Annotated in this window: 59 protein-coding genes and 1 pseudogene; 29 read left to right on the forward strand and 31 right to left on the reverse strand. The window is 71.9% G+C overall.

The window, feature by feature from the left end; all coding sequences use genetic code 11:
- Nucleotides 1–260 precede the first annotated feature (260 nt).
- From ACCP09_RS32980 to aceA, 3 genes are all read right to left on the reverse strand, one after another.
- The gene (locus tag ACCP09_RS32980; protein ID WP_433752657.1) at nt 261–1,052 is read right to left on the reverse strand and encodes a S1 family peptidase; all 792 of its coding nucleotides are present in this window, start codon (nt 1,050–1,052) and stop codon (nt 261–263) included.
- A 227-nt stretch (nt 1,053–1,279) separates the two neighbouring features.
- On the reverse strand, nt 1,280–2,887 hold the full coding sequence (gene aceB / locus ACCP09_RS32985; RefSeq protein ID WP_433752659.1) for a malate synthase A: 1,608 nt from the start codon (nt 2,885–2,887) through the stop codon (nt 1,280–1,282).
- 66 nt (nt 2,888–2,953) lie between these two features.
- On the reverse strand, nt 2,954–4,240 hold the full coding sequence (gene aceA / locus ACCP09_RS32990) for an isocitrate lyase (RefSeq protein ID WP_433752661.1): 1,287 nt from the start codon (nt 4,238–4,240) through the stop codon (nt 2,954–2,956).
- 227 nt (nt 4,241–4,467) lie between these two features.
- Here aceA and ACCP09_RS32995 point away from each other — a divergent pair, with 227 nt between their 5' ends.
- On the forward strand, nt 4,468–5,892 hold the full coding sequence (locus tag ACCP09_RS32995) for a short-chain fatty acyl-CoA regulator family protein (RefSeq protein ID WP_027931965.1): 1,425 nt from the start codon (nt 4,468–4,470) through the stop codon (nt 5,890–5,892).
- A 9-nt stretch (nt 5,893–5,901) separates the two neighbouring features.
- A complete protein-coding gene (locus tag ACCP09_RS33000) occupies nt 5,902–6,438 on the forward strand; it encodes an NADPH-dependent FMN reductase (RefSeq protein ID WP_433752663.1) in 537 nt (178 codons plus the stop codon).
- Nucleotides 6,439–6,493: 55 nt separating this feature from the next.
- Here the strand turns inward: ACCP09_RS33000 and ACCP09_RS33005 are convergent, their stop codons facing one another.
- Nucleotides 6,494–7,249, reverse strand: a complete 756-nt coding sequence (locus ACCP09_RS33005; protein ID WP_237338447.1) for an acyltransferase — start codon at nt 7,247–7,249, stop codon at nt 6,494–6,496.
- An 11-nt stretch (nt 7,250–7,260) separates the two neighbouring features.
- On the opposite strand from ACCP09_RS33005, the gene ACCP09_RS33010 reads away from it, so the two are divergent.
- Nucleotides 7,261–8,223 carry a nucleoside hydrolase gene (locus tag ACCP09_RS33010; protein ID WP_433752666.1) on the forward strand — a complete coding sequence of 321 codons (963 nt, stop codon included), beginning with the start codon at nt 7,261–7,263 and terminating at the stop codon, nt 8,221–8,223.
- Nucleotides 8,224–8,242: 19 nt separating this feature from the next.
- Here ACCP09_RS33010 and ACCP09_RS33015 read toward each other — a convergent pair whose 3' ends face one another.
- The gene (locus ACCP09_RS33015; protein WP_378334416.1) at nt 8,243–8,647 is read right to left on the reverse strand and encodes a VOC family protein; all 405 of its coding nucleotides are present in this window, start codon (nt 8,645–8,647) and stop codon (nt 8,243–8,245) included.
- Nucleotides 8,648–8,737: 90 nt separating this feature from the next.
- On the opposite strand from ACCP09_RS33015, the gene ACCP09_RS33020 reads away from it, so the two are divergent.
- A complete protein-coding gene (locus tag ACCP09_RS33020) occupies nt 8,738–9,715 on the forward strand; it encodes a helix-turn-helix transcriptional regulator (RefSeq protein ID WP_433752668.1) in 978 nt (325 codons plus the stop codon).
- A gap of 14 nt (nt 9,716–9,729) precedes the next feature.
- Here the strand turns inward: ACCP09_RS33020 and ACCP09_RS33025 are convergent, their stop codons facing one another.
- Complete coding sequence (locus tag ACCP09_RS33025; RefSeq protein ID WP_433752670.1) at nt 9,730–11,223, reverse strand: plasmid pRiA4b ORF-3 family protein; 1,494 nt, start codon at nt 11,221–11,223, stop codon at nt 9,730–9,732.
- 103 nt (nt 11,224–11,326) lie between these two features.
- Between ACCP09_RS33025 and ACCP09_RS33030 the strand changes: the two genes are divergently transcribed.
- The 6 genes from ACCP09_RS33030 (at nt 11,327) to ACCP09_RS33055 (ending at nt 15,636) form a co-directional block, all read left to right on the forward strand.
- Nucleotides 11,327–12,079 (forward strand): MBL fold metallo-hydrolase, encoded by a 753-nt coding sequence (locus tag ACCP09_RS33030; RefSeq protein WP_433752672.1) that lies wholly within the window; start codon nt 11,327–11,329, stop codon nt 12,077–12,079.
- Between the two features lie 86 nt (nt 12,080–12,165).
- Nucleotides 12,166–12,606 carry a MarR family transcriptional regulator gene (locus ACCP09_RS33035; RefSeq protein WP_027931972.1) on the forward strand — a complete coding sequence of 147 codons (441 nt, stop codon included), beginning with the start codon at nt 12,166–12,168 and terminating at the stop codon, nt 12,604–12,606.
- Nucleotides 12,603–13,409, forward strand: coding sequence for an ABC transporter ATP-binding protein (locus ACCP09_RS33040; protein ID WP_433752674.1), 807 nt, complete (start codon nt 12,603–12,605; stop codon nt 13,407–13,409). Before ACCP09_RS33035 ends, ACCP09_RS33040 begins: the two co-directional genes overlap by 4 nt.
- Entirely contained in the window at nt 13,369–14,181 is an 813-nt protein-coding gene (locus ACCP09_RS33045) for an ABC transporter permease (protein ID WP_433752676.1), read from the forward strand. Before ACCP09_RS33040 ends, ACCP09_RS33045 begins: the two co-directional genes overlap by 41 nt.
- Before the next feature lie 105 nt (nt 14,182–14,286).
- Nucleotides 14,287–14,874, forward strand: coding sequence for a DUF4383 domain-containing protein (locus tag ACCP09_RS33050; protein ID WP_228684891.1), 588 nt, complete (start codon nt 14,287–14,289; stop codon nt 14,872–14,874).
- Nucleotides 14,875–14,895: 21 nt separating this feature from the next.
- Nucleotides 14,896–15,636 carry an SDR family NAD(P)-dependent oxidoreductase gene (locus ACCP09_RS33055; protein WP_433752678.1) on the forward strand — a complete coding sequence of 247 codons (741 nt, stop codon included), beginning with the start codon at nt 14,896–14,898 and terminating at the stop codon, nt 15,634–15,636.
- Between the two features lie 54 nt (nt 15,637–15,690).
- On the opposite strand, the gene ACCP09_RS33060 is transcribed toward ACCP09_RS33055, so the two are convergent.
- Entirely contained in the window at nt 15,691–16,485 is a 795-nt protein-coding gene (locus ACCP09_RS33060) for a hypothetical protein (RefSeq protein WP_027931975.1), read from the reverse strand.
- A gap of 180 nt (nt 16,486–16,665) precedes the next feature.
- Here ACCP09_RS33060 and ACCP09_RS33065 point away from each other — a divergent pair, with 180 nt between their 5' ends.
- The 3 genes from ACCP09_RS33065 to bcp all read left to right on the forward strand — a co-directional run bounded on the left by ACCP09_RS33065 (nt 16,666) and on the right by bcp (nt 18,080).
- Nucleotides 16,666–16,848 (forward strand): hypothetical protein, encoded by a 183-nt coding sequence (locus tag ACCP09_RS33065; RefSeq protein WP_017987385.1) that lies wholly within the window; start codon nt 16,666–16,668, stop codon nt 16,846–16,848.
- A 200-nt stretch (nt 16,849–17,048) separates the two neighbouring features.
- Nucleotides 17,049–17,576: a hypothetical protein gene (locus ACCP09_RS33070; protein ID WP_378364106.1), complete on the forward strand. Its 528-nt coding sequence runs from the start codon at nt 17,049–17,051 to the stop codon at nt 17,574–17,576.
- A gap of 24 nt (nt 17,577–17,600) precedes the next feature.
- Nucleotides 17,601–18,080, forward strand: coding sequence for a thioredoxin-dependent thiol peroxidase (gene bcp, locus ACCP09_RS33075; RefSeq protein WP_433752681.1), 480 nt, complete (start codon nt 17,601–17,603; stop codon nt 18,078–18,080).
- A 46-nt stretch (nt 18,081–18,126) separates the two neighbouring features.
- Here the strand turns inward: bcp and ACCP09_RS33080 are convergent, their stop codons facing one another.
- On the reverse strand, nt 18,127–18,816 hold the full coding sequence (locus ACCP09_RS33080) for a GntR family transcriptional regulator (protein WP_027931978.1): 690 nt from the start codon (nt 18,814–18,816) through the stop codon (nt 18,127–18,129).
- Between the two features lie 217 nt (nt 18,817–19,033).
- Here ACCP09_RS33080 and ACCP09_RS33085 point away from each other — a divergent pair, with 217 nt between their 5' ends.
- From ACCP09_RS33085 to ACCP09_RS33100, 4 genes are read left to right on the forward strand one after another with little or no spacing between them, the layout of a single operon-like run.
- Complete coding sequence (locus ACCP09_RS33085) at nt 19,034–20,371, forward strand: MFS transporter (protein ID WP_027931979.1); 1,338 nt, start codon at nt 19,034–19,036, stop codon at nt 20,369–20,371.
- Nucleotides 20,368–21,144 (forward strand): LamB/YcsF family protein, encoded by a 777-nt coding sequence (locus ACCP09_RS33090; protein WP_020422448.1) that lies wholly within the window; start codon nt 20,368–20,370, stop codon nt 21,142–21,144. The genes ACCP09_RS33085 and ACCP09_RS33090 overlap by 4 nt, the downstream gene beginning before the upstream one ends.
- The gene (gene pxpB, locus ACCP09_RS33095) at nt 21,141–21,761 is read left to right on the forward strand and encodes a 5-oxoprolinase subunit PxpB (protein ID WP_123683597.1); all 621 of its coding nucleotides are present in this window, start codon (nt 21,141–21,143) and stop codon (nt 21,759–21,761) included. The genes ACCP09_RS33090 and pxpB overlap by 4 nt, the downstream gene beginning before the upstream one ends.
- Nucleotides 21,758–22,636, forward strand: a complete 879-nt coding sequence (locus ACCP09_RS33100) for a biotin-dependent carboxyltransferase family protein (protein WP_027931981.1) — start codon at nt 21,758–21,760, stop codon at nt 22,634–22,636. The genes pxpB and ACCP09_RS33100 overlap by 4 nt, the downstream gene beginning before the upstream one ends.
- A 43-nt stretch (nt 22,637–22,679) precedes the next feature.
- On the opposite strand, the gene rdgB is transcribed toward ACCP09_RS33100, so the two are convergent.
- Nucleotides 22,680–23,288, reverse strand: coding sequence for an RdgB/HAM1 family non-canonical purine NTP pyrophosphatase (gene rdgB / locus ACCP09_RS33105; protein WP_433752685.1), 609 nt, complete (start codon nt 23,286–23,288; stop codon nt 22,680–22,682).
- Complete coding sequence (gene rph / locus ACCP09_RS33110) at nt 23,285–24,061, reverse strand: ribonuclease PH (protein ID WP_027931983.1); 777 nt, start codon at nt 24,059–24,061, stop codon at nt 23,285–23,287. Before rph ends, rdgB begins: the two co-directional genes overlap by 4 nt.
- A 35-nt stretch (nt 24,062–24,096) precedes the next feature.
- Between rph and ACCP09_RS33115 the strand changes: the two genes are divergently transcribed.
- Both ACCP09_RS33115 and ACCP09_RS33120 read left to right on the forward strand, forming a co-directional pair.
- Nucleotides 24,097–24,894, forward strand: coding sequence for a hypothetical protein (locus ACCP09_RS33115; RefSeq protein WP_433752687.1), 798 nt, complete (start codon nt 24,097–24,099; stop codon nt 24,892–24,894).
- Between the two features lie 428 nt (nt 24,895–25,322).
- A pseudogene (locus ACCP09_RS33120) lies at nt 25,323–25,772 on the forward strand (flippase-like domain-containing protein); the annotation flags it as partial.
- 27 nt (nt 25,773–25,799) lie between these two features.
- Here ACCP09_RS33120 and ACCP09_RS33125 read toward each other — a convergent pair.
- The 3 genes from ACCP09_RS33125 to ACCP09_RS33135 are packed head-to-tail and all read right to left on the reverse strand — an operon-like array spanning nt 25,800 to nt 28,007.
- Nucleotides 25,800–26,567: an MBL fold metallo-hydrolase gene (locus tag ACCP09_RS33125; RefSeq protein WP_433752689.1), complete on the reverse strand. Its 768-nt coding sequence runs from the start codon at nt 26,565–26,567 to the stop codon at nt 25,800–25,802.
- 19 nt (nt 26,568–26,586) lie between these two features.
- Complete coding sequence (gene murI, locus ACCP09_RS33130) at nt 26,587–27,387, reverse strand: glutamate racemase (RefSeq protein WP_027931987.1); 801 nt, start codon at nt 27,385–27,387, stop codon at nt 26,587–26,589.
- On the reverse strand, nt 27,384–28,007 hold the full coding sequence (locus tag ACCP09_RS33135) for a rhomboid family intramembrane serine protease (RefSeq protein WP_027931988.1): 624 nt from the start codon (nt 28,005–28,007) through the stop codon (nt 27,384–27,386). The genes murI and ACCP09_RS33135 overlap by 4 nt, the downstream gene beginning before the upstream one ends.
- Before the next feature lie 131 nt (nt 28,008–28,138).
- Here ACCP09_RS33135 and ACCP09_RS33140 point away from each other — a divergent pair, with 131 nt between their 5' ends.
- Nucleotides 28,139–28,501, forward strand: a complete 363-nt coding sequence (locus tag ACCP09_RS33140; RefSeq protein WP_433752692.1) for a group I truncated hemoglobin — start codon at nt 28,139–28,141, stop codon at nt 28,499–28,501.
- 52 nt (nt 28,502–28,553) lie between these two features.
- Here the strand turns inward: ACCP09_RS33140 and ACCP09_RS33145 are convergent, their stop codons facing one another.
- Genes ACCP09_RS33145 through clpS form a run of 8 tightly spaced genes read right to left on the reverse strand, consistent with a single transcriptional unit; the run spans nt 28,554 to nt 32,867 of the window.
- A complete protein-coding gene (locus ACCP09_RS33145) occupies nt 28,554–29,504 on the reverse strand; it encodes a PLP-dependent cysteine synthase family protein (RefSeq protein ID WP_433752694.1) in 951 nt (316 codons plus the stop codon).
- Nucleotides 29,505–29,507: 3 nt separating this feature from the next.
- Nucleotides 29,508–29,786 (reverse strand): MoaD/ThiS family protein, encoded by a 279-nt coding sequence (locus ACCP09_RS33150; protein ID WP_017987368.1) that lies wholly within the window; start codon nt 29,784–29,786, stop codon nt 29,508–29,510.
- A 54-nt stretch (nt 29,787–29,840) separates the two neighbouring features.
- Nucleotides 29,841–30,257: a Mov34/MPN/PAD-1 family protein gene (locus ACCP09_RS33155; RefSeq protein WP_017987367.1), complete on the reverse strand. Its 417-nt coding sequence runs from the start codon at nt 30,255–30,257 to the stop codon at nt 29,841–29,843.
- Nucleotide 30,258: 1 nt separating this feature from the next.
- Nucleotides 30,259–30,756 carry a hypothetical protein gene (locus tag ACCP09_RS33160; protein WP_027931989.1) on the reverse strand — a complete coding sequence of 166 codons (498 nt, stop codon included), beginning with the start codon at nt 30,754–30,756 and terminating at the stop codon, nt 30,259–30,261.
- A 1-nt stretch (nt 30,757) separates the two neighbouring features.
- A complete protein-coding gene (locus ACCP09_RS33165; protein ID WP_123683603.1) occupies nt 30,758–31,003 on the reverse strand; it encodes an ATP-dependent Clp protease adaptor ClpS in 246 nt (81 codons plus the stop codon).
- Nucleotides 31,004–31,027: 24 nt separating this feature from the next.
- Entirely contained in the window at nt 31,028–32,017 is a 990-nt protein-coding gene (locus ACCP09_RS33170) for a P1 family peptidase (RefSeq protein WP_433752697.1), read from the reverse strand.
- Entirely contained in the window at nt 32,014–32,571 is a 558-nt protein-coding gene (locus tag ACCP09_RS33175; protein WP_027931992.1) for a DUF2017 domain-containing protein, read from the reverse strand. The genes ACCP09_RS33170 and ACCP09_RS33175 overlap by 4 nt, the downstream gene beginning before the upstream one ends.
- Entirely contained in the window at nt 32,568–32,867 is a 300-nt protein-coding gene (gene clpS, locus ACCP09_RS33180) for an ATP-dependent Clp protease adapter ClpS (protein WP_017987362.1), read from the reverse strand. Before clpS ends, ACCP09_RS33175 begins: the two co-directional genes overlap by 4 nt.
- Nucleotides 32,868–32,964: 97 nt before the next feature.
- Between clpS and ACCP09_RS33185 the strand changes: the two genes are divergently transcribed.
- The 3 genes from ACCP09_RS33185 to ACCP09_RS33195 are packed head-to-tail and all read left to right on the forward strand — an operon-like array spanning nt 32,965 to nt 35,497.
- Nucleotides 32,965–34,269 carry a nicotinate phosphoribosyltransferase gene (locus tag ACCP09_RS33185; RefSeq protein WP_400984628.1) on the forward strand — a complete coding sequence of 435 codons (1,305 nt, stop codon included), beginning with the start codon at nt 32,965–32,967 and terminating at the stop codon, nt 34,267–34,269.
- Nucleotides 34,269–34,838, forward strand: a complete 570-nt coding sequence (locus ACCP09_RS33190; protein ID WP_433752700.1) for an isochorismatase family protein — start codon at nt 34,269–34,271, stop codon at nt 34,836–34,838. The genes ACCP09_RS33185 and ACCP09_RS33190 overlap by 1 nt, the downstream gene beginning before the upstream one ends.
- Nucleotides 34,838–35,497 carry a bifunctional 4-hydroxy-2-oxoglutarate aldolase/2-dehydro-3-deoxy-phosphogluconate aldolase gene (locus ACCP09_RS33195; protein WP_433752702.1) on the forward strand — a complete coding sequence of 220 codons (660 nt, stop codon included), beginning with the start codon at nt 34,838–34,840 and terminating at the stop codon, nt 35,495–35,497. Before ACCP09_RS33190 ends, ACCP09_RS33195 begins: the two co-directional genes overlap by 1 nt.
- Nucleotides 35,498–35,501: 4 nt before the next feature.
- Here the strand turns inward: ACCP09_RS33195 and ACCP09_RS33200 are convergent, their stop codons facing one another.
- Nucleotides 35,502–36,152 (reverse strand): choice-of-anchor P family protein, encoded by a 651-nt coding sequence (locus ACCP09_RS33200; protein WP_433752704.1) that lies wholly within the window; start codon nt 36,150–36,152, stop codon nt 35,502–35,504.
- A gap of 161 nt (nt 36,153–36,313) precedes the next feature.
- Between ACCP09_RS33200 and ACCP09_RS33205 the strand changes: the two genes are divergently transcribed.
- Nucleotides 36,314–38,359 (forward strand): ATP-dependent DNA helicase, encoded by a 2,046-nt coding sequence (locus ACCP09_RS33205; protein WP_123683607.1) that lies wholly within the window; start codon nt 36,314–36,316, stop codon nt 38,357–38,359.
- 701 nt (nt 38,360–39,060) lie between these two features.
- Here the strand turns inward: ACCP09_RS33205 and ACCP09_RS33210 are convergent.
- The 4 genes from ACCP09_RS33210 to ctaD are packed head-to-tail and all read right to left on the reverse strand — an operon-like array spanning nt 39,061 to nt 43,285.
- Complete coding sequence (locus ACCP09_RS33210) at nt 39,061–39,480, reverse strand: OsmC family protein (protein ID WP_378334400.1); 420 nt, start codon at nt 39,478–39,480, stop codon at nt 39,061–39,063.
- Nucleotides 39,481–39,499: 19 nt separating this feature from the next.
- The gene (locus ACCP09_RS33215) at nt 39,500–40,255 is read right to left on the reverse strand and encodes a peptidyl-tRNA hydrolase (protein ID WP_027931999.1); all 756 of its coding nucleotides are present in this window, start codon (nt 40,253–40,255) and stop codon (nt 39,500–39,502) included.
- Nucleotides 40,252–41,475: a phosphoserine phosphatase SerB gene (gene serB / locus ACCP09_RS33220; protein WP_037322629.1), complete on the reverse strand. Its 1,224-nt coding sequence runs from the start codon at nt 41,473–41,475 to the stop codon at nt 40,252–40,254. Before serB ends, ACCP09_RS33215 begins: the two co-directional genes overlap by 4 nt.
- A gap of 28 nt (nt 41,476–41,503) precedes the next feature.
- A complete protein-coding gene (ctaD, locus tag ACCP09_RS33225; RefSeq protein ID WP_027932001.1) occupies nt 41,504–43,285 on the reverse strand; it encodes an aa3-type cytochrome oxidase subunit I in 1,782 nt (593 codons plus the stop codon).
- A 110-nt stretch (nt 43,286–43,395) separates the two neighbouring features.
- Between ctaD and ACCP09_RS33230 the strand changes: the two genes are divergently transcribed.
- Nucleotides 43,396–44,229 (forward strand): aminoglycoside phosphotransferase family protein, encoded by an 834-nt coding sequence (locus tag ACCP09_RS33230; protein WP_167499010.1) that lies wholly within the window; start codon nt 43,396–43,398, stop codon nt 44,227–44,229.
- 10 nt (nt 44,230–44,239) lie between these two features.
- Complete coding sequence (locus ACCP09_RS33235) at nt 44,240–44,953, forward strand: maleylpyruvate isomerase family mycothiol-dependent enzyme (RefSeq protein ID WP_433752708.1); 714 nt, start codon at nt 44,240–44,242, stop codon at nt 44,951–44,953.
- A gap of 662 nt (nt 44,954–45,615) precedes the next feature.
- On the opposite strand, the gene ACCP09_RS33240 is transcribed toward ACCP09_RS33235, so the two are convergent.
- Nucleotides 45,616–46,368, reverse strand: coding sequence for an alpha/beta fold hydrolase (locus ACCP09_RS33240; RefSeq protein WP_378334397.1), 753 nt, complete (start codon nt 46,366–46,368; stop codon nt 45,616–45,618).
- Nucleotides 46,369–46,406: 38 nt separating this feature from the next.
- On the opposite strand from ACCP09_RS33240, the gene ACCP09_RS33245 reads away from it, so the two are divergent.
- Nucleotides 46,407–46,943: a GNAT family N-acetyltransferase gene (locus tag ACCP09_RS33245; RefSeq protein ID WP_433752710.1), complete on the forward strand. Its 537-nt coding sequence runs from the start codon at nt 46,407–46,409 to the stop codon at nt 46,941–46,943.
- On the opposite strand, the gene ACCP09_RS33250 is transcribed toward ACCP09_RS33245, so the two are convergent.
- Both ACCP09_RS33250 and ACCP09_RS33255 read right to left on the reverse strand, forming a co-directional pair.
- Nucleotides 46,940–47,239 (reverse strand): hypothetical protein, encoded by a 300-nt coding sequence (locus ACCP09_RS33250; protein WP_017987348.1) that lies wholly within the window; start codon nt 47,237–47,239, stop codon nt 46,940–46,942. The two genes, ACCP09_RS33245 and ACCP09_RS33250, sit on opposite strands and share 4 nt — an antisense overlap.
- A gap of 16 nt (nt 47,240–47,255) precedes the next feature.
- Complete coding sequence (locus tag ACCP09_RS33255) at nt 47,256–48,689, reverse strand: MFS transporter (protein ID WP_433752712.1); 1,434 nt, start codon at nt 48,687–48,689, stop codon at nt 47,256–47,258.
- A 126-nt stretch (nt 48,690–48,815) separates the two neighbouring features.
- Between ACCP09_RS33255 and ACCP09_RS33260 the strand changes: the two genes are divergently transcribed.
- Nucleotides 48,816–49,379 (forward strand): TetR/AcrR family transcriptional regulator, encoded by a 564-nt coding sequence (locus ACCP09_RS33260; RefSeq protein WP_027932007.1) that lies wholly within the window; start codon nt 48,816–48,818, stop codon nt 49,377–49,379.
- A 1,067-nt stretch (nt 49,380–50,446) separates the two neighbouring features.
- Here ACCP09_RS33260 and ACCP09_RS33265 read toward each other — a convergent pair.
- Nucleotides 50,447–51,571 (reverse strand): alkaline phosphatase family protein, encoded by a 1,125-nt coding sequence (locus tag ACCP09_RS33265; protein WP_433752714.1) that lies wholly within the window; start codon nt 51,569–51,571, stop codon nt 50,447–50,449.
- Nucleotides 51,572–51,628: 57 nt separating this feature from the next.
- On the opposite strand from ACCP09_RS33265, the gene ACCP09_RS33270 reads away from it, so the two are divergent.
- Nucleotides 51,629–51,835 (forward strand): FmdB family zinc ribbon protein, encoded by a 207-nt coding sequence (locus ACCP09_RS33270; protein ID WP_017987344.1) that lies wholly within the window; start codon nt 51,629–51,631, stop codon nt 51,833–51,835.
- Here ACCP09_RS33270 and ACCP09_RS33275 read toward each other — a convergent pair.
- Nucleotides 51,829–53,607, reverse strand: a complete 1,779-nt coding sequence (locus ACCP09_RS33275; RefSeq protein WP_433752716.1) for a 3-hydroxyacyl-CoA dehydrogenase family protein — start codon at nt 53,605–53,607, stop codon at nt 51,829–51,831. The two genes, ACCP09_RS33270 and ACCP09_RS33275, sit on opposite strands and share 7 nt — an antisense overlap.
- Between the last annotated feature and the right edge of the window lie 198 nt (nt 53,608–53,805).

Below are 53,805 nucleotides of genomic sequence, written 5' to 3' on the forward strand. Positions count from 1 at the left end.
GGGGCGGAGCCGCTGGCGGGGCGGCCTGCCTGGCCGCGCCCCCACGAGGGGCGTGACAGGCGTGCACGGCACGTGCCGGCGCACGCCGGCCTGCCTGAGCGCGGCGGAGCCGATGGCATGCCGGCATGCCTCGGCGGGGCGAAGCCGCTGGCGGGGCGGCAGGCCTGGGCGCGCCCCGCGAGGGGTGGGCGGGCGTGCGTGGCACGTGGCGGCGTGCGCCAACAGTCGCAGGAGTGCACCGGCACTAGCGGAGGTCCGCGTCAGGGCAGTACTTCCGCAGGGGTCAGCTGGGCTTGCAGCTCGTCGTGGTAGGAGCCGACCCGGGCGTAGACTCCGGGCTTTCCTGGCTCGGCACAGCCTTCGCCCCAGGAGACGACTCCCACGACCCGTCCGGCGGCCACCAGTGGGCCTCCCGAGTCGCCCTGGCAGGTGTCCACCCCGCCCTCCGGGTAGCCGGCACAGACCATCGCCTCGGGGCTGTACTGCTGGGGGTACGCCTTCGTGCAGTAGTCGTCACTCGTGACGGGCACCGTCGCCTTCAGCAGGACGTCCGACGAATCGCCCATCGGCTCGGTGTTGCCCCAGCCAAGGATCGTCGCCTCGGTGCCGGCCTGGTAGCCGGGATCGTCCTTCGTCGCCAGTGGCAACGGCTGCGCGGTCAACGGCTGTGTCAGGGTCAGCAGCGCCACGTCGTAGCCCTGCGTGGCGTCTTTGAACTGGGGATGCACCCACACGTGGGACACAGTGGACACCGTCCCGTCCCGGCCGCTCAGCTGCGTCCGTCCACTGACGACTCGCAGCGACGGCGTGCTCTCGCCCTGCGCGCAGTGCGCCGCTGTCAGCACTTTGTCCGCCGCGACCAGCGTCCCGCCGCAGAACTGGAGGCCGGTGGCATCGGTCAGCGCCACGGTGAACGGGTACTCCGCGATGTTCGCGGGCTTGCCACCGACGATGCCGGGCTCCGCGTGCGCGGCCGGCACGCACACACACGCGGCGACCAAACTCGCGAGAACCACGATCGAACGGGTGAAACGGCGGACTGCAGGGATCATTACCAGCTCCTTCGGCGCCCTGGTGAACGGTGTCGCAGTCCAGGATTGCGCGTCGGGAGGGTTCTACACATCTACCAAAAGACAGAAATTTCGCGGACAGGTCGGGCCCGGTAGGTGGAGCATACCTACCGGGCCCGAGTGTCCGCGCTGTCCGGCCACAGCCAGCGCGAGCCGGTTTTCCCCGTCAGGAGAGGGAAAACCGGGGTCCTCTCGACACAAACAGACCTCTAGACCAGATCCGTCAGGTAGCGCGCGTACGCGCCGGTGGTCAGGAAGTTCGGCAGCTTCTCGCCGAGCGCCGTCTCGACGAAGATCTCACGCGCATCGTCCAGTTTGGCCTCCGGGCCCAGGTCGGCCCGGATCGACGCGAGCTCCTCGTCCAGCATGGTCCGGACCAGCGAATCCGTCACCGCCGTGCCGTCGTCGAGCTTCGTGCCGTTGCGGATCCACTGCCACACCTGCGCCCGGGCGATCTCCGCGGTCGCCGCGTCCTCCATCAGGCCGAAGATCGCCGCGGCGCCGGTCCCCCGCAGCCACGAGTCCACATAGCGCAGAGCGACGTTGATGTTGGCACGCACACCCTTTTCGGTGACTTCGCCGCCGGCGCTGGCCACGTTCAGCAGATCCTCGGTGGTCACCGAAACGTCCTCGCGCGTCCGGCCGAGCTGGTTCGGCCACCCGCCCAGCGCGTCGTCGAAGACCTCGCGGCAGACCGGCACCAGACCGGGGTGCGCCACCCACGAGCCGTCGAAGCCGTCGCGCGCCTCGCGTTCCTTGTCCTGGCGGACCTTCTCGAACGCCAGCGCGTTCGCCTCCGGGTCCTTGCTGGGGATGAACGCCGCCATGCCGCCGATCGCGTGGGCGCCGCGCTTGTGGCAGGTCCGGACCAGCAGCTCGGTGTAGGCCCGCATGAACGGCGCGGTCATCGTGACCTCGGCGCGGTCGGGCAGGACGAAGTCCGCACCCGCGTCACCGAAGTTCTTGATGATCGAGAAGATGTAGTCCCACCGGCCCGCGTTCAGGCCTGCCGCGTGCTCACGCAGCTCGAACAGGATCTCGTCCATCTCGAACGCCGCGGTGATCGTCTCGATCAGGACGGTCGCCCGGATGGTCCCCTGCGGGATGCCCAGCTCCTGCTGCGCGAGGCGGAACACGTCGTTCCACAACCGCGCCTCGAGGTGGTTCTCCAGCTTCGGCAGGTAGAAGTACGGCCCGCTGCCCCGCGCCAGCAGCTGGCGCGCGTTGTGGAACAGGTACAGCCCGAAGTCCACCAGGCTCGCCGAAACCGGCCGCCCGTCGATGCGCAGGTGCTTCTCGACCAGGTGCCACCCACGCGGGCGAACGACGATCGTCGCGGGGTTGTCGCAGATCGTGTAGCGCTTGCCCGATTCGGTGGTGAAGTCGATGTCGCGCCGGATGGCGTCGAACAGGTTCAGCTGCCCGCCGACGATGTTCGACCAGGTCGGCGAGGTCGCGTCCTCGAAGTCGGCCAGCCACACCTTCGCGCCGGAGTTCAGCGCGTTCACGGTCATCTTGCGGTCGGTCGGTCCGGTGATCTCCACGCGCCGGTCCTCGAGGCCGGGCGCCGCGGGCGCCACCTGCCAGGAGTCGTCGTTGCGGATCCAGCGGGTCTCCGGCCGGAAGTCGAGCACCTCCTCACCGCTGGCGAGCTTCTCCCGCCGCAGCCGCCGCTCGTCGAGCAGCTCGCGCCGCCGACCGGCGAACTCGTTGTCCAGCCGCGCGATGAAGGCCAGCGCCGCCGGGGTGAGGATCTCGTCGTACCGCTCGCCGGCCGGGCCGGCGACCTCGATCTGCGAGGTGAACCTGTGGGACATGGCAAGCCTTCCTGGAGGGGCCGCGAGCGGCCAGGGCGAGCGCGCCCTGGCCGCTCGCGACTTCTTCTAGAACTGGGCTTCTTCGGTGGAGCCGGTGAGCGCGGTGGTCGAGCTCTCCGGGTTCAGCGCGGTGCTGACCAGGTCGAACCAGCCGGTGCCGACCTCGCGCTGGTGCTTCGTGGCGGTGTAGCCCCGCTCCTCCGAAGCGAACTCGCGCTCCTGCAGGTCGACGTAGGCGGTCATGCCCTCGCGGGCGTAGCCGTGCGCCAGGTCGAACATCGAGTAGTTCAGCGCGTGGAAGCCGGCCAGCGTGATGAACTGGAACTTGTAGCCCATGTGGCCCAGCTCGCGCTGGAACTTCGCGATGGTCGCGTCGTCCAGGTGCTTCTTCCAGTTGAACGACGGCGAGCAGTTGTAGGCCAGCATCTGGTCCGGGTACTTGGCCTTGATCGCCTCGGCGTACTGGCGGGCGACCTCCAGGTCCGGCGTGGAGGTCTCCATCCACAGCAGGTCGGCGTACTCGGCGTAGGCCAGGCCGCGGTCGATGCAGGGCTCGATGCCGTTGCGGACCTTGTAGAAGCCCTCGGAGGTGCGCTCGCCGGTGATGTACTTCCGGTCGCGCTCGTCCACGTCGCTGGTGATCAGCGTCGCGGCCTGCGCGTCGGTGCGGGCGACGACCAGGGTCGGCACGTTCAGCACGTCGGCCGCGAGGCGGGCCGCGTTCAGGGTGCGCTCGTGCTGCTTGGTCGGGATCAGCACCTTGCCGCCGAGGTGGCCGCACTTCTTCTCGGACGCGAGCTGGTCCTCCCAGTGCACACCTGCGGCGCCGGCGGCGATCATGCCCTTCATCAGCTCGAACGCGTTCAGCGGGCCACCGAAGCCGGCCTCGGCGTCGGCGACGATCGGCGCATACCAGTCGATGTCGTTGTTGCCCTCGGCCCAGTTGATCTGGTCGGCGCGGCCCAGCGCGTTGTTGATGCGGCGGACGACGGCCGGGACCGAGTTGGCCGGGTAGAGGCTCTGGTCCGGGTAGGTCTGGCCCGCGAGGTTCGCGTCGGCCGCGACCTGCCAGCCGGACAGGTAGATGGCCTTCAGGCCGGCGCGCACCTGCTGGACGGCCTGGTTGCCGGTCAGCGCGCCGAGGGCGTGGACGTAGTCCTCGGTGTGCAGCAGGTTCCAGAGCTTCTCGGCGCCGCGACGGGCCAGCGTGTGCTCCTCGACGACGCTGCCCCGCAGCTTCACCACGTCGGCCGCGCTGTAGGAGCGCTTGACACCCTTCCACCGGGGGTCCGACGCCCACTGCTGCTCGAGCGTCGCGGCTTCCTGCTGCAACTCGTTGGGCTGCTCTGCCATGGGAGTTCTCCACCTTTGCGAACTTTGCGATGACTCGCTTGCTTGGAACGACCATGACATGCGCTGCGCAAACACCGCCAGCGCTCCAATTTGCCAATTTCTGCAAATTTTGGCGTAGCATGTTGTGAAGGTTGCGAAACGAGGTTTCGCAGCCGCTGCAAAGTTCGCCGACTGAATCGGTCACGTGATCGGTGCGGTCGGGAAAAGATCCTCGGGAAGGGCCTGTCGTGGAGAAGACTTTCGCCGGCGCGAAGCTGCGCCACCTACGCGAGAGCCGGTCGATGAGCCAGGCGGACCTGGCCAGGTTGCTGGAGATCAGCCCCAGCTACCTGAACCAGATCGAGCACAACTCGCGTCCCTTGACCGTTCCAGTGCTGCTGCGCATCACCGAGGCGTTCGGGGTCGACACCGAGTTCTTCGCCAACAACGACACCAGCCGCCTGGTCGCCGACGTGCGCGAAGCGCTGCTCGACGAGGCGCTCGGTGTCGAGGCCACGACCAGCGAGCTCAACGAGCTGGCCACCAACCTGCCGACGATCGCGCAGGCATTGGTGCGGCTGCACCGCAGCTACCGGGCGGCGGTGGAGAGCACGGCCGCGCTGGTCACCGAGAACGGCATGGGCCCGCACGGCAGCGCCGCCGCGCCCCTGCCCCACGAGGAGGTCCGCGACTTCTTCTATGAGCGCGAGAACTACGTCGCCGAGCTGGACGAACGCGCCGAGCGGATGGCCGAGGACATCGGCCTGCGCCGCGGCGGCGTTCACAAGACTTTGCAGGACCGGCTCGCCGACCACTACGGCGTGCAGGTGACCAGCGAGGGCATCGACGAGGCCGCGGGCGAGCAGCACCGCTACTCCCCCGACTCGAGGATCCTGCGGCTCGCGCCGAGCCTGCGGGTGGGCCAGCGGGCGTTCCGGATGGCTTCGCAGATCGCGTTGCTGGAGTACGACGACCTGATCACCGAGCTGGCGGATTCGTGGGCGTTCTCCGGCCCGGCGGCCCGGTCACTGGCGCGGGTCGGCCTTGCCAACTACTTCGCAGGCGCGCTGATCCTGCCCTACGGCGCGTTCCTGTCCATGGCGGAGACCTTCCGCTACGACATCGAGCGGTTGTGCGACCACTTCGGCGTCGGGTTCGAGACGGTGTGCCACCGGCTGTCCACCCTGCAGCGGCCCAAGCGGCGCGGCGTGCCGTTCTCGTTCGTGCGGGTGGACCGCGCGGGCAACATGTCGAAGCGGCAGTCCGCGGCGGGCTTCCACTTCTCCCGCGTCGGCGGGTCGTGCCCGCTGTGGAACGTCTACGAGGCGTTCAGCTCGCCGGGCAAGATCCTCACCCAGATCGCGACGCTGCCGGACGGCAAGAGCTACTTCTGGATCGCGCGGACGGTCTCGCGCAACATCGGCGGCTACGGCAGCCCGGGCAAGATGTTCAGCGTCGGCCTCGGCTGCGAACTCCGGCACGCCGGGCGGCTCGTCTACTCGACCGGTCTGGACCTGGACGCCAAGGCGGCCGCCACGCCGATCGGCATGGGCTGCAAGGTGTGCGAACGACCGGCCTGCCCGCAGCGGGCGTTCCCGACGATCGGCAAGCAGCTCACGGTCGACGAGAACACCAGCACCTTCGTCCCGTACCCGGCGGTGCCCAAGGGATAGCGTGGGCGCATGACGACGCTCTTCCGGATCCTGGCCGTCAGCGGGAGCACGCGGGCGGGCTCGACCAACTCGGCGATGCTCGCCACCGCGCAGGCGATCGCGCCGGAGGGCGCGGTCGTCGAGGTCTACGACGGGCTCCGGTCGTTGCCGCACTTCGATCCGGACGACGACCGGGACCCGCTCCCGGACGCCGTCGCCGACCTACGGGGACAGCTCGAGGAAGCGGACGCGGTGCTGTTCTGCACGCCGGAGTACGCCGGCGCGCTGCCCGGGTCGTTCAAGAACCTGCTCGACTGGGCGGTCGGTTCGGACGCGATGGGCGGCAAGCCCGTGGCGTGGATCAACGTGTCGTCGTCGATCACCGGCGCCGCCGGGGCGCACGAGTCGCTGCGGACCGTGCTGGGCTACCTGGGCACGCGGATCGTCGAGGAGGCCTGCGTGCACATCCCGGTGCCGCGCGAGGCGATCGGCGCGGACGGTCTGATCGGCGACGAAGCCATCCGCAATCGGGTGCGTGCGGCGCTGACCGCGCTCGCGACCCGCTGAACCCGGTGGCCAGCCCCTCGCCCACCACCACCCTCAATGGAGCCGCTACGCGGCGCTAGCTTTGTTCGAGGGTCTTCTGCAGCGCCTTGTTCGCCTTGCGGGCCATGTCGGCGATGGCCTCGCGGCGTTCGGCGTCGGCTTCGTAGTCGGCGCGGCGGTCGCGCACCACGCGCGCCGGGGAGCCCACCGCGATGCCGTAGTCCGGGATGTCGCCGCGCACCACGGCGTGCGCGCCGAGGACGCAACCGCGGCCGACGCGGGTGCCGCGCAGCACCGAGACCTTCGTGCCGATCCAGGTGTCCGGCCCGATGCGCACCGGGGTCTTCACGATCCCCTGGTCCTTGATCGGCAGGTTGATATCGGTGGTGACGTGGTCGAAGTCACAGATGTAGACCCAGTCGGCAACCAGGGTCGCCGCGCCGAGCTCGATGTCGAGGTAGCAGTTGACGACGTTCTGGCGCCCGAAGACCGCCTTGTCGCCGATGCGCAGCGAACCCTCGTGGCAGCGGATCGCGTTGCCGTCGCCGATGTGGACCCAGCGCCCGATCTCCAGGCGGCCGTAACCGGGGCGGCAGTGGATCTCCACGTCCTTGCCGAGGAAGACCATGCCGCGCAGGATGATGTGCGGGTTCGCCAGCCGGAACTTGAGCAGGCGCCAGTACCGCACCAGGTACCAGGGGGTGTAGGCGCGGTTGCGCAGGACCCAGCGCAGCGAGTCGGCGGTCAGGAACTTCGCCTGACGAGGGTCGCGCCGGGCGCGGCGCCAGGCCTGCACCCGGGACAGCACCGGCGATCCCCACATCGATGTCATAAGTTGACAGTATGCCGACTCCGTTGATCATCGATACCGACCCGGGCGTGGACGACGCGTTCGCGATCGCGCTGGCCGCGCTGAGCGAGGACGTCGAACTGCTGGGGGTCACCACGGTTTTCGGCAACGTCCCGCTCGAAGCGACCACCCTCAACGCGCGCCGGGTGCTGGCGCTGTGCGGGCGCGCGGACGTGCCGGTCGCGGCCGGCGCCGCGCGGCCGCTGGTGCACGCCCAGCTGCAGCGGGCCAGCCACGTGCACGGCTCGGACGGGCTGTCCGGGCGGTCGGCCGCGCTGCCCGAGCCGGTCCGGGCGCTGGAGCCGGGCGGCGCGGTGAGCCTGCTGGTTTCGCTGCTGGAGGCGGCCGCGGAGCCGGTCACGATCGCGCCGATCGGCCCGCTCACGAACATCGCGCTGCTGCTCGCGGCGCACCCCGAGGTGCGGGAGAAGATCGCGCGCATCGTCGTCATGGGCGGCGGGCTGGCCGGCGGCAACACCACCGGCGCGGCGGAGTTCAACATCTGGAGCGACCCGGAGGCGGCGCGGCGGGTGCTGGTCGAGGAGCCGGTGCCGTGCGTGCTCGTGCCGATGGACCTGACCTACCGGTGCGCGGTGGACAGCACGTGGCTCGGCAAGCTGGCCGCGTCCGGGCCCATCGGCACCGCGCTGGAAGCGCTGACGCCGGACTACCTGGCGCACTACCGCAAGGCGCTCGGGTGGGACGGGATCGTGCTGCACGACGCGGTCGCGGTGGCGGAGGCGATCCGGCCGGGGATTCTGAAGACGGCGAGCTATCCCATCGAGGTGGAGTGCTCACTGGGCCCCGCCCGCGGCGCGACGCTGGTCGACCGGCGGCGGCAGGCGCTGCGCGCGGACGCGGAAGGCGACGTCGCGCCGGGGCGCGTCGAGGTGGCCGTGGACACCGACCTGGAAGGCCTGCGGGGCTTCATCCTGGAGCGGCTGACACAGGCCTGACAGCCCCGGGGGCCGGTCGTCAGCGGGCGAGCCTCGCCCTGGCCTCTTCGGTGAGCGGCGCGAAGAAGTTGACCAGGTTGCCGTCGGGGTCGCGGAACAGCAGCGAGCGGTTGCCCCACGGCATGGTCGTCGGCTTCTGCACGATCTCGGGGACGACCGCCAGCGACGTCAGCCGTTCGTACGCCCGGTCCACGTCCTCGACGAGGAACTCGAGGATCGCGGTCCGGTTCGACTCGGGCACGGCCGCCCCGGGGCTGAACAGCGACATCGTCTCGGCGCCGCCGATCGCGAGCGTGCACGAGGAACCGGCGAACTCGGCGAACTGATCGGCGAGCCATCGCGCCCGCAGGCCGGTCACCTGCTCGTAGAACTCGGCAAGGCGTGCGACGTCGCTGGTGATGACACGGACGGAGACGAGCTGCACGGCGGGTCCTTTCTGCACTTCTGGGAGGGACACCGGCCACGCTAGGGGCGATAGTGGACAGGATCCGCCCGGTATTGCGAGGATCTTCGGGTGACCCGGCCGATCGCCCGTGTGCTGGCCCTGCTGGAGATCCTCCAGAGCGGCGGGCCCCGGACCGTCGCCGAGCTCGCCGGTCGGCTCGACGTCGACGAGCGCACCGTGCGCCGCTACGTCGATCACCTCCGCGACCTCGACGTCCCGGTCCGCACGGTGCGCGGACGGCACGGCGGGTACCGACTGTCGCCCGGCTACCGGATGCCCCCGCTCATGCTCACCGACGAGGAAGCGCTCGCCGTTCTGCTCGGTCTGGTCGCGGGGCGGCGAGCCGGCCTGATCACCACGTCGGTCGCGGCCGCGGAGAGCGCGGCCGCGAAGATCCGCCGGGTGCTGCCCGGAGCCGTCGGGCGGCGGCTCGACGCGCTGCTGGAGATCGCCGGTTTCACCGCGCCGCCGCGACCGGCGCTGACGGCGGAGGCCGGGGTGCTGCTCACCGTCGCGGAGGCGGCGCGGGATCGCCGGCCGGTCGAAATCGCTTACACCGCGGGCCACGGCGGCGCCAGCGAACGCGTCGTCCACCCGTACGGGGTGGTGGCGCACTCCGGGCGGTGGTACCTGAGCGGCTTCGACTCGGCCAGCGGGCAGGTGCGCACGTTCCGGATCGACCGGATCGGAACCGTCGAAATGGGCGCGGGAACGTTCGACGTGCCGGCGGGTTTCGATCCTGCGGAACGGGTGCTCAGCGCCCTCGCCGAGACGCCGTACGAGCACGAGGTGTCCGTGCGGATCCGGTCGACGCCCGAACGGATCCGCTCCGTCTTCCCGCCGTCCGTCGCGTCGCTGGAGACGATCCCCGACGGTGATCCCTGGGTGCGGGCGCGGATCCGGGCGCAGCGACTCGACTGGATACCGCCTCTGCTCGCGGCGCTCGACCAGCCGTTCGTCGTCGAGCAGCCCGGCGCCCTTCGCGATCTCGTCAGAGCACTGGCGGATCGGCTGGCCCGCCACGCCGAAGCGGGACCGGACGACTGATCACCACAAGCCGGTCAGGGGTGCGCGGGGTGCGGGATGCGCACGGCGGCCAGGCGCTTGTTCCGGGCGGAAGCGCTTTCCCCCACCTTGGACACGCTCGTGCAGCGCGGGTACGTCAGGCCCGGATCCGGGTCGAGGATCTTCTCGCACGTGACGGAGTGCTCGTCCGCGCCGAGGAAGAACCGCAGGCTCGTGCCCGGCCGCACCAGGACGTGGGACAGCCGCACGTCGTGTTCGTCGCGGTCCTCGCCGAGGCCGAAGAACGGGTCGGCGTAGCGGACGCCGTCGGCCTCGAAGTGGTGCTCCGCGCCGTCCGCGTCGAGCGCCTCGGCGAGCACGCCGAGCGTCACGCTCGCCGGGATCACCAACCGCCACCACTGCGGCGGCTTGCGGCCGGTCACGGTGACCTTCAGCTGGTACACGGCCAGCTTCACGGTTTCCGCGAACGCCCGCAGCTCGCGCCGCAGCGCCGTCGCCTCGGGCTCGAGCGCGTCGAGCCCGCCGCGGTCGCGCACGTAGTGGTAGGCCTCCTCGACCCCGCTGCGTTCCCGCGCCGACAACGCGTATTCGGTGACCAGCCGCCGTCGCTCCGATTCGGACAGACCCGGCCCGTCGTCCCACATCTCCAACATCGCGGCGGCGTGCGGGCGCACGTTGCGGTACCCCAGGGCGACGTGCCAGGCCGGCAGCACCTCGTCGCCGAAGCCGGCGACCACCTCGATCGCCGCGACGCGTTCGACCGGTGATGCGAACTCCGCGGCGTGCAGGAGTTGCGCGGCGCCGTCGACCGGGCGCCTGCCCTCGAACCAGCGCAGCGCCTGCCGCCAGGCCTCGTCGGCGGGCAGCGGCGCGAGACGGCCCAGCAGCTGGGCGGCGCGCAGCCCGGGCGTGACCGGGCGCGGTTCCCGAGCGGCCCACTCGTCGAGCGCCCACTGGCCCAGCGGCGTCACCTTCCGGTCGGCGTCGAGAGCGCCGAACTCGGTCAGCACGTCCAGCGCCGCGTCGAGGGGGAACAGGTCCGTGCCGCCGAAGCTCGACGCGACCGCGTCCCCGTCCTCGCTGCCCTTGAGCAGCCGGTGCACCGAGAACACCAGGTCGTCGAGCAGCGGGCCGTTGGCCAGCGCGGTCAGCACCGCGCGGCACATCGCGAACGCACCGCGACGGCGCGGGTCGGCCGACTCCGCGCGCAGGACCGCGTCCAGGCCCTTGAGCCACAGCTGCGCCGGATCGTCGTGCGGCGGGCGGGCGACCGCCTGCGCGACGCCGACCTCGATCAGCCCCGCGCCTTCCGCGGCCACCCACGGCCGGTGGATCGTGACGACGTCCGCGGCCGAGCGGACCTTCTCGCCGACCTCGACGCCGAGCACCCCGGCGACCGAGGGGACGTCGGCGGGACGCAGAACTCCTTTGGGGGTAACGGGTCTCCCGTCGCCGACCCAGCTCGCCAGCGCCCTCGTCCGGGACAGCGCTGGGCACTGACTCGCCAGTGTGGAGATTCCGGTACTCACCCGCAGGACTTTAGCGAGGGCGCCCCGTTACCCGGACGGGTGTTTCCGTCCACAGTAGAGATGTCGATTTGTCGATCATGTGCCGCGGGCTAAGCTCGGCCCGGTGAGCGATCTCAGCCTGACGGTCCTCGGCTCCGCCACGCCGTACGCCGAGCCGGGCAACCCGTGCTCGGGCTACCTGGTCTCCAGCGGTGAGACGCACGTGTGGCTCGACTCGGGCCCCGGCACGCTCGCCGAGCTGCGCCGCCACACCGGCCTGGACCGGCTCGCCGCCATCTGGATCTCGCACCTGCACGCCGACCACTGCGCCGACCTGCTCACCGCGTACTACGGCGCCCTCTTCGCGGACGTCGAGCTGCCCGCGCCGATCCCGCTGTTCGGCCCACCCGGGATCGCCGACCGGCTGGCCGGTTTCCTGACCAACGGGCCGTCGCGCAGCCCGGTCGAGCGGGCCTTCGCCGTGCAGGAGCTGTCCGACGGGCACCGGGCGGAGATCGGCCCGATGACGTTCACCGCCGCGGCCGTCGAGCACGGCATGCCCGCGTTCGGTGTGCGCATCGAGGCGGGCGCGGCTTCGCTGGCCTACTCCGGCGACAGCGCGCCCTGCCCGGCGGTGACCAGCCTGGCCAAGAACTGCGACGCGTTGCTGTGCGAGGCGGACGGCCCGGCGCCGTCGGAGGCGCACCACACCCCGGAGGACGCGGGCGAGGCCGCGGCCGGCGCGGGAGTGCGGAGGCTGATCGTCACGCACGTCGGGCCATTCCTCACGCCGGGCGATGCCGTCACCCGCGCTGCGGCGCGCTTCGAAGGGCCGGTCGCGTACGCGGCTCCCGGCGCCGTCTTCCACCTGCCCTGATCGGCTGGGCGAACACTCCCGTTTCTCCCGTTCGGGAAATTAGTGAGCGTTGCTAATAGCTCTCAGTCAGAGCTACCGTGGACGACGTGCGAGAACTGGCCGAGAAGCTGATGACCACCACGGCCGCGCTGCGGCGGGTCGTCCGCAGGCGCGTGCGGGACACGCTGCCGCACGCGCCCCTGCGCCCGGCGCAGGCCGAGCTGCTCCGCGTGGTCGACGAACACCCCGGGATCGGCGTCGCCGCTGCTGCTCGTGCCCTGCACCTGGCCGGGAACTCGGTCAGCACGCTCGTCAACCAGCTCGTCGACGCCGGGCTGCTGGACCGCCACGTCGACCCGGACGACCGGCGGGCCGCGCGACTCGAACTCACCGGCGCGGCGCGGGCCCGGCTGGACAACTGGCGCCGCACCCGCACCGCCTTCGTGGCCGAGGCGATCGCGACCCTGCCTGCCGGGGACCGCGACGCGATCCAAGCCGCTCTGCCCGCTCTCGGCCGGCTGGTCGCCGCGATCCAGGAGGAGAGATGACCACACCCGCGGTGCGCTGCGCCGGGCTCCGGCACGCCTTCGGCGACACGGTCGCCGTCGACGGCGTCGACCTGGAGATCCCGGCGGGCCAGGTCTTCGGACTGCTCGGCCCCAACGGCGCGGGCAAGACCACCACCATCCGCATGATCACCACGCTGCTGCCCGCGAAAGCCGGCGCGATCGAGGTGTTCGGACTCGACGCAGCGCGCCGGAAGATGCGCGTGCGGCGGCTCATCGGCTATGTGCCGCAACAACTTTCCGCCGACGGCGCGCTCAGCGGACGGGAGAACGTCGCGTTGTTCGCCCGCCTCTTCGACGTCCCGCGCCGCGAGCGGGCCGAGCAGGTCGACAACGCCCTGGGCGCGGTCGGCCTGCTCAGCGACGCCGACCGCCCGGCCTCGACCTACTCCGGCGGCATGATCCGCCGCCTCGAACTCGCGCAGGCGCTGGTCAGCGCGCCCCGGCTGCTGATACTCGACGAGCCGACCATCGGGCTCGACCCAGTGGCCCGCTCCAGCGTCTGGGAACGCATCCAGCAGGTCCGCGCCGACACCGGCATGACGGTGCTCGTGACCACGCACTACATGGACGAGGCCGAGCAGCACTGCGAACGGGTCGCGCTCATGCACCGCGGCCGGATCCGGGCCATGGGCAGCCCCGCGGAACTGCGGGCCGAACTCGGTTCGCAGTCCACTTTGGACGACGTCTTCCGCGCCGTCACCGGGGACGCCTTCGACGACGCAGACAAGGGAGGGATCCGGGATGTCCGTGCCGCTCGCCGCACCGCCCGCCGCCTCGGCTGACCCCGGCGCGGTCCGCCGCCTGCTGTCCAGGGTGGGCACGATGTGCCTGGTCGAACTGCAGAAGCTGCGCCGCGACCGCGCGGAACTCCTCACCCGCGCGATCCAGCCCGCACTGTGGCTGCTGATCTTCGGCGAGACCTTCACCCGCCTGCGCGCGATCCCCACCGGGAGCACGCCCTACCTGGACTTCCTCGCGCCTGGGATCCTCGCGCAGTCCGCGTTGTTCATCGCGATCTTCTACGGCATCCAGATCATCTGGGAACGCGACGCCGGCGTGCTGGGCAAGCTGCTCGTCACGCCGACCCCGCGCGCGGCGCTGGTCACCGGCAAGGCCTTCGCGGCCGGGGTGCGGGCACTCGCGCAGGCCGTGATCGTGCTGGTCCTCGCCGCGCTCCTGGGCGTCGGACTGACCGCGAACCCGCTGAAGCTGGCCGGCGCGGCGCTCGCCGTGGTGCTCGGATCGGTGTTCTTCTGCTGCCTGTCGATCGTGATCGCCGGGCTCGTGCTGTCCCGCGAACGGCTGATGGGGATCGGGCAGGCGATCACGATGCCGTTGTTCTTCGGGTCGAACGCGCTCTACCCGGTGGATTTGATGCCCGGTTGGCTGCGCGTGCTCAGCCACGTCAACCCGCTCAGTTACGAAGTGGACGCCCTGCGGGGGCTGCTGATCGGCACCGCGAACCACGTATGGGTGGATTTCGGGGTGCTCGCCGGCTCCGCCGCCGTCGCCATCGCCGTCGCATCCGCCCTGCTCGGGCGGCTCGTGCGGTGAGTTTGCCCGATTCGGCCCCCGGGTAACCCGATGGGCACACATCATCGAATAGAGGGGACAGGCGACATGTCTTTCCCGGAAGATGCCCGCGTCCGGAAATCCGGAATGCAACCCGTCCAGGTGCTCGCCGCGCTGATCGGCCTGCTCTTCCTCGTGCTCGGCATCGCCGGGTTCCTGCGGACCGGCTTCAGCGGCTTCACCAGCAACGAGCACCAGACGATCGTGGGCTTCATGATCAACCCGCTGCACAATCTCGTGCACACGGTCATCGGCGTGCTCGGCCTGCTGTGCGCGGCGGCCTCGCCGTCTGCGCGGCTGTTCGGCTGGATCCTGTTCATCGGGTACGGCCTGGCGTCGGTCTGGGGCCTGATGATCACCGGCGTCATCTCGTCGAATCCGGTGTCCGGTCTGGGCAACCCGCTCAACCTGGACGCCGCCGACAACTGGCTGCACGTGCTGGCCGCCCTGCTGGGCCTGGTCATGGCGATCATGCCGGCGCGCAAGCGGGTGCACGTCGACGACAGCGAGGTGGACACCGCAGCGATGCGGCTGCCGATCACCGACGAGAACGTGCCGGGCAACGCGGACGTCCCGACCCGGCCGGTGCCGCAGCAGACCGCGGCAGAACCGCGGACCGGCCACCACCGCCCGTCGCGCTGGCGGATGCACCGGTCGGGCCGCACCGCGCACTGACCGTCGGGCAGACTGCCCCGCGTGAGCGGAACGGTGCTGGTGCTCGGCGGGCGCAGTGAGATCGGGCTCGCCGTCGCACGGAAACTCGTGGACGGCGGGCGGAAGTTCGTGCTGGCGGCCCGGCGCAGCGGCGACCTCGACTCCGAGGAAGCGTCGCTGCGCCGGGCCGGCGCTTCGGAAGTGGTCCGCGTCGAGTTCGACGCGGACGACGTGGCCAGGCACCGCGAGGTGCTCGACGGGATCGTCGCCGAGCACGGTCCACTCGAGACGGTCGTGGTGTCGTTCGGGATCCTGGGCGACCAGGAGCGGGCCGAACGGGACGCGGCGCACGCGATGGCCGTGATCCACACGGACTACGTCGCGCACGTGAGCATCCTGACCGAGCTGGCGAACCTGCTGCGCGCGCAGGGCAGCGGGCAGCTCGTGGTGTTCTCCTCGGTCGCCGGGGTGCGGGTGCGGCGGGCGAACTACGTGTACGGCTCGGCGAAGGCCGGGCTGGACGGGTTCGCGAGCGGCCTGGCCGACGCCCTGCACGGCAGCGGGGTGCGCCTGCTGCTGGTGCGCCCGGGTTTCGTCATCGGCCGCATGACCGAGGGCATGTCGCCCGCCCCGTTCTCCAGCACGCCGGAACAGGTCGCGACGGCGACGGTCCGGGCGCTGCGGCGGGGACGGGGAGAGGTGTGGGTGCCGCCGGTGCTGCGGCCGGTGTTCTTCCTGATGCAGCTGCTGCCGCGTGCGATCTGGCGACGGATGCCCCGCTGAACAGACCGAAGGCCACTCCCGCCGGGAGTGGCCTTCGCCGCGTCAGGGGGGCGGTCAGCCGCCGAGGAGACCGCCGACCAGGCCGCCCACGGTGTCCAGCAGGCCGCCGTTCTTCTTGGTGGTCGGCTGAGTCGTGCCGGGCGAGCTGCTGGGCTGCTCCGAGGTCGGCTCGGTCGTGGTCTCCGGCGACGTGGTCGCCTCCGGGGACGTGGTCTGGGCGCTGCCGGAGCCGGTCGTCGTGCTCACGGCGGGCGCCGGGGCCGCTTGCGAGGTGGTCGGCGCCGCGGTCGTGCCACCGGCCGTCGACTGGCTGGTGCGCGCCTGGCTGCTCGCGCTGCTGGTCCCGTTCTTCGCGGCCGGCGTCTGGGACTGCGACGACGCGCTGCCCGACGGCGGCAGCTCGGCACTGGTCGAGGTCGGGGTGCTGCTGGCGAGCAGTTGCTGCTGCGGAGCGGCGATCGTGCTGGTCGGCGTGTGGCCGGTGCTCGTGTCCGGGCCGCCACCCGCGCCGCCCGGCGCGGCGGCGTCGTGCAGCTGCCCGGTGGTCAGGGTGCTGACCGCGACCCCGGCCAGCGCCGCCACACCGGCGGCGAGGGCGCCGATGCGGCCCGCCTTGCGCTTGTCCCACCGGCTGCCCGGCTCGCTCTCGCGGCGCAGGATGCTGGCCGCTGGGATGCGCACGGTGGGAGCGTCGGCCATCTCCGGGGTGATGCCGGAGTCGTCGACGGGCTCCTTCGGCAGCTTGATCGCGGTGAACTCCTGCGTGACGCCTTCCCTGCGCAGCAACTCCGCGACGCTGATCCGCCGCGTCGTGGCACTCGGTCGAGTGTCTTTGTCGTCGCTCGTCACGCTGAACCTCTCCAAATCCGCTTACTGCCCGCGACATGATTACTGTTGTTATCAGTTCGTTGCTTCAGGTCGTGATCGAGGTCACAGCCATTAGGCCAAATGTCGTACACACCGTGACGAGTCGATGGCTGAGGCGACCCGATACTGTGAGCCGCATCGCGCAGTTCCGGAGGTGACAGCGTGGCGGGCCGCAACCCCTTGTCGTGGGTGAGCAGCGTGGCGGACTGGTTCGAGCAACGTGGCGTGTACGTGCCGGGCGAGGACAACCACACGGTCGACCCCTGGCGCGACTTCGGCTGGCTGATCGTCGCCTGGCTGGTCGGTTGCGGAACGTTCATCCTCTTCCTCGCGATGGCCGTGTGACCCGGCCGGGGTGAGCGCGATCACGGCTGGTGGCCCGCCGATCACGGATCGGCCACAGCCCGACACCAGGTCCGCGTCAACCCCGCGCCGTGACTCGCACCCGCCCGCGACTAGGGACAGAGTGGAGCGCGCCCGGCGGAAATACCTACCCCGAACGGACCAGCCGGCCGGGCAGCCGAAGATGTGAGGAAGTGGCCCCTGTGCGCACCCCGAGGCACGCGATGGCCGCTCTCGTCCTGGTGGCGGTGACCGCTTGCGGTGCGCCGGCGCAGGTCGAGGGCGGGTCGACGAGCACCGGCGGTGACGTCGCGATCCAGCAGGCGGTCCCCGCGCTGCGCACCCTGGACTTCGGTGGCCAGTACCGGTTCGACGACGGGGTCGCGGTGTCGGTGTCCGCGCCGAAACCGTTCAAGCCCAGCAACAGCGCGTATCCGCGCAGCGACCGGGCGGTGGCGTTCGAGATCATCATCCGCAACGACGGCGACCAGCCGTACCGGCTGTCCGGGCTGAGCGTGTCGGCGACCGTCGGGGACGTCGCGTCGAAGCAGGTCGTGGACTCCACCCAGGGCTACAGCGGCATCGTCGACGCGGGCAAGGACGTGCAGCCCGGGCGCGACGTGCGCGTGAACCTGGCCTTCACCGCGCCACCGGAGCCGGCCGAGATGCGGCTGACGCTGCGCCCGACGGCGACCAGCCCGGTCATCGCCGTGTACTGCGGTCCGGCCTGACCGCCGCCCGGATACGCTCGGGGCATGACTGACCCGCAGCGGCTCACCGCCGGCGACAAGGCCCCCGACTTCACCCTTCCCGACAGCACGGGCAAGCAGGTCTCGCTGTCGGACTTCCGGGGCAGGCACGTCGTCGTCTACTTCTACCCGGCCGCGGGCACGCCGGGGTGCACCAAGCAGGCCTGCGACTTCCGGGACAACCTCGGCGACCTCGACGGCGCCGGCTACCAGGTGCTCGGCATCTCGCCGGACAAGCCGGAGAAGCTCGCGAAGTTCGCCGAAGCGGAGCAGCTGACGTTCCCGCTGCTGTCCGATCCGAACAAGACGGTGCTCACGGAGTGGGGCGCGTTCGGCGAGAAGAAGAACTACGGGCGCATCGTGCAGGGCGTGATCCGGTCGACGTTCGTGATCGACCCCGAGGGCACGATCGTGAAGGCGATGTACAACGTCCGGGCGACCGGCCACGTGGCCAAGCTGCTGAAGGACCTCAAGATCTCCGCCTGACCCCGCTTCCGGCGTGGGCGCAGTGCCGCCCGCGCCGGAACCGCGCTCACATCACCCGGCGGTAGGCCTCCACCAGCTGCTCCTCCGCGTCGTCGAGGTACGCGGCCAGCTGACGCTCCGCCGTGAGGCCGTCGCCGGTGCGCAGCGTCTCCAGGATCTCCCGGTTGCGCTCCAGGTACGGCTCGTGGAACGGCTGCGGGTCGGCCATCACGTGGAACACCAGCCGCAGCTCGGCGAGCAGCCCGCGGACCAGCTCGTCGACCCGTGGGCTGCCGGCGAGCGTGATCAGCGCCTGGTGGAAGTGGATGTTCGCGGTGCCCAGCTCGCGCCAGGCCTGACGCTTCTTCGCGTCCTCCCCGTCGGCGACCGCGGCCTCGACGGCCTGCAGCTTGTCGCCCGGCGGGCTGGTGATCTCCCGCAGCACGGCGCACTGCACGAGTTTGCGCACCTTGTACAGGTCGATGACGTCCTCGACCGACAGGCGCCGCACGAAGACGCCCCGGTTCAGCTCGTGCACCAGCAGCTTCTCGTGGGTGAGCAGCCGGAACGCCTCCCGCAGGGTGTTCCGGGAGACGCCGAGCGCCCCGCCGATCGCCTCCTCGGAGAGCCGGCTGCCGGGCTCGAAGAAGCCCTCGGTGATGCGCCCCCGCAGGATGTCCGCCAGCCGTTCGGCCGTGCTGGTGCGGCCCAGCAACAGGCGGTCGGCTTCGAGCCCGGTGCTGAGGATCGAGCCCATGGACTCGGCGTCGGTGGTCACGCTGGGCCTCCGGTTTTTCAGGGGTCGGACCGTGTAACGGAAACTTAACCAGTCCATCGAAGGACGGTCCAACCTGCGACTTGTTCTACGAAAAGTCTATCCAGACGCTTCGAAGCGGTGTCGATGTTCCTCGAAAGTATTGACGGATCGTTCAACAATCCCTAACTTCATGACCTACCTCACTCCCCTTCGATGGATGGACACCGTGATGACCGCTTCGACTGAGCCCACGGACAAGCGCTCACTGCGCCGCGCGTTCGTGGCTAGCCTGTCCGGCACCACTCTGGAGTACTACGACTTCGCGGCCTACTCCGTGGCGGCCGCGACGCTGTTCGGCAAGCTGTTCTTCCCCTCGGGTGACAGCCTCGCCGGCACCATGGCGGCCTTCTCGACGTACGCCGTCGGTTACCTCGCCCGCCCGCTCGGTGGGTTCATCTTCGGCCGCCTCGGCGACAAGCTGGGCCGCAAGCAGGTCCTGGTGTTCACCCTCCTGCTGACCGGTATCGCCACCTTCCTCATCGGCGTCCTGCCCACCCACGCCGCGATCGGCGGCTGGGCCGCCGTGCTGCTCGTGGCACTGCGGTTCGCGCAGGGTGTCGGTGTCGGTGGTGAATGGGGCGGCGCGGTACTGCTGTCCAGTGAGTTCGGCGATCCCAAGAAGCGCGGTTTCTGGGCCTCGGCGGCCCAGATCGGCCCGCCCGCGGGCAACCTGCTGGCCAACGGTGTGATCGCGCTGCTGGCCGCGGTGATGACCACCGCCGCGTTCGAGTCCTGGGGCTGGCGCATCGCGTTCCTGCTGTCCGGTGTCCTGGTGCTGTTCGGTCTGTGGCTGCGGATGAAGCTGGAGGAGACCCCGGTCTTCAAGAAGATCGCGGAGAGCGGCGAGAAGCCGAAGGCCCCGCTGAAGGAGGTCTTCACCCAGGAGCCGCGTGCCCTGATCGCCGGCATCCTGATCCGCATCTGCCCGGACGTCCTGTACTCGCTGTTCACCGTCTTCGTCCTCACCTACATGACCAGCGAGCTGGGCATGAGCCGCAGCCAGGGCCTGACCGCCGTCATGATCGGTTCGGCGTTCCAGCTGTTCCTGATGCCGGCCGCCGGTGCGCTCTCCGACCGCGTCAGCCGTCGCAAGCTCTACGCGATCGGCACCATCGCCGCCGGTGTCTGGCCGTTCCTGTTCTTCCCGCTGGCCGGCACCAAGTCCTACCTGGCGATCGCGGTCGGCATGGTCGTCGCGCTGGCGATCCACGCTCTGCTCTACGGCCCGCAGGCCGCGATGATCACCGAGCAGTTCTCCGAGCGCCTGCGTTACACGGGTAGCTCACTGGCCTACACCCTCGCCGGTGTCGTCGGTGGCGCTGTCGCTCCGCTGATCTTCACCGCCCTGCTCGACGCGTACGACTCGTGGTTCGCCGTGGCGCTCTACGTCCTGGTGACCGCGATCGTCACCGGCATCGGTGTCGCCCTGAGCCGCCGGGCGCGCGAGGAGGAGCCGGTCGTCACCTCGGCCGACACGGTGGAAGTCGCACGATGAGCGCCCCCGCGACCACCGCCACCATCGACCTGAACTGCGACGTGGGCGAAGGGTTCGGCGCCTGGCGGATCGCCGATGACGAAGCCCTGCTGGACGTCGTGACCGGCGCCAACGTGGCCTGCGGCTTCCACGCCGGTGACCCCTCGACCATGCGGCACGTCTGCGAGGCGGCGGTGAAGCGCGGGGTCACCATCGGAGCCCACGTCGGGTACCGGGACCTGGCCGGGTTCGGCCGCCGGTTCCTCGACGTGGACCCCGTCGAACTGATCGACGAAATCCTCTACCAGCTGGGTGCGCTCGACGCACTGGCCGGCGCGTCGGGCGGCGAGATCGCCTACGTCAAGCCGCACGGCGCGCTGTACAACGCCATCGCCACGCACGAGAAGCAGGCAGGCGCGGTGGCCGAGGCGGTGTGGCAGTACGACCCGACGCTGCCCGTGCTCGGGCAGCCCGGGTCCCGGTGGCTGGCGCGTGCCGCCGAAGCCGGGCTGACCACCATCGCGGAGGCCTTCGCCGACCGCGGTTACTCGCCCGACGGGCGGCTCCTCCCCCGGCGCGAGCCGGGGGCGGTGCTGACCGACGCGGACGAGGTGGCGCGGCGGTGCGTCCGGCTGGTGCGGGACGGCGAGGTGGTGGCCGTGGACGGCACGGTCATCCCCCTCCAGGCGGGTTCGCTGTGCGTGCACAGCGACACCCCGGGCGCGGTGGAACTGGCCACCGCGGCCCGGGCCGCCCTGGTGTCGGCCGGGGTCGAGGTGCGGAGCTTCGCATGAACATCCGGCGATGCGGGGACCAGGCGCTGCTGGTCGACGTCGGGGACACCGGCGGGATCGACGCGGTGCTCGGCCTGTACTCCGCGCTGTCCGACCCTCGTCCCGACGGCGTGACGGAACTGGTGCCTGCGGCGCGCACCCTCCTGGTGCGCTTCGACCCGGCCGTGATCGGCGCCGGTGAGCTGGTGGAGCTGCTGACGGGCACCGAACCGGTGCCCGCCCAGGCGATGCGCGGCGAACTGGTGGAAATCCCCGTGTACTACGACGGCGCCGACCTGGCCGAGGTCGGCAAGCACACCGGACTCGGCGCGGACGGCGTCGTCGAAATGCACACCGCCGCCGAGTACACGGTGGCGTTCGGCGGGTTCGCGCCCGGTTTCGGTTACCTGACCGGGCTGCACCCGAAACTGCACCTGCCGCGGCGGGCCACGCCGCGGACGCACGTGCCCGCCGGGGCGGTCGCCATCGCCGGTGAGTTCACCGGCATCTACCCGCGGTCCTCGCCGGGTGGCTGGCAGCTGGTCGGCCGGACCGAGGTCCCGCTGTGGGACCCGGCCCGCCGTCCGCCGGCCCTGCTGCGGCCCGGCACCCGCATCCGCTTCCGGGAGGTTCGATGATCGAGGTGGTGCGGCCGGGTCCGCTGACCACGGTGCAGGACCTGGGACGTCCCGGACTGGCCGCCCTGGGGGTCGGCCGGTCCGGGGCGGCCGACCGGCGGTCGGCCGCGCTGGCCAACCGGCTCGTCGGCAACCTCGACGGCGCCGCGGTGCTGGAAACCACGTTCGGCGGCCTGGTGCTGCGGTTCCGGCAGGTGGCGCGGGTCGTGGTGACCGGCGCGCCGTGCCCGATCCGGCGGGGCCGCCGCGGTGAGGCGATGAACGCGCCGTTCACCGTCTGGCCCGGCGAGGAGCTGACGCTGGGTGCGCCGACCTCGGGCCTGCGCACCTACGTCGCCGTGCGTGGCGGGATCGGCGTGGACAAGGTGCTGGAGTCCCGCTCGACCGACCTGCTGGCCGGGCTCGGCCCCGCCGCGCTGAGCGAGGGCGACGAGCTGCCGATCGGCGACGACGAGTGCGGCCCGCTGCCCTCGGTCGAGGTCGCGCCGGTGCCCGACCCGGCCGGGTTCGCGCTGACCGTGCGCGTGATGCCCGGCCCGCGGGACGACTGGTTCACCGCGGAGGCGCTGAAGACCTTCGCGACTGCGACCTACGAGGTGACCTCGGAGAGCAACCGCGTCGGCGTCCGGCTCACCGGCCCCGTCCTGGAGCGGGCCCGCGAGGGCGAGCTGCTCAGCGAGGGCATGGTGCCGGGCGCGATCCAGGTGCCGCCCTCGGGGCTGCCGCTGGTGTTCCTCGCCGACCACCCGGTGACCGGCGGATATCCGGTCATCGGTGTGGTGCTGACCGACGACCTGCCGGTGATGGCCCAGGCGCGGCCGGGCCAGACCGTGTCGTTCCGCCTCGTGTCCGCCGATCTCCCGGCGGCCGCCTGATCTCCCGGGAGCCATCCGGCAGGGTGGCTCCCGGGCTCCAAGCTCAGCGCCCCGCCAGCTCCCGCAACGCAGGCAACAACGCCCGCAGGGCGCGGCCGCGGTGGGACGACGCGTCCTTCTCCGCCGGCTCCATCTCCGCCGACGTCCGGGTCTCCCCCTCCGGCACGAAGATCGGGTCGTAGCCGAACCCGTTGGCGCCCCGCGACTTCCGCGTCAGCCTGCCCCGCCACTCGCCGCGCACCACCGTCTCCTCGCCGCCTGGCAGCACCAGCGCGGCCGCGCACACGAAGGCCGCGCCACGGCGCTCGTCCGGGGTGTCGGTGAGCTGCGCGAGCACCAGGTCCAGGTTCGCCTGGTCGTCGCCGTGCCGTCCGGCCCAGCGGGCGGACAGCACGCCGGGCATCCCGTTCAGAGCGTCCACCGTCAGCCCGGAGTCGTCCGCGATGGCGGGCAGGCCGGTGGCCGCGACGGCGTCCCTGGCCTTGGCGACCGCGTTCTCCTCGAAGGTCGCGCCCGTCTCCGGCGCCTCGGGGAACTCCGGCACGTCGGCGAGACCGACCACCTCCAGCCCCTGGACACCCTCGGCCGCGAGAATCCGCCGCAGCTCGCCGAGCTTCTTGACGTTGCGGGTGGCCAGCAGGACGCGGCTCACTTCGAGCCCTTCTTCTTGCCCGTGGCCGGCTCCGGCAGCTCGTACGGGTACGGCTCGGCCAGCGCCGCCGTCTGCAGCCGGGTCAGCTCCGCGCACCCGGTCTGCGCCAGGTCCAGCATCTTGTCCAAAGTGGAGCGCGTGAAGGTCGCGCCCTCGCCGGTGCCCTGCACCTCGATCAGCGTCCCGGCGTCGGTGGCGACGACGTTCATGTCGACCTCGGCTCGCGAGTCCTCCTCGTAGGGCAGGTCCAGGCGCACGCGCCCGTCCACCACACCGACGCTGACCGCGGACACCATCGCGGAAAGCGGTTGCGGATCAGCCAGCCGTCCGGCCGCCGCGAGCCAGGTGACCGCGTCGGCCAGCGCCACGTAGGCGCCGGTGATCGCGGCCGTGCGGGTGCCGCCGTCGGCCTGGATCACGTCGCAGTCGAGCTGGATCGTGTTCTCGCCTAGCGCGGCGAGGTCGATGCAGGCCCGCAGGGAGCGGCCGATCAGCCTGCTGATCTCGTGGGTCCGCCCGCCGATCCGGCCCTTGACCGACTCGCGGTCGCTGCGGTCGTGCGTGGCCGAGGGCAGCATGGCGTACTCGGCCGTCACCCAGCCGAGGCCCGATCCCGTCCGCCACCGCGGCACACCCTCGCTGACGCTCGCCGCGCAGAGCACCTTGGTGTTGCCGAACTCGATGAGCACCGAGCCGGCCGGCCACTGCTGGAATCCCCGCGTGATCTTCACGTCGCGGAGCTGGTCGTCGTTCCTGCCGTCTTTTCGCACCACGCGTGCAGCGTAGAACCCCGCTACTGTGCCTGTTCATGCGCGCCGCCTTCGCGACCCTGCTCGCCTGCCTGCTGTGCCTGACCGCCGCCCCGGCCACCGCGTCCACCACCACCTGCGCCGACACGCTGACCTGCACCACCGAGGACATCAACGGGATGACGATCGCGCAGCGCCTGGAGTTCGTGCGCGCGCTGTCGGCCGGTCCGGCGGCGGAGGTCGTCCCCGGTCACGCGCCGCGCTGGCGCAACATCGAGGGGGTGCTGGAGTTCTTCGCCGACCGCGGGCTGGGCGCGCCGGGCAGCTGGGTGTCCTATGTGGATGCCGGGATCCTGGAGGGCATCGAGCGGGGGATCGCACTGGCCCGCGGGGACAGCACGGACACCTTCGGCAACCCAGGTGCGACCTTGTGGGCGAGCTACCTCACCCGCCTGCGTGACGGGAGGCTGACGGCCCGTTCGGCCCACGACCGCGCGTGGAGCGAGGCCGAGCAGGCCTCCACCGAGTACGGCGTCGCGCTGGCCGAGCGGGCGCACGGCCTCGCCGCCACCCCGGCCGAGGAGCGCTTCTACCAGTTCTCCGAGTTCTACCGCTGGACGCTGCGCAGCCGCCCGATGCTGCTGGACCTGCTGACCCCGCCGGTCGGCCCGGGCGACCAGCGGCAGCTGACGTTCCTCGACTGGTTCACCGACGTCACCAACGACGTGCCCGCCCGCCGCGGCTCGCACCTGGCCTACGACCTCGCCGAGTTCGACGCGCCGGGCGGGACGCTGAACTTCCTGGCCCTGTTCGCCGCCTACGCCGACGCGCTGGCCGAGGACTACCTCCCGGTGTAATTCAGCGCATGTTGACAAACGCGTACCCGCGCGGAGAATTCATCGTAAGGTGAATTAGGGGGTGCGTGATGCGGCGCAGACTCTTCCAGGCCCTCGGGCTCGCGGCCGTCCTGGCGATCGTGGTCCTGACCCTGCGCGACCGCGTCCCCTCGCCAGGGGAGATCGGCTCCGCGCTCCGCCAGGCGGATGCACGCTGGCTGGCGGTGGCGGCGGCCGCCGAGTTCGTGTCGATGGGGATGTTCGCGCGCCAGCAACGGCGGCTGCTCACCGCGTTCGGCGTGACCCTGCAGCGCCGCCGGATCCTGGCCCTGTCCTACAGCCGGTCCGCCATCTCGATCAGCCTCCCCGCGGGTTCGGCGGTGTCCGCCGCCTACGCGTTCCAGCAGTTCCGGGCGGGCGGCGCGGACCGGAAGTCGGCTGCCGCGGTGATGGTGCTCTCCGGCGTGCTCTCGGCTCTGGGCCTGGCGCTGCTGTACGGGACCGGCGCCCTCGCCGCGATCCACCCGGCGGCCGGTGTGGTCCTCGTCGCGGTGTCGGTGCTGGTGGTCACCCTGATCCCCCGCCGCTTCGGCCCGGTGGCGCCCCGGCACTGGCTGCTCGCGCTGGCCGCGGCCACCGCGAACTGGCTCGGCGACCTCGTGTGCCTGATCGCGGCGGCCCGCGCCTTCGGCATCGGCCTCGGCGTGCTCGAACTGGCCACCCTCTACCTCGCGGTGCAGCTCGTGCGGCAGATCCCGCTCACGCCGGGCGGGATCGGCGTCATCGAGGTCAGCCTGCTTACCGGGCTGGTCTCGGCGGGCGCGGCGGAACCGGCCGCCGCCGCGGCGGTGCTCACCTACCGGCTGCTGTCCTGCTGGCTGATCATCCCGATCGGGCTGGCCTGCTGGGCGGCGCTGCGGCGGGCCTCAGACGTCATAGACCGCGCCGCGCTCGACGAGCGCCGCGCCGGGGAAGACCGCCCGCGCCTCGGCGAGGATGGCATCCCGGTCGCTCCAGGGCGCGACGTGCGTGATGAGCAGCCGCTCCACACCCGCGTCCCGCGCCAGCTCGCCCGCCTGCTTGCCGGACAGGTGCACGCCCGGCGGCCGGTCCTCCGCGTCGGTCCAGGACGCCTCGGCCACCAGGACGTCGACATCGCGGACCAGGTCGGCGAGCGCGTCGCAGGGCCCGGTGTCGCCGGTGTAGGCGAGCGTGCGGCCGGCGTGCCGCACCCGTAACCCGAACGCCTCGGTCGGGTGGACCACCGGGATCGCGGTGACTTCGAACGGGCCGATCTTCACCGGCTCGCCGGACAGGGCGTGGAACTCGTAGACGTCGGACAGGTCGGTCTCGGCCAGCTCCGCCTCGTTCGGGGCGTAGGCCATCGCGAGCCGGAGCGGCGCGTTCGCCGGGGCGTGCACCGGGAGACGGCGCGCGGTGGTGTCGTACGGCGGGGCCGGGTGGTAGCGGCGCAGCACGGTCAGCGCGCTGAAGTCCGCGCAGTGGTCCGGGTGCAGGTGCGACAACACAAGCGCGTCGAGGTCGAACGGGTCACGCCGCTGCTGCAGCTCGGCGAACACGCCGTTGCCGAACTCGAGACCGAGCAGGAAACCGTCCGCTTCGAGCAGGTAGCCGGACGCGGGCTGGCCAGGGCCGGGAACACTGCCCGAACAACCGAGGATCGTCAGTCGCACGGGACAACACCCTGCCAGCTCAGGCGCTGATCGGCGAGAGCACGCCGGGTGCGAATCCCATGAAACGCTGCGCGAGCCGGACGAACGGCTCCGGCGAGCCGGTCGCGATGAACTCGTGCTGGGGCGGCGTGTCCCGTTCGGCCAGCATGTCCTGTTCGGTGAGCACGCGGACGACGTCCTTCGCGGTCTCCTCGGCGCTGGACACGAGCGTCACGTCCGGCCCCATGACGATCTGCAGGACCCCGGTGAGCAGCGGATAGTGCGTGCAGCCGAGCACGAGCGTGTCGACCTCGGCGCGCAGCAGCGGTTCGAGGTACCCCTGCGCGAGGCCCAGCACCTGGCGGCCGGACGTGACACCGCGCTCGACGAAGTCGACGAACCTGGGGCACGCGACGCTGGTGACCGACACGTCCCGCGCCGCGGCGAAGGCGTCCTCGTAGGCACGGGAGCGGATCGTGCCCTCGGTGCCGATCACGCCGATGCGACCGGTGTGGGTGGCGGCGACGGCCCGTCGCACGGCGGGCAGCACGACCTCGATCACCGGCACGTCGTAGCGCTCGCGCGCGTCCCGCAGGCACGCCGCGGACGCCGTGTTGCACGCGATGACCAGGGCCTTCACCCCGTCCGCGACGAGCTTGTCCAGCGCGGTCAGCGCCAGTTCCCGCGCGCGTGCGATGGGCAGCGGGCCGTACGGGTTGTGCGCGGTGTCCCCGACGTAGCGCAGCTGCTCGGACGGCAGCTGGTTCAGGATCGCGCGGGCGACCGTGAGGCCCCCGACTCCGGAATCGAACACACCGATCGGGGCCTCACGACTGCTCACGGCTTCGAGGGTACCGCCCGCTTCCGGCCGGCCCGCGCGGCGAACCAGGCCGCGAGGACCCCGCCGAGCGCGCCGAACAGGTGCGCCTGCCACGAGATGCCGGGCTGGCCGGGCAGCACGCCCCACAGCATCCCGCCCCATCCGATCAACAACACCGCGGCGAGCGCGATCTGCCAGAACGCGCGGTTGAACAGCCCGCGTACCAGCAGGTAGGCCAGCCAGCCGAAGGCCAGCCCGGACGCGCCGATGGTGATCGTGCCCGGCTCCGAGGTGAGCCACACGCCGAGGCCGCTGACCAGCCAGATCGTGGCCGTCACGAGCGCCCACCGGGCGATCCCGCTCGCCATCGCGAGAAAGGCGAACACCATCACCGGCAGCGTGTTGGCCAGCAGGTGCGCCCAGCTGCCGTGCAGCAGCGGCGCCCACACCACGCCGTCCAGCCCGCCGAGCGAGCGCGGCGCGATGCCCTCCGCGTCGAGCCGGTTGTCCAGCACGACGTCGACGCCCTCGACGAGGTACAGCAGGGCGGTGAACGCCAGCACCACGAGCGCGGCGGTCATCGGCTTCGCCGGCAGGACGCGCTTCGCCTGGTCGGCCTGGGGTGCGGGCAGCGTGCTCATGACTCCACGGTACGAGCGCCGCGGGCCTGCGGAATCGGGTGAAAACCCTGAATTGACACCGGTATTACCTGGTAGAAACCGCGCTCCGGTTCGCTGGTCCCAGGTGACCACCACTGCCTGGAGGAACACGCGTGACGAGCATCTACGAACAGATCGGCGGGCAGGACGCGCTGATCGCCGTGGTCGACGACTTCTACGAGCGGGTGCTCGACGACGTCGAACTGGCGCCCTTCTTCACGGGCACGAACCTGCCGCGCCTGAAGGGCATGCAGGTCGAGTTCTTCGCCGCCGCGCTCGGCGGGCCCGACGAGTCCCGGGGCCGGTCGATGAAGGACGTGCACCGTGGCCGCGGCATCGCCCAGCACCACTTCGACCTGGTCGCCAAGCACCTCACCGAGTCACTGCTGGCCGCGGGGGTACCGGAGGAGACCACGAACACGATCATCGGCGCGGTCGCCCCGCTGTCCGCCGACATCGTCTCGCCGAGCGCCTGAACAGCGAAAACGCCCCTCTCCCAGCCGGGGAGAGGGGCGTTCGCGCGTGGTCCTAGGCCCAGAGCTGCCCGTCGAGGCGCTCGGCGGCCTCGTCCAGCGTGCCGCTGTAGGCGCCGGTGGACAGGTACTTCCACCCGGCGTCGGCGACGATGAACGCGATGTCGGCCTTCTCGCCCTTCGCGGCGACCTTCTCGGCCGTGCCGAGCGCCGCGTGCAGCACCGCGCCCGTGGAGATGCCGGCGAAGATGCCTTCGTGCTCCAGCAGCTCACGCGTGCGGCGCAGCGCGTCGTAGGCGCCCACCGAGTAGCGGCCGTTGAGCACCTCCGGGTCGTACAGCTCCGGCACGAACCCTTCGTCGAGGTTGCGCAGCCCGTACACCAGCTCGCCGTAGCGCGGCTCGGCGGCGATGATCTGCACGTCCGGCTTCTGCTCGTGCAGGTACCGGCCGACGCCGACCAGCGTGCCCGTGGTGCCGAGGCCGCCGACGAAGTGGGTGATCGTCGGCAGGTCCTTCAGCAGCTCGGGACCCGTCGTGCGGTAGTGCGCGTCCGGGTTGGCCGGGTTGCCGTACTGGTAGAGCATCACCCAGTCCGGGTTCTTCTCCGCCAGCTCCTTGGCGCGCCGCACGGCCTCGTTCGACCCGCCCGCGGCGGGCGAGAACACGATCCGCGCGCCGTAGGCCTGCAGCAGCTGCTTGCGCTCGGCGGAGGTGTTCTCCGGCATCACGCACACCAGGCCGTAGCCCTTGAGCTTCGCGGCCATCGCCAGCGAGATGCCGGTGTTGCCCGAGGTCGGTTCGAGGATCGTCGAGCCCCGGCGCAGCCTGCCGTCGCGCTCGGCGGCCTCGATCATGGCCAGCGCGGGCCGGTCCTTGATCGAGCCGGTCGGGTTGCGGTCCTCGAGCTTCGCCCACAGACGCACGTCGTGCGTCGGGGACAGCCGGGGCAACCCCACCAGCGGCGTGCCGCCGAGGGCTTCGAGCAGCGATTCGTACCGGGCCATGGCCTAGCGGGCGCCGCCGGCCACCGCGGGCAGGATGGTGACCGTGTCGCCGTCCTTGACCTCGGCGTCCAGACCGCCGGCGAAGCGCACGTCCTCGTCGTTGACGTAGACGTTGACGAAGCGGTGGAGCTTGTCCTCCTTGACCAGGCGGGCCTTGAGACCGCCGTGGCGCGACTCGATGTCGTCGATCACCTCGGCCACGGTCTTGCCGGCCGCCTCGACCGACTTCTGACCACCCGTGTGCGTGCGCAGGATGGTGGGGATGGACACGGTCACGGCCATGGGTAACTACCTCCGCTTGGGTTTCTTCCAGGTCTGACGTCGGGCTGCCCGGCGTTATTCCGTGATCTCCACGGGCTCTTCGGTGACGACCCCGTCGACGATCCGGTACGACCGGAACTCGTGCGTCTCGGGGTCGCGGGTGGAGACCAGCACGTAGTGCGCGTCGGGCTCGGAGGCGTAGGACACGTCGGTGCGTGACGGGTAGGCCTCGGTCGCGGTGTGCGAGTGGTAGATCACGACCGGGACCTCGTCGTTCGCGTCCATCTCGCGGTAGAGCTTGAGCAGGTCACCGGAGTCGAACTCGTAGAACGTCGGCGAACGCGCCGCGTTCAGCATGGGGATGAACCGCTCGGGGCGGTCGGAGCCCTCGGGCCCGGCGATCACGCCGCACGCCTCGTCCGGGTGGTCCCGGCGAGCGTGGGCGACGATCTCGTCGACGAGTTCACGGCGGATCCGAAGCACGACGGACATCTTACGTGCCGGACACCGGGGGTTCACAGAGTGAGACTGCGCACGCCTGCGCCAGCGCGGCCTGCGTGTAGTGCAACCAGAAGAGCCGGACCTCGTTCTCGGTGACCGGCAGCCGGGTCCAGGCGCCGACCGTCCACCGCGGTTTGCGCACGTACAGGGCGGGGGCGTGGGCGACCATGGTGAACCAGGCCCGCAGCCAGGCGCGGTCCAGGGTGAACACCGTCTGCCCCCGGTAGTTGAGTACCACCGCGCGCACCGCCGCGGTCACGCTCTCCCGCATCGCCGCGCCGTGCCGCTCGCGGAACGCCTTGCTGTCGCGGATGAGCTGGTAGGCGTCCGGGAACAGGTCCTCGTCCCGCAGCCGCCGCCTGCCCCGGTAGCCGGTCTCCAGGGCGGTCAGCAGATCACGGCCGATCGCGTACAGGCACTCGGCGACGTTGGGTGACATCTCGACCAGGACGTGCCCGCCCTCCCCCGGCACGGCGTTCAGGAAGTCCACCTCAGCGCCCCTGCAGCGTCGCGTGCAGGCCGAGCACCTGGAGGTGGGCGACCAGTTCCTCGGCCTGCTCCCGCCCGGCGCACCGGGTCAGTTCCGCGCGCCCGTGCTCGATGACGTCTTCCACGAGTTCGAGTCCGCGCTCGAACGGCAGGCCGAAGACCTCGTGGATCGCGTAGGCGATCGACGGGGAGGAGTTCATGTGGTCGTGCACCACGACCGCCCAGGCCTGCTCTGCGCTCACGGCCATCAGATCGCTCCGTGACCAGCCGCGTTACTCGAACGCTTCCGGCCACACGTCCCGGTACGCGGGCACGCCCGCCACGCCCACCGCGCTCACCAGCCCGTGCACGCACGCCCGCGCGAAGACCCGCGCCGCCGCCGCGCACAGCTCGTCCAGTGCTGCCGCGCGGGTGGTCACGCCGAAGGGGCCTTCGGCCGCCGGCAGGTCTCGCGCGCCCGTGGCCAGCGCGAACACCGTGTCGCCGTCGAACATCGAGTGCGCCGGGCGCACCGCGCGGGCCAGGCCGTCCTGCGCCGCCACCGCCAGGCGGCGGCACTCGGCCTTCGACAGGTCCGCGTCGACCGCCACCACGCCGATCGTGGTGTTCAGGTCCGTCTCCCGCCCGGGCACCGACGCCGCCCGGTCCGGCCAGCGCACCCCGAACTCGCCCGCCACCTCGTGGTCCGCCGCGTACGGGCGGCCGCTGTCGAGCGACACCGCCTCGCCGCGGGCGTTGACCACCGCGAGCGCCCCGACCACGAAGTCGCCCACGCGCTCGCTCGCCGTGCCGGTCCCGCCCTTCAGCGAGCCGACCGCCGCCCCCGCTCCCGCGCCGACGCAGCCCTGCTCGACCGCGGTGCCCGCCGCCTCGCAGGCGGCGTACCCGAACGAGGCGTCCGGCCGGTTGCCCCAATCCGACCGCGGCAGGTCGAAGATCACCGCGCCGGGCACGATCGGCACGACCTCGTGCGGCTCGACGCCGACCTGGAACCCGCGGTCCCGCTCGGCCAGCCACCGCATGACCCCGTCCGCGGCCGCCAGCCCGTAGGCGCTGCCGCCGGACAGGCAGATCGCGTCGACGTACCGGACCAGGTTCTCCGGCTCCAGCAGGTTCGTCTCACGCGTGCCAGGCGCGCCGCCGCGCTGGTCGACCGCGCCCGTCGTGCCCGGCGGCGCGAGCACGACCGTCGTGCCGGTCGCCCAGCCGTCCCCGATCCGGTGGTGGTGCCCGACCAGCACCCCCGGCACGTCCGTGATCACGCCGTCAGTGCCTGGACCAGGCTTTCCTGCACCCAGGTCAGCCAGTGGTAGACGCCGAGGTGGGGCGAGCGCGGATCGTCCTCCGGCAGCTCGTCGGGCATGTCCTCGGTGACGTCGAGCGCGGTGCCCAGCGCCAGCCGGACGTCGTTGAGCGCGGACAGCCACGCGTCGGCCTGCTCGTAGGTCAGCCTCACGTCGCCGCCGTCGCGCGGCAGGGTCTCCATGACCACCGCGGCCACGCCGACCTTCGCGTCGACCAGCTCGGGCTCGTGCAGCGACCGCAGCGCGCTCGCCGAGTCCAGGACCTCCTGGCTCGGCGTGTCCGGGTCGATCTTGTGGTAGTCCGGCAGCAGGCGGGACAGCACCGGGTCGTCCGGCGACTGCGACGGGCCGGTGCGGATGCCGGTCAGCTCGGCCAGCGGGTCCTGCGGCGCCTCCTCGGCGCGCGCCCGCAGCATGTCCTCGAGCTGGCTCACCAGGCCGCGCAGCACCGCGGCCTCCTGCTGCTCGAACCCGGCGTGCACGCGGCCGCCCTTGCGCTGCCAGCCCCTCACGAAGTGTGCTCCATCGTCGCCCACAGTCCCGCGGCGTGCAGTTTCGTCACGTCCGCCTCGACCTTCTCCTTCGTGCCCGAGGACACCACCGCGCGCCCCTTGTGGTGCACGTCCAGCATCAGCTTGGTGGCGTGGTCGCGGCTGTAGCCGAACAGCTTCTGGAAGACGTACGTCACGTACGACATCAGGTTCACCGGGTCGTTCCAGACGATCGTCTGCCACGGCTGGTCTTCGGCGCCTGCCTCGGTGCCGAGTGGTTCAACCTGCGTCTGTTCGGATGCGACAGGCGTGGTCATGCGCCCCATGGTGTCACGGAACCGGCACTGCGTGGACCGGTGGTGGGTCTGTTCGGGTGATTCGGCCGAACGCGCAAGTACCTCATAGTCTGATCCCATGGGTTTCCCCGAGACGCACGGCAGCACGGCCCTGCTGACCGACCACTACGAGCTCACCATGCTGGGCAGCGCCCTCGCCGACGGCACCGGCGACCGCCAGTGTGTGTTCGAGGTCTTCGCCCGCCGCCTGCCAGCCGGGCGGCGCTACGGCGTGGTCGCCGGCACCGGGCGCGTGCTGGAGGCGATCGCCGACTTCCGGTTCACCGACGCCGAGCTCGACCAGCTCGCCGCCACCGCCGTGGTCGACGACGACACGCTGTCCTGGCTGGCGAACTACCGGTTCGGCGGCGACGTCGACGGCTACCCCGAGGGCGAGCTGTACTTCCCGGGCTCGCCGATCCTCACCGTTCGGGGGACCTTCGCCGAGGCGGTCCTGCTGGAGACCGTCGCGCTGTCCATCCTCAACCACGACAGCGCGATCGCCTCCGCGGCCGCCCGCATGTCCTCGGCCGCGCACGGCAGGCCGATCATCGAGATGGGCGGCCGCCGCACGCACGAGATGGCCGCGGTCGCCGCCGCGCGCGCCGCCTACATCGGCGGGTTCGCCACCACGTCGAACCTGGAGGCCGGGCGCCGCTACGGCATCCCGACCCGCGGCACGGTGGCGCACGCGTTCATGCTGCTGCACGACAGCGAAGAGGACGCCTTCCGCGCCCAGGTCGAGAAGATGGGCACCGACACCACCCTCCTGGTCGACACCTACGACATCACCCGCGGCATCGAGACCGCGGTGCGCGTGGCGGGCCCGGAGCTGGGCGCGATCCGCATCGACTCCGGCGACGTGGGCGTGCTGGCCCGCAAGGCGCGCGAGCAGCTCGACTCGCTCGGCGCGAAGGACACCCGGATCGTGGTGTCCGGCGACCTCGACGAGCACGCGATCGCCGCCCTGCGCGCCGAGCCGGTCGACGCCTACGGCGTCGGCACGTCGGTGGTCACCGGGTCCGGCGCGCCGACCGCCGGGATGGTCTACAAGCTGGTCGAGGTCGACGGCCGCCCGGTCGCCAAGCGCAGCGAGAACAAGGCCTCGCGCGGTGGGGAGAAGTCCGCGCTGCGCCGCCACAAGCCGACCGGGACGGCGCTGGAGGAGGTCGTGTACGCGGCCGGCCAGCGCCCCGAGGCCGGGGAGAACGACCGCGAGCTGCCGATCCCGCTGGTGCGCGGCGGCAAGCCGGTCGACGGCCTGCCCACGCTGGAGGACAGCCGCCAGCGGCTGCGCGAGGGCCTGGTCAGCCTGCCGTGGGAGGGCCTCAAGCTCTCCAGCGGCGAACCCGCGATCCCCACCGTCTTCCCTCAGGAGGCGTGATGAGCAGGGCACTGATCGTCGTCGACGTGCAGAACGACTTCTGCGAAGGCGGCGCACTCGCCGTCACCGGCGGGGCCGAGGTGGCCGCGAAGATCACCGAGCACCTCGCGCGCGGTGGTTATTCGGCGGTCGCCGCGACCCGCGACTACCACATCGACCCGGGCGCGCACTTCAGCGAGAACCCGGATTACGTGCGGTCGTGGCCGCGGCACTGCGCGGCCGGGACTCCGGGCGCGTCGTTCCACCCGGCGCTCGACGTCGGGCCGATCACCGCGGTGTTCTCGAAGGGCCAGTACAGCGACGGCTACTCGGGGTTCGAGGGCCACACCGACGCCGGCGAGAAGCTCGTCGACTGGTTGCGCGAGCGGCAGATCACCGACGTCGACCTGGTGGGCATCGCGACGGACCACTGCGTGCGGGCGAGCGCGCTGGACGCGGCCGCGGCCGGGTTCTCGGTGCGGGTCCTGCTGGACCTCACCGCCGGCGTGGCGCGCGAGACCGTGGACAAGGCGCTGGAACAGCTGCGGGCCGCGGACGTGGATTTCGTGGGCACCCCGCGGGTCGGCTGATGCGCACCGTCCTGCGCAAGCACAACAACCGCTTCCGGGAGCGGCTGGCGACCGGCCGCGTGGTGGCGATCCTGCGCGCGGACGACCCGTCCTGGTTCGCCGACGCGGGCCAGGTCCTCTACGAGGCGGGGCTCGGTGTGCTGGAGGTCGACCTGGCGACGCCGGGCGCGCTGGACGCGATCGGCGTGCTGCAGGCCGAACTGGGTCAGGACGCGCTGATCGGCGCCGGCGGGGTGCGCACGGTGGCCGCGGTGGACCGGTGTGCCGCCGCGGGCGTGGACTTCATCGCGACGACGGTCTTTTCGCCGGACGTGCTGTGGCGGGCGCAGGAGTACGCGCTGCCGATCGTGTGCGGCGCGCTCACGCCCACCGAGGTGGACGCGGCCTGGCGCTACGGCCCGGCCGCGGTGAAGCTCCACCCGGCGGCCACCGCCGGCGGGGCGCGGTACCTGGAGGAGGTCCAGGCCGCGCTGCCGGAGGTGCCGCTGGTGCCCGCGGGCGGGGTGGAACTGTCCGATGTGGACGCCTACCTGGCCGCGGGCGCCCTCGCGGTCGGCGTCGGATCCCCCCTGCTCGGCGACGCCCTGGACGGCGGCCGCCTCGACGAGCTGGGCAACCGCGCGTCCCGGCTGGCGGCGACCGCCGACCGCTACGCCTGAGCCGTCAGAGCCCGAACGGCGAGCAGCTCGCGGACCCGACGAGGATGTCGCCGGACGCCGGTCCGCCCTGCGGGAACAGCTTGATGTGCATGGCGTTCGTCGTGAGACTGCCGTCGGCGGGCACCGGCACGACGAGCTCGTTCAGCACGACCTCGGCCATCGGCGGCGCGCCCGGCGTCGCGCCGGGGATGGTGATCACGTGGTTCGGCGGGATGTTCTCCGGCACCATGATGCCCGTGACGGTGCCCAGTGACATGTAGCCGTTGCTGCCATTGGCCGTGGTGTTGCAGCCCGCGCCGAACGTCCTCGCCTTGATCACCGGCCCGCCGAACTGCCGCAGCACGCTCGTCTCGAACCGCTGCCCGGTCACCTTCACGCTCGCCGTGCCGTCGGCGTTGCGGGTGCAGGTGGTGCTGCCCAGGCCGTACTTCGTGCGGGTGCCGACGGTGATCGGGTCGGTGCGGCCCTCCGCGGTCGTGTCCACGACGCACGGCGCGATCGGGTCCGCGTGGGCCGACACGCCGTCGACCGTGATGTCGACCGCACCCACCGAACCGGCGCCGGTCGCCTCGGCCTGCGCCTGCGCGGTCGCCGGCACGGCCACCACCGCCCCGAACAGCGTCGCCGCCGCCACGATCCGCCTGGCCCGCTTCATGAGCCGCTCCTTTCGCCTGAGAAATGCCTCCTCGACAATCGGCAGGTCGCGGCGGCACCCTGACCCACCCGGCCGGATGCCACCCGGACGAGTGGATCCCGGACTTGCCGGGAGCGGGGCGGTGGCCCGGTCTTGACGGTGGCCCCCGGTACCGTGTCCTGGTGGCCGTCCGTACTGCGTTCCCCGGTGTCAACGAGCTCCTCACGACCGCTGTCGAGGCGCTCGGCGGAGCGGAGCGCCCGGGGCAGGTCAAGATGGCCGAGGCGGTCGGCCGCGCCATCCGCACCGGCGAGCACCTGGCCGTGCAAGCGGGCACCGGCACGGGGAAGTCGCTGGCGTACCTGGTCCCGGCCATCCGGCACGCGGTCGAGAAGGACACCACGGTGGTCGTGTCGACGGCGACGATCGCGCTGCAGCGCCAGCTCGTCGACCGCGACCTGCCCCGGCTGGCGAAGGCGCTGAAGAAGCCGCTGGGCCGCATGCCGACGTTCGCGATCCTCAAGGGCCGCCGCAACTACCTGTGCCTGCACCGCCTCGACTCCGGCGCGCCGGAGGAGCCGGAGGACCCGGCCCTGTTCGACCCGTTCGCGGTGTCACGGCTGGGCAAGGAGGTCACGCGGCTGCGCGAGTGGGCCTCCGACACCGAGACCGGCGACCGCGACGAGCTGGTGCCCGGCGTGACCGAGCAGGCGTGGCGGCAGGTGTCGGTCACCGCCAAGGAGTGCCTCGGCGTGGCGCGCTGCCCCATCGGCCAGGACTGCTTCGCGGAGCGGGCGCGCGGTGAAGCGGGCAAGGCGGACGTGGTGGTCACGAACCACGCGCTGCTGGCGATCGACGCGTTGCAGGGCTATCAGGTGCTGCCGGAGCACGACCTGGTGATCATCGACGAGGCGCACGAGCTGGTCGACCGCGTCACGTCGGTCGCGACGGGCGAGCTGACGTCGTCGGCGGTCGCGGTGGCCGTGCGGCGCTGCGGGAAGCTGATCGACGCCGACACGGCCGACCGGCTGCAGGAGGCTTCCGAGGGCCTGGCGATGATCCTGGAGGACATGCCGGCCGGGCGGCTGGACACGCTGCCGAAGGCGCTGGGCGGTGCGGTGGCCGCGGTGCGGGACGGCGCGCACGCGTGCCTGAGCGCGCTGGGCTCGGACCGCAAGGAGGACGTCGAGGAGGCCACGGCCCGCAAGCTCGCGCGCTCGCAGCTGGAGGAGGTGCACGACACCGCGGTGCGGCTGCTGGACGCGTTCGCCGAGGACACCGCGCACCAGCGGGACGTGGTGTGGCTGTCCAACGACAAGTTCTCGTTCAGCAGCAGGCCGCCGATGCTGCACGTGGCGCCGCTGTCGGTGGCCGGGTTGCTGCGGGAGCGGGTGTTCGCGCAGAAGACGACGGTGCTGACGTCGGCGACGCTGGCGCTGGGCGGCGCGTTCGACACGCTGGCGCGGCAGTGGGGGCTGCCGCCGTCGCAGGCGCGGGTGGTCGCCGCGGAGGGCACGGCGACGGAGAAGGCCCCGCCGGCGGACGACGACGAGCTGAAGTGGTCCGGTCTGGACGTCGGTTCGCCGTTCGACCACCGGCGCAACGGGATCCTCTACGTGGCGAAGCACCTGCCGCCGCCGGGCCGCGACGGTCTCGGCGAGAAGACGCTGGACGAGATCGCGTCGCTGATCGAGGCCGCTGGTGGCCGGACGCTGGGCCTGTTCTCGTCGATGCGCGCGGCGAAGCAGGCGACCGAGGAGCTGCGGGACAGGGTCGGCTTCCCGATCCTGTGCCAGGGCGAGGACACCACCTCGCTGCTGGTGACGAAGTTCGCGGAGGACCCGCGGACCTGCCTGTTCGGGACGTTGTCGCTGTGGCAGGGCGTGGACGTGCCGGGGCCGTCGCTGCAGCTGGTGATCGTCGACCGGATCCCGTTCCCCCGCCCGGACGACCCGGTGCAGTCGGCGCGCCAGCGGGCGGTCGAAGCCCGCGGCGGCAACGGTTTCCTGACGGTGGCGGCCACCCACGCGGCGCTGCTGCTGGCGCAGGGCACCGGACGGCTGCACCGCTCGGTCGGTGACAAGGGTGTGGTGGCGGTGCTGGACTCCCGCCTGGCAACGGCCCGCTACGGCGGCTTCCTGCGCTCCTCACTCCCCCCGTTCTGGCCGACGTACGACCCCGAGGTGGCAAAAGCGGCGCTCAAACGCCTGGACGCAGCCGCCGGCTGACGCCGGCCCTCCCCTGCGCGAGCCCGACGCCGCGCGCGAGCCCCCACTCGCGCGCCCCACACCGTGCGCGCGGTCCCCCACTCGCGCACACCGGCGCGAGTTCTACCTCCCGCACGGCGAGCCCCACGCCCAGCGCCGCGACTCCCACCCTCAGCGGCGCGACTCCCACCCTCACCGCCGCGACTCCCACGCTCACCGGCGCGAATCCCCGCCCACCGCCGGGAGTCCGACCCTCAGCACCGCGAGTCCCACACTCAGCGGCGCGAGCCCCACGCCCACCGGCGCGAGCCCCACCTCACCGCCGCGACTCCCACCCTCACCGCCGCGACTCCCACGCTCACCGAAGCGAATCCCCGCCCACCCCCGCGAGTCCGACCCTCAGCACCGCGAGTCCCACATTCAGCGGCGCGAGCCACGCCCACCGGCGCGAGCCCTACCCCCAGCACCGCAAGTCCCACGCCCACCGGCGCGAGCCGTACCGCCAGCACCGCGAGTTCCACCATCAGCCGCGCGAGTTCCACCTTCAGCCGCGCGAGCCCCACGCCCAGCGCCGCGAGCGCCACCCTCAGCGGCGGGAGTCAGCAGCGCGAGTTCCCCGCCAGTGCCGCGAAGCTCCGCGCTCGGCGCACCCGAACCATCCCCGGCGCAGGCCGGGCACTCACGTGAGGGCCCGCGTCCCCAGCCGCCAGCCCCCGCCTGTTCTACCGGCGCGAGCCGTCCTCCGGTCCACCGGCGAACTCCTCAGTCACCGGGATCCCCTTCTTCAGCGTCCGCGACACCGTGCACAACCGCTCGACGGCCCGGTCCACCGCGGCCACCAGCTTCTCCCGCTCGTCGTCCGCCAGTGTCGACAGGTCGACGTCGAAGAGCACGTGCACCGCGTCCAGTTCGGACGCGCCCTCGCGGCGGTCGGCGGTCACCGCAACCCGCAGCGGCGCGTCGGTCCGGCGGGTGATCAGCTCCTCGGCAGTCACCGCGGCGCAGCCGGCCGCCGCGATCTGCAGCAGCTCCGCGGGCGAGAACGACCCGGGCGCGCCCTTCCGCCCGATCCGCACTGTCGCGCCACGCTCGTTGCGCCCGACGAACTCGTGCTCGCCCTCGCGGCGGACGTCCAGGCTCACTCGCACTCCTCGATCGGGGTCAACGCCACTGGGCGAGGACCGTGACGGTCCCGGGGTCGACCTCGGTGAACCCGGCGTCCCGCACGGCGACGACCCGCCGCTCGCGCCAGGCCGCCGCGGGGTCGTCTCCCGGGTGCAACTGCTTCCACTGGTCCACGGTCGCGGTCCGCACCGCGCACGCGTAGCCACGCTCGGCCCACGCGGCCAGTTCGTCGTCGCCGAGGAGCGAGGCGAGGATCATCGTGCCGTGGCCGACCTGGGCGGCCGCCTTGCCGACGGTCATCGCGACCTCGGGGTTGAGCAGCAGCAACGGCAGGTCGTCCGGGGCGGGCCCGGGCTCGTCGGGCGGCAGGTCGCTGCCCGAGATCTGCAGGCGGCTGATCTCCTTCGGCACGTCGACCACGCGGCCCGGCACCAGCGCCCGGACCTCGGCTCCCTCGACCGAAACGGTCACGCCCGGGAAGTCCTGCGCCGCGACCCAGTGCGCGCCCCGCGCTCGGCGGGCGACCTTCCGGATGTGCCCGGCGACCCAGTCGTGCACCGGCTCGTGCCACTCCCCGCCTGGCTGCGCGCGTTCGTCCAGGCAGACGGCGAGCGCCGCGGTGGCGGCGGCTTCGAGCAGCGGGGTGCGCGACGGCGGTTCAGCCTTTTCCAGCCGCAGGATCACCGGCATCGCCCGGACCTGCTCGGGCGAGGCCTCCGGCAGGGCGGTCTCCTCCGCGGGCAACCCGAGCCAGGTGGCGTACCTGGCGGCCAGCGGGTCGAGAACGCTCATGGCCGGGCGAGCGAGAGGCCGTCGGCCGCGTCGGCGGCCTCGACCTCCGCGCGGCTGACGCCGAGCACGAACAACACGGCGTCGAGGTACGGGTGGGACAGCGCGGTGTCCGCGACCTCGCGCAGAGCGGGCTTCGCGTTGAACGCGACCCCCATGCCGGCCGCCTTGAGCATGTCGATGTCGTTGGCGCCGTCACCGACCGCCACGCACTGGGCGAGCGGGATGCCGTAGTGGTCGGCGAACCGGCGCAGCGCCGTCGCCTTCCCGGCCCGGTCGATGATCTCGCCGACGACCCGGCCGGTGAGCTTGCCGCCCACCACCTCCAGCTCGTTGGCCGCGACGAAGTCGAGCCCGAGCTGGTCGGCGATCGGCTGGATGATCCGCGTGAACCCCCCGGACACGACACCGCAGCGGAACCCGAGCCGCTTGAGGGTCCGGACGGTGGTGCGCGCGCCCGGGGTCAGCTGGATCTGCTCGCCCACCTCGTCGAGCACCGACTCGGGCAGCCCGGCCAGCAGGCCGACCCGCCGTTCGAGCGACTCGGTGAAGTTCAGCTCACCGCGCATGGCGGCCTCGGTGATCTCGCGGACCTTCGGCTCGACCCCGGCGTGCGCGGCCAGCATCTCGATGACCTCGCCCTGGATGAGGGTCGAGTCCACGTCGAACACGATCAGGCGCTTGGCCCGCCGCGCGAGCCCGCCGCGCTCGATGGCGATGTCCACGCCGCCCGCGGACGCGACGTCCGCGACCGCGGCCCGCAGCTCGGTGTCGGCCTGTTCGGTGTCGTCCGCGACCGACAGGTGCACCTCGAGCCCGGTGACCGGGTAGTCGGCGATGCGCCGGATTGCGTCGATGTTGGCGCCGAGCGCGGCCAGCCTGCCCGCGAAGTCGGTGAACGCGCGGGCGGTCAGCGGCCGCCCGAGGATCACGGCGACGTGCGTCGAGCCCTGCCGGGCGGGGGCGAACGGGTCTTCCCCGATCTCGTCCCCGACCCGGACGTCGACGTGCATGGCCACGCTGGCCATCGCCTGCTCGACGGACTCCTGCAAGCCCTCCGGGTCGTCGGCCACCGCGACCAGCACACCGAGGGTGAGCCGGCCGCGGATGACGACCTGTTCGACGTCAAGCATCTCGACACCGTGCCGCGTGAGAGCGGCGAAGAGCACCGACGTGACGCCCGGCTTGTCCGGACCGGTCGTCGTGATCAGCACCGGCGTCATGGTCTCGTTCCTACCCGGACGCCGCGGATCACTGCTCGCTCGCGTTGTCCTTGTCGTGGTCGCCCGGGATGACCGCGTCGGTGAGGGCCTGCGACGGGGCCTTGACCCCGGCGTGGACCTTCGGCTTGCCGAAGAAGCCGATCTCACCCTCGTGGTGCATCCGCTCGACCATGTGCGGGTAGTGCAGCTCGAACGCCGGGCGCTCGGACCGGATCCGGGGCAGCTCGGTGAAGTTGTGCCGCGGCGGCGGGCACGAGGTGGCCCACTCCAGCGAGTTGCCGTAGCCCCACGGGTCATCCACCGTGACGAGCTCGCCGTAGCGGTAGCTCTTGAACACGTTGTAGATGAACGGCAGGGTCGACGCGCCCAGGATGTAGGCGCCGATGGTCGAGATCGTGTTCAGCGTGGTGAAGCCGTCGCTGGCCAGGTAGTCGGCGTAGCGGCGCGGCATGCCCTCGGCGCCCAGCCAGTGCTGCACCAGGAAGGTGCCGTGGAAGCCGAGGAACGTGGTCCAGAAGTGCAGCTTGCCCAGCTTCTCGTCCAGCATCCGCCCGGTGATCTTCGGGAACCAGAAGTAGATGCCTGCGAAGGTCGCGAACACGATCGTGCCGTAGAGCACGTAGTGGAAGTGCGCCACCACGAAGTAGCTGTCGGACACGTGGAAGTCGATGGCCGGGGCGGCCAGCAGGATGCCGGTCAGACCACCGAAGAGGAAGGTCACGAGGAAGCCGACCGAGAAGATCATCGGCGTCTCGAAGCTCAGCTGGCCCTTCCACATGGTGCCGATCCAGTTGAAGAACTTGACACCGGTCGGGACCGCGATCAGGAAGGTCATGAAGGAGAAGAACGGCAGCAGCACGGCGCCGGTGGCGTACATGTGGTGCGCCCACACCGCGACCGACAGCGCCGCGATGCCCAGCGTCGCGAAGACCAGGCCCTTGTAGCCGAAGATCGGCTTGCGCGAGAACACCGGGATGATCTCGGAGACGATGCCGAAGAACGGCAGCGCGACGATGTACACCTCGGGGTGCCCGAAGAACCAGAACAGGTGCTGCCAGAGGATCACGCCGCCGTTGGCCGGGTCGAACACGTGCGCCCCGATGTGCCGGTCGGCCATCAGGCCCATCAGCGCCGCGGTGAGGATCGGGAAGGCGAGCAGCACCAGGATGCTGGTGACCAGGATGTTCCAGGTGAAGATCGGCATCCGGAACATGGTCATGCCGGGCGCGCGGAGGCACACGATCGTGGTGACCATGTTGACCGCGCCGAGGATGGTGCCCAGACCGGAGACCGCGAGGCCGGCGATCCACATGTCCGCGCCGATGCCCGGCGAGTGGATGGCGTCCGACAGCGGGGTGTAGGCGAACCAGCCGAAGTCGGCGGCGCCCCCCGGGGTCAGGAAGCCGGAGACGGTGATGATGCCGCCGAACAGGTACAGCCAGTAGGAGAAGGCGTTCAGCCGCGGGAACGCCACGTCCGGCGAACCGATCTGCAGCGGCATGACGAAGTTCGCGAAACCGAACAGGATCGGGGTCGCGTACAGCAGCAGCATGATCGTGCCGTGCATGGTGAACAGCTGGTTGTACTGCTCCTGCGACAGGAACTGCTGCCCTGGGCGCGCCAGCTCGGTGCGGATCAGCATCGCCATCGCGCCGCCCACCATGAAGAAGGCGAACGACGTGACCAGGTACATGATGCCGATCTGCTTGTGGTCCGTCGTGCGGAACAACCGCAGCAGCAACGAACCCTTGGCCTCCTGTCGCGCCGGGTACGGACGCGTGACAATCGGCTGCGGGGCTACGGCTGTCACTCCTGCCTCCAAGATCCTCTTCGGTGTGTCAGCGGCCGCGGCGACGCGACCAGTCCGGATCGTATCCCTCGCCCCCGACACAGGTGCGCACCGGCTGGGAAGATCACGCCATGGAAGACCGCCACACGACCGCCGCCGTGGCGGCCGCGGTCGAGGTCGGGCAGCGGTTCCGGTTGCCCACCGAGCACCCGGAAGTGCTGGCCACGCGGTCGAACGTGCTGGTGAGGCTGGGTGCGGTCGTGGCGAGGGTGCCCGGGACGACGCTGGTCGCGCGGCCTGGGGTGCTCCAGTCGCTGGCGCGCGAAGTGGCACTCTCGTCGTTCCTCGAGATGCGGGACGCACCGGTCGTGCCGCCGTTCGAAAGCCCAGGTCCGCACGTCGCGAACGGTCTTCCGGTCACATTGTGGCGTTTCACACGTCACGACCCGGATCACGTCTTCGCGCCCGGCGAGGTGGCCTGGTCGCTGGCCGAACTGCACGCCGCGCTGCGGGATTTCCGCGATCCGCTGGACGCGCCGGGGCCGCTGGCGGAGGCCCGGTCCTGGATCGCGCGGTTCGACCTGCCGGTGGAGCTGGCGGATGAGGTCGACGCCCTGGAGGCGGCGCTGCCGGACGGCCGGGCGCAGGCTCTGCACGGCGACGCGCACCCGGGGAACCTGCTGGCCACGGCGAGCGGGCCGCGCTGGGTCGACTTCGAGGACACCTGGGCCGGGCCGGTCCTCTGGGACCTGGCATGCCTGGCGCTGACCACGCGGCTGGACGGCCGCGCCGCGGTCGCCGCGTACCCCGGCGCGCCGGATCCGGACGAGCTGGCGCCCTGGCTGCGGCTGCGCGACCTGTTCGGGGTGTGCTGGCGGTTCGCGATCGCGCGCCGCTTCCCGGACAGGTTGCCGGAAGCGCAGGCTGACCTGCGGCGATTCAAAACTGTCGGTGGGTCCCGCTAGCTTTCCGGGCATGGAGAAGTCCGGGTACCTCACGGCGTTGCGCAGGGACGGCGGCCGCTTGGCGGAAGCGGTGCGAGACCTGCGTGCGCCGGTGGCGGCGTGCCCGGGCTGGGACGTGGCCGAGCTGGTCTGGCACACCGGCGAGGTCCACTGGTTCTGGCGGCAGATCGCGTCCGGAGCGGTTCCCGGGCCGGACGACTACCGGGAACCGCCGCGGCCGGCGGACGACGAGCTGGTGACGTGGTTCGCCGAGGGTGTCGAGGCGCTGGCCGGCGCCTTGGCTGCGCTCGATCCGGCCGAGCCCAGGTGGACGTGGGCGGAGCGGAAGGACGCGGGGTTCATCCAGCGCCGGATGGCCCAGGAGACGGCGGTGCACTGCTGGGACGCGCTGTCGGCGGCGGGGCGGGACGAACCGATCGAGCGGGAGCTCGCGGTGGACGGGATCGACGAGTTCCTGCGGTTCTTCCTCCCGGACGCCCCGCCGGCCGGCTTCCGGGCGGGCGTGCACCTGCACGCGACGGACGGTCCGGGCGAGTGGCTGGTCCGGCCGTCCGCCGCGGGCTGGTCGGTGACGGGCGAGCACCGCAAGGCCACGACGGCGGTGCGCGGGACGGCGTCGGACCTGTTGCTGCTGTTGTGGCGCCGGAAGGGCCCCGAAGAGGTCGAGGTACTCGGCGACGCCGGGGCCCTGGAGGAGTTCGTTGATGTTTCTCAACTGAATTAGCCGGGTGGGTGCTGGTCGCCGGATCAGCGAGCCGCTCGAGGCGGGCTGGGACGCGCAGGGGGCGTTCCGGCGCCGGGTGGCTTGCGCGCTGCCGCCCGGCGGCACCGTGCGCGCGACGGTCCGCGGTGGGCAGCGACTCTCCCCCAGCGCGCTGCCCGGCGACGCAGCGCGCATCTCGGCCGAACACCGTCACGCGAAGGGCCACCAGCCCAAGATCACCTCCATGACCATGACCGGCGCCTCCCGGGCCGCGAGGTGGCCGCCATCGGACACGACTGCCCCGCATCAACCAGCCGACTCTCCCCGCAACCTGCGAACGCGGCGAACACGACCGAGCACCTTCACACGAAGGGCCACCAGCCCAGGATCCACATGAAGGGCCACCGGCCCAGGATCGCCTCGGTGACCATGGCCAGCGCCTCCACCGCCGTCAGATGACAGCCGTCAGGGCACGACCACGCAACAGCCAGCGGACTACCCGTCACCGGCAAGGGCAACGCGCCCACACCCGACGCCCTCACTCGAAGGGCCTCAGCCCAACCCGGCGACCACCACCGGCACCCCCAGCGCTGTGAGCCCGGCGGCCGACGGACACGACTCCCCAGCAGCCGGCCGACTTCCCCGTGATCGGCAAAGGCGACGCGAACCTCCGCCGAGCACCTTCACACGAAGGGCCACCAGCCCAGGATCGCCTCGGTGACCATGGCCGGCGCTTCCAGCGGCGTGAGGTGCCCGGCCTGGGGCACGACCACCAGTTCGCCGCTGGGCAGCGTCTCGGCCATCGCCTGGGCGCCGTCGGGTGGGGTGAGTCCGTCGTCCTCGCCCACGATCACCAGGGCGGGCACGTCGGTGGCGGCCAGCAGCGCGGTGGAGTCCGGCCGGTCGGCCATCGCGCGGGCTGCCCATGCCACACCCGCCGGGGGCTGGCTGTCGATGAGGTCGCGCACCGTCTCGACCACGTCCGGGCGGGTCTCGCGGGTCTCGGCGCTGAGCACGTTCGGCAGCATGGCCTCGGCGAGCCAGCCGGTCACGCCCTCCGACTCCGCGCGCTGCGCGAGGTCCCGCCGGGCCTGGGCCGCCTCCGGCGCGTCCGCGGTCGCCTTCGTGTCGATGAGGACCAGCCCGGCGACGCGCTCGGGCGCGGCGCGCAGCACGGCCATGGTCACGTAGCCGCCCATGGAGCAGCCGCCGAGCACGACCTGCTCCAGTTCGAGCTTGTCGAGCAGGGCGACCACGTCCCGGGCGGCGTCGTCGAGGCTGGGCTCGCGGTCGGACCCGGGCAGCGGCGTCCGCCCGAGGCCCCGCTGGTCGGGCGTGATCAGCCGGTGCCGGGTGGTCAGACCGCCGCGGACGGGGTTCCACATGCGGGCGTCCACCGGGAAGGCGTGGAGGAGGACCAGGGGAAGATCAGCCATACCGAGATTGTGCTGGACCGGCGCGCTACCGTCGCCCTGTGAGCGTCGAGTGGCGGGAGATCCGCACTGACCGCCTGTTGCTGCGGCCACTGGGCCCGGAGGACCGGGACGACGTCGTCGAGATCCAAACCGACCCGCGGACCAACCGCTACCACCCCGCGCCGCCCGGCGAGGAGGAGACCGAGGTCAAGCTCACGGCCTGGCTCGAGCACTGGAAGGCCCACGGGTTCGGCTACCTCGCGGTGGTGTCGCTCGCCACCGGTGGGGTCGCGGGCATCGGCGGGCTGCAGCACCTGGAGTTCGGCGGCGCCCGGCTGCTGAACCTCTACTACCGCTTCCGGCCCGAGGCGTGGGGTCGCGGCTACGCGACCGAGATGGCGCGGGCGGTGGTCGACTGGGCGGAGCGGGAGCTGCCGCAGTTTCCGGTGCAAATCAGCGTGAACATCGCCAACGAGCCGTCACTGCGCGTCGCGGAGCGGCTGGGGTTCACCGCCTACACCGAAACCTTCTACGACGGCGCCGTCTCCCGCCACTTCCGGAAGCTCCCGAAGCCTGAAGACGCGCGGCGGGCCTAGAAACGCTTGCGCGTCGGGCCGCGGCGGCCGCGCGCGTCCCAGCAGGCGCGGTGCCAGTGCCTGCGATCGGCCACCGAGCCGAGCTCGTCGGCGGGCCAGGCCACCACGTGCGGCACGCCGGGCTGGATCTCGTGGTCGCACCCGGGGCAGCGGTACACCTTGGTCGCCTGGCTGCCCGGGACGCTGCGCACCAGCCAGTCACCGTCCGGACCGGACTCGGCGTGCGCCCAACCGGGAGCCGCCCCGGCGCGGTCGGCGTCGGGGCGGCCACGGTGTGGTCGGTTGCGGCGGGGCACCCGGCCACGGTAACGCCTACGCGGCGCGGTCCGCGTCGCGGCGGAAGGTGAGTGCCACCACGAAGGTGAGGCACGCGATCACCACCGAGCCGATGAACGCGGCCGTCATCCCAGTAACCAGCACGTCGTGCGGCGAGCCGGTCGCGGTGCGCGTGGCCGTGCCGAAGATGGTGACCAGGATGGCGAGGCCGAGGGTCGCACCGGTCTGCTGCATCGTCTGCAGCACACCGCCCGCGGCGCCGGCGTCCCGCGCCGGGACGCTGCCCATGATGATCACGTTGAGCGGTGAGAAGGCCAGTCCCATGCCCAGTCCCATGAGGACCATCGGGCCGAGCACACCGGTCAGGTAGGCGGTGCCGGTTCCCAGCTGCGTCAGCCAGCTCACCCCGGCGATCATCGACAGCGTCCCGGCGATCGCGACCGGCTTGGGCCCGAACCGGGGCAGCAGCCGCGGGATGGCCCGGCTCAGCGCGAACACCAGCAGCGCCATCGGCAGGAACGCGAACCCGGTGCCGAGCGCGTTCATGCCCCGCACGTCCTGCAGGTACTGGGTGAGGAAGAAGAACATCGACATGCCGGCCATCGGGCCGAGGAAGAAGTTGGCGTAGGCGGCGGCGCGATTGCGGTCGGCGAACAACCGCAGCGGCAGCAGCGGTTCGGCGGTGCGGACCTCGACGGCGAGGAACGCGCCGAGCAGCACCAGCCCGACGATCAGCGAGACCAACGTCAGCGTGTCCGACCAGCCCGCCTCGGCGGCGCGGATGAAGCCGTAGACGAGGGCCGCCACGCCCACCGTCCCGGTCACCGCGCCGGGCAGGTCGAGCCGTGCCCGCTGCCGCGGCGGCTCCACCACGAACCGGGCCGCCAATGCGGCCACCACCAGTCCGAACGGCACGTTGATGAACAGCACCGCCCGCCACGACAGCCACTCGGTGAGCAGCCCGCCGAGGATGAGGCCGACCGCGAACCCGGCGCTGGACATGCCGGAGAACAGGGCGAGCGCGCGCAGCCGGGCGCGGGCTTCGGTGATGGTCGTGGTGAGCAGGGCCAGCGTGCTCGGCCCCGCGGCGGCGGCGCCGAGGCCCTGCGCGATCCGCGCCACGATCAGCCACTCGGCCGATCCGGCCAGACCGCCGGCGAGTGAGGCGACGGTGAACAGCAGCACGCCGCCGACGAACATCCGCTTGCGGCCGAAGAGGTCGCCGGCGCGTCCGCCGAGCAGCAGCAGACCGCCGAATACGAGGGTGTAGCTCGACATCACCCAGCTCAGCGAGGCCGCGGTGAACCCGAGGTCAGCCTGGATCCGGGGCAGCGCGACGTTCATGACGGTGATGTCGAGGACGATCATCAGCTGGCAGGTGAGCAGGGTTGCCAGCACCACGCCGGGGCGTGGCCGCGCCGCGGTCGCGGCGACAGCCGTGCCGGACGCGGGCAGCGTTGTCTCGGACAAGAAGTCTCCATCGAAGAGGACGACAGAAGCGGACGGACTCTCCGCTTCAATGGAGCTAGCATATGGAGAACGTCTCCGGTTGCGCAAGGGTATCCGGAGAATGTGTCCGGTTTTGGGGTGAGGCGCATGACGGCACCGCGGCCGATGCGGGCTGACGCGCGGCGCAACTACGAACGGATCCTGGTCACGGCGCGCGAGGCGTTCCGGGAGCACGGACCGGACGCCCCGCTGGACGACATCGCGCGCCGGGCCTGCGTGGGCGCGGGCACCCTCTACCGGCACTTCCCGACCAGGGAGACGCTCATCGAAGCCGTCTACCGCGACGACATCGAGCGGCTGAGCTCCGCCGCGCACCGGTTGCTGGAGGAGCACGAGCCGGCGGAGGCGCTGGAGCTGTGGATGCGCGAGCAGGTCGCGTTCGTGCTGCACAAGCGCGGGCTGGCGGCCACGCTGAAGGCGGCGATGGACCGGGATTCCGAGACCTTCGCCGTGTGCAAGACGCTGATCAACGACGCCGCCGCGGTGCTGCTCAGCCGGGCGCAGGAAAGTGGCGCCATCCGCGACGACGTGCGACCGCGCGACCTGCTCCTGCTCGGGCACGGGGTGGGCGTGGCCGCGGAAGGCAACGACGAGACGGCCGAGCGGCTGCTCACCGTGCTGCTCGACGGCCTGCGCCGGCCGAAGCCCTGAGCCGGCGGGGATTCCGCATCGAACGGCTCAGCCCCGAAATTCCACGCCCGAGGCACACGGCCGACAGGAGTTCGACGGCGGCAGGCGGCTCCCCGCTTGGCGGAAATCCAGCCGCCGGGATTCCACGGCAAGGGGAATCCGGCCGACCGGGCCGTGCGCGCCGTTGAAGCATCGCGCCTCGCTCTCCTGGCGATTGCCCACCGCTGAGGCGCCGGTTCCGCCCGGGCTCCTGTCAGTCGTGATCGGGCCAGGTGGGCGGGGCGGAGCCGCTCGCTCGGTGACCGCCGGCGGGTCAGGCGCTCAGCGCCCCGCCGGTGGCGACGGCCAGCGGCACCAGCCGTTCAGAGCCCACCGGTGAGTAACCGCCAGCGGGGCCAAGCACTCATCGCCCCGCCGGCGCGCAACCGCCAACGGCACCCGCCGCCCAGCGCCCCCACCGTGCGCCATCACCAGCGGGGCCAGTCCCTCGGCCCCTGAACAGCGCGCAACCGCGAGCGGGACCAGCCGCCCAGCGCTACAACCGTGGGCGACCGGCCGGCGAACCCCCGCCCCCGGCGGCTCAGCGGTGCGCGATCGCCAACGGGAACCAGTCGCCCACCCCCCTCCACCGTGCACAATCGCCAGCGGGCCAGGCGCTCGGCGCCCCGCCGGTGCGCAACCGCCAGCGGCACCAGCCGTTCAGAAGCCCACCGGTGAGTAACCCGCCAACGGCACCCACCGCCCAACGCCCCCACCGTGCACAATCGCCAGCGGGGCCAGGCGCCCAGCGCCACAACCCTGGGCGACCGGCCGGCGAACCCCCGCCCCCGGCGGCTCAGCGGTGCGCGATCGCCAACGGGAACCAGTCGCCCACCCCCCTCCACCGTGCACAATCGCCAGCGGGCCAGGCGTTCAGCGCCCCGCCGGTGCGCGATCGCCAGCGGCACCAGCCGTTCAGAAGCCCACCGGTGAGTAACCCGCCAACGGCACCCACCGTCAACGCCCCCACCGTGCGCCATCGCCAGCGGGGCCAGGCGCCCAGCGCCACGACCGTGGGCGACTGGCCGGCGAACCCCGCCCCCGGCGGCTCAGCGGTGCGCGATCGCCAGCGGGACCAGTTGCTCGGCGGGCGTCATGGAGCCGTGTTGGCCGATCAGTTTCGACTCCAGCGGCTCGGCGGTGCGCCGCAGCATCCCGAAGTCGTCCCGGGCGGCGGCTATCACGTCGCCGAAGCGGGGGCGCACCCGGTCGCTCACGCGTGGCCCCAGCCAGCCCGCCGCGATCGCCTCGTCCCGGCGCGTCACCCACGCCCGCGGACCCAGCACCGAGCGCCACGTGGCCAGCACGTCCTCCGTCGCCCCGGGCTCGGTGTACACGTGCCGCACCCGCGGGTCCCCGCCGAACGCCCGCACCCCGGACCGCAACTCCGGCGTCACGTCGATGTCGATCACGTTGGCGCCCAGCGCGACCATCCCGTGGTCGGCCACCACGGCCAGCACCCGGCCGGGCGGCAGACCGTCCACAAGCAACTCGACGAGCCGGTCGACCTGCTTCAGCTGCATCACCCACGCCGGCGAACCCGGGCCGTACCGGTGGCCGAGCTCGTCCAGCTGGCCGTGGTAGGCGTAGCAGAAGCCAGGCGACTCGCGCAGGGCGCGCAGCGTCTCCGCGGCCAGGTCGCCCATCGCGTACACGCCGCGGTACTCCGCGCCGCGCTGCACCGCCCGCGTCAGCGGCGAGTTCGCGAACTTCGCCTCGGCCACCACCACCGCCTCGACGCCCGCGGCGGCCGCCCGCTCGAACGTCGTGGGCAACGGCTGGACGTCCTCTGGCCGCAGGTCCAGCTCGCCGCCACCGGGGTGCTCGCGCCAGCGCAGGGCGTTGAGCACACCGCAACCGGGCACCTCGAACGTGTACCCCGCCATGCCGTGCTCCCCCGACGCGACTCCGGTCCCGATCGCGGCCAGCCCGGCGACCGTCGTCGACGGGCAGCCGACCGTCAGCGTCGCCTTCGCCAGCTCGGTCAGCACCGGCGCGTCGTCGGCGTGCGCGCGCAGCAGCTCCGAACCCAGACCGTCGATCAGCAACACACAGACGCCGGCGGCATCGGGCAGGCCGAGCGTGTCGACGCAACCGGGCACACCCAGCGTCGCGAGGACCGACGGCACCACCTCGGCGAGATGCCCCTGGCCGGACAGCGTTGGCAGCTCCACATGGTCAGCTTGGCAGGAAAGTGGCTCCGTGCGCACGCCTTGCCCGATAATGACCACATGCCGACCTACGCCTACCGCTGTCGCGAATGCACCGGCACCTTCGAGGTGAACCGGCCGATGAGCGAGTCGAGCGCGCCCGCGACCTGCCCCGAGGGCCACACGGACACGGTCAAGCTGCTCACCACCGTCGCGCTGACCGGTTCCGCCGCGGGCGCGCCCGCGGGCGGCGGTTGCTGCGGCGGCGCCTGCGGCTGCGGTCACTGAGCGGTGTAGTCCGCGAACCCCTTCCCCGTCTTGCGGCCCAGCCGCCCGGCGGTGACGAGGTGCTCCAGCAGCGGCGCGGGCGCGAAGCCCTCCTCGCGGAACTCGTTGAACAAGGTCCGCTGGATCGCCAGCGACACGTCGAGCCCGACGACGTCCAGCAGCTCGAACGGGCCCATCGGCAGCCCGCACCCGACCTTCATCGCGGTGTCGATGTCCGCGGCCTGCGCGTAGTGCGCCTCGAGCATCTTCACCGCGTCGTTCAGGTACGGGAAGAGCAGCGCGTTCACGATGAAGCCGGCCCGGTCGCCGCAGTGCACCGGGTGCTTGCCGATCGCCGCGCAGACCGCGTGCGCGGTGGCCACCACGTCGGGTGCGGTGGCGATCGTGCGCACCACCTCGACCAGCTTCATCACCGGCGCCGGGTTGAAGAAGTGCAGCCCGACCACGTCCCCGGGGCGCTCGGTCGCGGCCGCGCACTCGATCACCGGCAGCGACGAGGTCGTCGTCGCGAGGATCGCGCCAGGCTTCGCGACCGCGTCCAGTGCGGCGAACACCTCCTGCTTGACCGCGAGGTCCTCGGCCACCGCCTCGACCACCAGGTCCACATCGGACAGCGCGTCGAAGCCGGCGACCGGCGTGATCCTGGCCAGCGCGGCGGCGCCGTCGGCCTCGGACAGCTTGCCCTTCGACACCGCCCGGTTCACCGACTTCGCGATCCGCGCCACCGCGGCCTCGGCCTTCTCGGTGGTGCGGGCGCGGAGCACGACGTCGTACCCGCGCTTGGCGAACACCTCCGCGATCCCGGTCGCCATCGTGCCGGTGCCGATCACGCCGACCGCCCGCACCGCCCGCACCTCACCGGGGTCCACGGGTGCGACGCCGGGCGCCGAGTCGACGACGACCGGTGAGTCCGGGCCCTCGTAGGTGTAGAACCCGCGACCGGACTTCCGGCCGAGCAGGCCCGCGGTGATCATCTGCTTGAGCAGCGGCGCGGGCGCGTGCAGGCGGTTGCGCGACTGCCGGTACATCGACTCGAGGATCTCGTAGGCGGTGTCCAGCCCGATCAGGTCGAGCAGCGCGAGCGGGCCCATCGGGTACCCGCAGCCGAGGCGCATCGCCGCGTCGAGGTCCTCGCGCGTGGCGTAGCGCTGCTCGAACATCCGCACCGCGTGGTTCAGGTAGCCGAACAGCAGGGCGTTGGCGATGAACCCCGCGCGGTCGCCGATGACGACCGGCGTCTTGCCGAGGCGCTCGGCGAACCCGGTGACGTCGGCGATCACGTCCGGCTCGGTGACGACGGTCCGGACGATCTCGACCAGCCTGAGCACGGGCGCCGGGTTGAAGAAGTGCATCCCGACGACCTTGCCCGGGCGCGAGGTGTGCACGCCGATCTCGGTGACCGACAGGGACGACGTGTTCGACGCGAGGACCGCGCCGGGTCCGACGATCTTGTCCAACTGGGCGAACACCTCGGCCTTGAGGTCGAGGCTCTCCGGGACGGCCTCGATGACCAGGTCGGCTTCGGCGAGCTCGGTCAGCGACGTGGTGTAGGTGATGCGGGCCAGCAGAGCCGCGCGGTCGTCCTCGTCGAGCTTGCCGCCGGTGAGCGCGCGGGCCGTGGACTGCTCGACGTGCCCGCGGGCGCGCTCCACCGCCTCGGAGTCCACCTCGACGCCGATCACCCGGATGCCGCTGCGGGCCAGGACCTCCGCGATCCCGGAGCCCATCGTGCCGAGCCCGACCACGCCTGCCGTTTCGATCGTCCGCGCCATAGCGGCCTCCGGGTTACTCGTCGGTAGCCCTCGATGGTGCCACGCGCGGCGACCGGACGGGAGGTGTATCGAATCAGGTGCACCCGCGCGAGTTCCACCGCCGCTCGGCTTGGTACCGGAAGACGGGCGGCGGGGTGGACGCGGAGCGCAGTCCGGCCGGATGCGGGTGCCGATCGTGAAGGTGGGACTTGCGGTGGC

It is taken from the genome of Amycolatopsis sp. 3B14 (assembly GCF_050958625.1).
Classification (GTDB): Bacteria; Actinomycetota; Actinomycetes; order Mycobacteriales; family Pseudonocardiaceae; genus Amycolatopsis_E; species Amycolatopsis_E thermoflava.

What these genes read in the sequence shown, in the direction of transcription:
- ACCP09_RS33270 (WP_017987344.1), top strand. Translation starts at nt 51,629, where the DNA reads ATGCCGACCTACGCCTACCGCTGTCGCGAATGCACCGGCACCTTCGAG.
- pxpB (WP_123683597.1), top strand. Translation starts at nt 21,141, where the DNA reads ATGAACATCCGGCGATGCGGGGACCAGGCGCTGCTGGTCGACGTCGGG.
- ACCP09_RS33235 (WP_433752708.1), top strand. Translation starts at nt 44,240, where the DNA reads ATGGAGAAGTCCGGGTACCTCACGGCGTTGCGCAGGGACGGCGGCCGC.
- ACCP09_RS33195 (WP_433752702.1), top strand. Translation starts at nt 34,838, where the DNA reads ATGCGCACCGTCCTGCGCAAGCACAACAACCGCTTCCGGGAGCGGCTG.
- ACCP09_RS33090 (WP_020422448.1), top strand. Translation starts at nt 20,368, where the DNA reads ATGAGCGCCCCCGCGACCACCGCCACCATCGACCTGAACTGCGACGTG.
- ACCP09_RS33050 (WP_228684891.1), top strand. Translation starts at nt 14,287, where the DNA reads ATGCAACCCGTCCAGGTGCTCGCCGCGCTGATCGGCCTGCTCTTCCTC.
- ACCP09_RS33165 (WP_123683603.1), bottom strand. Translation starts at nt 31,003, where the DNA reads ATGGCCGTGAGCGCAGAGCAGGCCTGGGCGGTCGTGGTGCACGACCAC.
- ACCP09_RS33275 (WP_433752716.1), bottom strand. Translation starts at nt 53,607, where the DNA reads ATGGCGCGGACGATCGAAACGGCAGGCGTGGTCGGGCTCGGCACGATG.
- serB (WP_037322629.1), bottom strand. Translation starts at nt 41,475, where the DNA reads ATGACGCCGGTGCTGATCACGACGACCGGTCCGGACAAGCCGGGCGTC.
- ACCP09_RS33040 (WP_433752674.1), top strand. Translation starts at nt 12,603, where the DNA reads ATGACCACACCCGCGGTGCGCTGCGCCGGGCTCCGGCACGCCTTCGGC.
- ACCP09_RS33200 (WP_433752704.1), bottom strand. Translation starts at nt 36,152, where the DNA reads ATGAAGCGGGCCAGGCGGATCGTGGCGGCGGCGACGCTGTTCGGGGCG.
- ACCP09_RS33190 (WP_433752700.1), top strand. Translation starts at nt 34,269, where the DNA reads ATGAGCAGGGCACTGATCGTCGTCGACGTGCAGAACGACTTCTGCGAA.
- aceA (WP_433752661.1), bottom strand. Translation starts at nt 4,240, where the DNA reads ATGGCAGAGCAGCCCAACGAGTTGCAGCAGGAAGCCGCGACGCTCGAG.
- ACCP09_RS33080 (WP_027931978.1), bottom strand. Translation starts at nt 18,816, where the DNA reads ATGGGCTCGATCCTCAGCACCGGGCTCGAAGCCGACCGCCTGTTGCTG.
- ACCP09_RS33230 (WP_167499010.1), top strand. Translation starts at nt 43,396, where the DNA reads ATGGAAGACCGCCACACGACCGCCGCCGTGGCGGCCGCGGTCGAGGTC.
- ACCP09_RS33145 (WP_433752694.1), bottom strand. Translation starts at nt 29,504, where the DNA reads ATGGCCCGGTACGAATCGCTGCTCGAAGCCCTCGGCGGCACGCCGCTG.
- ACCP09_RS33155 (WP_017987367.1), bottom strand. Translation starts at nt 30,257, where the DNA reads ATGTCCGTCGTGCTTCGGATCCGCCGTGAACTCGTCGACGAGATCGTC.
- ACCP09_RS33115 (WP_433752687.1), top strand. Translation starts at nt 24,097, where the DNA reads ATGCGCGCCGCCTTCGCGACCCTGCTCGCCTGCCTGCTGTGCCTGACC.
- bcp (WP_433752681.1), top strand. Translation starts at nt 17,601, where the DNA reads ATGACTGACCCGCAGCGGCTCACCGCCGGCGACAAGGCCCCCGACTTC.
- clpS (WP_017987362.1), bottom strand. Translation starts at nt 32,867, where the DNA reads ATGACCACGCCTGTCGCATCCGAACAGACGCAGGTTGAACCACTCGGC.
- ACCP09_RS33100 (WP_027931981.1), top strand. Translation starts at nt 21,758, where the DNA reads ATGATCGAGGTGGTGCGGCCGGGTCCGCTGACCACGGTGCAGGACCTG.
- ACCP09_RS33260 (WP_027932007.1), top strand. Translation starts at nt 48,816, where the DNA reads ATGACGGCACCGCGGCCGATGCGGGCTGACGCGCGGCGCAACTACGAA.
- ACCP09_RS33000 (WP_433752663.1), top strand. Translation starts at nt 5,902, where the DNA reads ATGACGACGCTCTTCCGGATCCTGGCCGTCAGCGGGAGCACGCGGGCG.
- ACCP09_RS33135 (WP_027931988.1), bottom strand. Translation starts at nt 28,007, where the DNA reads ATGAGCACGCTGCCCGCACCCCAGGCCGACCAGGCGAAGCGCGTCCTG.
- aceB (WP_433752659.1), bottom strand. Translation starts at nt 2,887, where the DNA reads ATGTCCCACAGGTTCACCTCGCAGATCGAGGTCGCCGGCCCGGCCGGC.
- ACCP09_RS32980 (WP_433752657.1), bottom strand. Translation starts at nt 1,052, where the DNA reads ATGATCCCTGCAGTCCGCCGTTTCACCCGTTCGATCGTGGTTCTCGCG.
- ACCP09_RS33085 (WP_027931979.1), top strand. Translation starts at nt 19,034, where the DNA reads ATGGACACCGTGATGACCGCTTCGACTGAGCCCACGGACAAGCGCTCA.
- ACCP09_RS33045 (WP_433752676.1), top strand. Translation starts at nt 13,369, where the DNA reads ATGTCCGTGCCGCTCGCCGCACCGCCCGCCGCCTCGGCTGACCCCGGC.
- ACCP09_RS33240 (WP_378334397.1), bottom strand. Translation starts at nt 46,368, where the DNA reads ATGGCTGATCTTCCCCTGGTCCTCCTCCACGCCTTCCCGGTGGACGCC.
- ACCP09_RS33215 (WP_027931999.1), bottom strand. Translation starts at nt 40,255, where the DNA reads ATGAGCGTTCTCGACCCGCTGGCCGCCAGGTACGCCACCTGGCTCGGG.
- ACCP09_RS33150 (WP_017987368.1), bottom strand. Translation starts at nt 29,786, where the DNA reads ATGGCCGTGACCGTGTCCATCCCCACCATCCTGCGCACGCACACGGGT.
- ACCP09_RS33010 (WP_433752666.1), top strand. Translation starts at nt 7,261, where the DNA reads ATGCCGACTCCGTTGATCATCGATACCGACCCGGGCGTGGACGACGCG.
- ACCP09_RS33185 (WP_400984628.1), top strand. Translation starts at nt 32,965, where the DNA reads ATGGGTTTCCCCGAGACGCACGGCAGCACGGCCCTGCTGACCGACCAC.
- ACCP09_RS33005 (WP_237338447.1), bottom strand. Translation starts at nt 7,249, where the DNA reads ATGACATCGATGTGGGGATCGCCGGTGCTGTCCCGGGTGCAGGCCTGG.